The sequence below is a fragment of the Lentzea sp. CC55 genome (genome assembly GCF_021056325.1).
Taxonomy (GTDB): Bacteria; Actinomycetota; Actinomycetes; order Mycobacteriales; family Pseudonocardiaceae; genus Lentzea; species Lentzea jiangxiensis.
Genome location: NZ_JAJCXE010000006.1, coordinates 55486 through 107108, shown reverse-complemented (window position 1 = coordinate 107108; position 51623 = coordinate 55486). Strand labels below are relative to the sequence as shown.

44 protein-coding genes, 1 pseudogene and 1 riboswitch are annotated in these 51623 nt (G+C 70.7%); of the genes and pseudogenes, 22 read left to right on the top strand and 23 right to left on the bottom strand.

Going from position 1 to position 51623, the window contains the following annotated elements:
* The first annotated feature begins 269 nt into the window (after positions 1–269).
* The 3 genes from L6E10_RS04550 (at position 270) to L6E10_RS04540 (ending at position 3430) form a co-directional block, all read left to right on the top strand.
* Positions 270–920, top strand: a complete 651-nt coding sequence (locus tag L6E10_RS04550) for a TVP38/TMEM64 family protein (protein WP_236217082.1) — start codon at positions 270–272, stop codon at positions 918–920.
* 489 nt (positions 921–1409) lie between these two features.
* Entirely contained in the window at positions 1410–2999 is a 1590-nt protein-coding gene (locus L6E10_RS04545) for a TROVE domain-containing protein (protein WP_236217080.1), read from the top strand.
* Between the two features lie 77 nt (positions 3000–3076).
* The gene (locus tag L6E10_RS04540) at positions 3077–3430 is read left to right on the top strand and encodes a helix-turn-helix domain-containing protein (protein WP_236217078.1); all 354 of its coding nucleotides are present in this window, start codon (positions 3077–3079) and stop codon (positions 3428–3430) included.
* A 1-nt stretch (position 3431) separates the two neighbouring features.
* On the opposite strand, the gene L6E10_RS04535 is transcribed toward L6E10_RS04540, so the two are convergent.
* Both L6E10_RS04535 and gcvH read right to left on the bottom strand, forming a co-directional pair.
* Entirely contained in the window at positions 3432–4796 is a 1365-nt protein-coding gene (locus L6E10_RS04535) for an L-serine ammonia-lyase (RefSeq protein WP_236217076.1), read from the bottom strand.
* A 43-nt stretch (positions 4797–4839) separates the two neighbouring features.
* Positions 4840–5223 carry a glycine cleavage system protein GcvH gene (gcvH, locus tag L6E10_RS04530; protein ID WP_090095020.1) on the bottom strand — a complete coding sequence of 128 codons (384 nt, stop codon included), beginning with the start codon at positions 5221–5223 and terminating at the stop codon, positions 4840–4842.
* Between the two features lie 63 nt (positions 5224–5286).
* A riboswitch (glycine riboswitch) is annotated at positions 5287–5381 on the bottom strand.
* Positions 5382–5605: 224 nt separating this feature from the next.
* Between gcvH and ald the strand changes: the two genes are divergently transcribed.
* Entirely contained in the window at positions 5606–6718 is a 1113-nt protein-coding gene (gene ald / locus L6E10_RS04525) for an alanine dehydrogenase (protein WP_236217074.1), read from the top strand.
* Between the two features lie 55 nt (positions 6719–6773).
* On the opposite strand, the gene L6E10_RS04520 is transcribed toward ald, so the two are convergent.
* The gene (locus L6E10_RS04520; protein ID WP_236217072.1) at positions 6774–7454 is read right to left on the bottom strand and encodes a TetR/AcrR family transcriptional regulator; all 681 of its coding nucleotides are present in this window, start codon (positions 7452–7454) and stop codon (positions 6774–6776) included.
* A gap of 10 nt (positions 7455–7464) precedes the next feature.
* Positions 7465–8913, bottom strand: coding sequence for an MFS transporter (locus L6E10_RS04515; RefSeq protein ID WP_236217070.1), 1449 nt, complete (start codon positions 8911–8913; stop codon positions 7465–7467).
* 410 nt (positions 8914–9323) lie between these two features.
* Between L6E10_RS04515 and L6E10_RS04510 the strand changes: the two genes are divergently transcribed.
* From L6E10_RS04510 to L6E10_RS04475, 8 genes are all read left to right on the top strand, one after another.
* Complete coding sequence (locus L6E10_RS04510) at positions 9324–9506, top strand: hypothetical protein (RefSeq protein ID WP_090095016.1); 183 nt, start codon at positions 9324–9326, stop codon at positions 9504–9506.
* Positions 9506–9844: a hypothetical protein gene (locus L6E10_RS04505; protein WP_236217068.1), complete on the top strand. Its 339-nt coding sequence runs from the start codon at positions 9506–9508 to the stop codon at positions 9842–9844. The genes L6E10_RS04510 and L6E10_RS04505 overlap by 1 nt, the downstream gene beginning before the upstream one ends.
* Before the next feature lie 111 nt (positions 9845–9955).
* Positions 9956–10912 (top strand): ABC transporter ATP-binding protein, encoded by a 957-nt coding sequence (locus L6E10_RS04500; protein ID WP_236217066.1) that lies wholly within the window; start codon positions 9956–9958, stop codon positions 10910–10912.
* Complete coding sequence (locus L6E10_RS04495) at positions 10912–11784, top strand: hypothetical protein (RefSeq protein WP_236217064.1); 873 nt, start codon at positions 10912–10914, stop codon at positions 11782–11784. Before L6E10_RS04500 ends, L6E10_RS04495 begins: the two co-directional genes overlap by 1 nt.
* A 47-nt stretch (positions 11785–11831) precedes the next feature.
* A complete protein-coding gene (locus L6E10_RS04490) occupies positions 11832–15560 on the top strand; it encodes an ABC transporter ATP-binding protein (RefSeq protein ID WP_236217062.1) in 3729 nt (1242 codons plus the stop codon).
* A gap of 35 nt (positions 15561–15595) precedes the next feature.
* Positions 15596–16429, top strand: coding sequence for an ATP-grasp domain-containing protein (locus L6E10_RS04485; RefSeq protein ID WP_236217060.1), 834 nt, complete (start codon positions 15596–15598; stop codon positions 16427–16429).
* Between the two features lie 328 nt (positions 16430–16757).
* Positions 16758–20468 (top strand): multifunctional oxoglutarate decarboxylase/oxoglutarate dehydrogenase thiamine pyrophosphate-binding subunit/dihydrolipoyllysine-residue succinyltransferase subunit, encoded by a 3711-nt coding sequence (locus L6E10_RS04480; protein ID WP_236217058.1) that lies wholly within the window; start codon positions 16758–16760, stop codon positions 20466–20468.
* An 81-nt stretch (positions 20469–20549) separates the two neighbouring features.
* A complete protein-coding gene (locus L6E10_RS04475; RefSeq protein WP_236217055.1) occupies positions 20550–20729 on the top strand; it encodes a DUF6104 family protein in 180 nt (59 codons plus the stop codon).
* A 348-nt stretch (positions 20730–21077) separates the two neighbouring features.
* Here L6E10_RS04475 and L6E10_RS04470 read toward each other — a convergent pair whose 3' ends face one another.
* Both L6E10_RS04470 and L6E10_RS04465 read right to left on the bottom strand, forming a co-directional pair.
* A complete protein-coding gene (locus L6E10_RS04470; RefSeq protein ID WP_236217053.1) occupies positions 21078–22070 on the bottom strand; it encodes an aldo/keto reductase in 993 nt (330 codons plus the stop codon).
* Positions 22071–22122: 52 nt separating this feature from the next.
* Entirely contained in the window at positions 22123–23007 is an 885-nt protein-coding gene (locus L6E10_RS04465) for a hypothetical protein (RefSeq protein ID WP_236217051.1), read from the bottom strand.
* A gap of 290 nt (positions 23008–23297) precedes the next feature.
* On the opposite strand from L6E10_RS04465, the pseudogene L6E10_RS04460 reads away from it, so the two are divergent.
* Positions 23298–23453, top strand: a pseudogene (locus tag L6E10_RS04460) (S8 family serine peptidase); the annotation flags it as partial.
* Positions 23454–23595: 142 nt separating this feature from the next.
* On the opposite strand, the gene L6E10_RS04455 reads toward L6E10_RS04460, so the two are convergent.
* The 8 genes from L6E10_RS04455 to L6E10_RS04420 form a co-directional block, all read right to left on the bottom strand.
* On the bottom strand, positions 23596–24477 hold the full coding sequence (locus tag L6E10_RS04455) for a hypothetical protein (RefSeq protein WP_236217049.1): 882 nt from the start codon (positions 24475–24477) through the stop codon (positions 23596–23598).
* 66 nt (positions 24478–24543) lie between these two features.
* On the bottom strand, positions 24544–25677 hold the full coding sequence (hutI, locus tag L6E10_RS04450; RefSeq protein ID WP_236217047.1) for an imidazolonepropionase: 1134 nt from the start codon (positions 25675–25677) through the stop codon (positions 24544–24546).
* Positions 25674–26948: a formimidoylglutamate deiminase gene (locus L6E10_RS04445; protein ID WP_236217045.1), complete on the bottom strand. Its 1275-nt coding sequence runs from the start codon at positions 26946–26948 to the stop codon at positions 25674–25676. Before L6E10_RS04445 ends, hutI begins: the two co-directional genes overlap by 4 nt.
* A complete protein-coding gene (locus L6E10_RS04440) occupies positions 26945–28114 on the bottom strand; it encodes an allantoate amidohydrolase (RefSeq protein ID WP_236217043.1) in 1170 nt (389 codons plus the stop codon). Before L6E10_RS04440 ends, L6E10_RS04445 begins: the two co-directional genes overlap by 4 nt.
* On the bottom strand, positions 28114–29757 hold the full coding sequence (gene hutU, locus L6E10_RS04435) for a urocanate hydratase (protein ID WP_236217041.1): 1644 nt from the start codon (positions 29755–29757) through the stop codon (positions 28114–28116). The genes L6E10_RS04440 and hutU overlap by 1 nt, the downstream gene beginning before the upstream one ends.
* Positions 29754–31262: a histidine ammonia-lyase gene (gene hutH, locus L6E10_RS04430; RefSeq protein WP_236217039.1), complete on the bottom strand. Its 1509-nt coding sequence runs from the start codon at positions 31260–31262 to the stop codon at positions 29754–29756. The genes hutU and hutH overlap by 4 nt, the downstream gene beginning before the upstream one ends.
* Before the next feature lie 77 nt (positions 31263–31339).
* The gene (locus tag L6E10_RS04425; RefSeq protein ID WP_236217038.1) at positions 31340–32236 is read right to left on the bottom strand and encodes a hypothetical protein; all 897 of its coding nucleotides are present in this window, start codon (positions 32234–32236) and stop codon (positions 31340–31342) included.
* Complete coding sequence (locus tag L6E10_RS04420) at positions 32233–32760, bottom strand: SigE family RNA polymerase sigma factor (RefSeq protein ID WP_236217036.1); 528 nt, start codon at positions 32758–32760, stop codon at positions 32233–32235. Before L6E10_RS04420 ends, L6E10_RS04425 begins: the two co-directional genes overlap by 4 nt.
* Before the next feature lie 112 nt (positions 32761–32872).
* On the opposite strand from L6E10_RS04420, the gene L6E10_RS04415 reads away from it, so the two are divergent.
* Complete coding sequence (locus L6E10_RS04415; RefSeq protein ID WP_236217034.1) at positions 32873–33658, top strand: IclR family transcriptional regulator; 786 nt, start codon at positions 32873–32875, stop codon at positions 33656–33658.
* A gap of 176 nt (positions 33659–33834) precedes the next feature.
* Positions 33835–34671 (top strand): GNAT family N-acetyltransferase, encoded by an 837-nt coding sequence (locus L6E10_RS04410; RefSeq protein ID WP_236217032.1) that lies wholly within the window; start codon positions 33835–33837, stop codon positions 34669–34671.
* A 54-nt stretch (positions 34672–34725) separates the two neighbouring features.
* Here the strand turns inward: L6E10_RS04410 and L6E10_RS04405 are convergent, their stop codons facing one another.
* From L6E10_RS04405 to L6E10_RS04390, 4 genes are read right to left on the bottom strand one after another with little or no spacing between them, the layout of a single operon-like run.
* Positions 34726–35625: an ABC transporter substrate-binding protein gene (locus L6E10_RS04405; RefSeq protein ID WP_236217030.1), complete on the bottom strand. Its 900-nt coding sequence runs from the start codon at positions 35623–35625 to the stop codon at positions 34726–34728.
* On the bottom strand, positions 35622–36287 hold the full coding sequence (locus L6E10_RS04400; protein WP_090094999.1) for an ABC transporter permease: 666 nt from the start codon (positions 36285–36287) through the stop codon (positions 35622–35624). Before L6E10_RS04400 ends, L6E10_RS04405 begins: the two co-directional genes overlap by 4 nt.
* Before the next feature lie 5 nt (positions 36288–36292).
* Positions 36293–36931: an ABC transporter permease gene (locus L6E10_RS04395; RefSeq protein ID WP_236217028.1), complete on the bottom strand. Its 639-nt coding sequence runs from the start codon at positions 36929–36931 to the stop codon at positions 36293–36295.
* A complete protein-coding gene (locus L6E10_RS04390) occupies positions 36928–38010 on the bottom strand; it encodes an ABC transporter ATP-binding protein (protein ID WP_236217026.1) in 1083 nt (360 codons plus the stop codon). Before L6E10_RS04390 ends, L6E10_RS04395 begins: the two co-directional genes overlap by 4 nt.
* A gap of 133 nt (positions 38011–38143) precedes the next feature.
* Between L6E10_RS04390 and L6E10_RS04385 the strand changes: the two genes are divergently transcribed.
* Complete coding sequence (locus L6E10_RS04385) at positions 38144–39694, top strand: bis-aminopropyl spermidine synthase family protein (RefSeq protein ID WP_236217024.1); 1551 nt, start codon at positions 38144–38146, stop codon at positions 39692–39694.
* Here L6E10_RS04385 and L6E10_RS04380 read toward each other — a convergent pair.
* Positions 39656–42823, bottom strand: coding sequence for an EAL domain-containing protein (locus L6E10_RS04380; protein ID WP_236217023.1), 3168 nt, complete (start codon positions 42821–42823; stop codon positions 39656–39658). The two genes, L6E10_RS04385 and L6E10_RS04380, sit on opposite strands and share 39 nt — an antisense overlap.
* A gap of 236 nt (positions 42824–43059) precedes the next feature.
* Positions 43060–44256, bottom strand: coding sequence for an NADP-dependent malic enzyme (locus L6E10_RS04375; protein WP_374235798.1), 1197 nt, complete (start codon positions 44254–44256; stop codon positions 43060–43062).
* Between the two features lie 333 nt (positions 44257–44589).
* On the opposite strand from L6E10_RS04375, the gene L6E10_RS04370 reads away from it, so the two are divergent.
* Positions 44590–45189 carry a dTDP-4-dehydrorhamnose 3,5-epimerase family protein gene (locus L6E10_RS04370; protein WP_236217022.1) on the top strand — a complete coding sequence of 200 codons (600 nt, stop codon included), beginning with the start codon at positions 44590–44592 and terminating at the stop codon, positions 45187–45189.
* Here L6E10_RS04370 and L6E10_RS04365 read toward each other — a convergent pair.
* Positions 45179–45460, bottom strand: a complete 282-nt coding sequence (locus L6E10_RS04365; protein WP_308102661.1) for a S24 family peptidase — start codon at positions 45458–45460, stop codon at positions 45179–45181. The genes L6E10_RS04370 and L6E10_RS04365 overlap by 11 nt on opposite strands.
* 95 nt (positions 45461–45555) lie before the next feature.
* Between L6E10_RS04365 and sodN the strand changes: the two genes are divergently transcribed.
* Together sodN and L6E10_RS04355 are read left to right on the top strand one after the other, a co-directional pair.
* Positions 45556–45963 carry a superoxide dismutase, Ni gene (gene sodN, locus L6E10_RS04360; RefSeq protein WP_065916284.1) on the top strand — a complete coding sequence of 136 codons (408 nt, stop codon included), beginning with the start codon at positions 45556–45558 and terminating at the stop codon, positions 45961–45963.
* Positions 45964–46200: 237 nt separating this feature from the next.
* Positions 46201–46899: a cyclopropane-fatty-acyl-phospholipid synthase family protein gene (locus L6E10_RS04355; protein WP_236217021.1), complete on the top strand. Its 699-nt coding sequence runs from the start codon at positions 46201–46203 to the stop codon at positions 46897–46899.
* 40 nt (positions 46900–46939) lie between these two features.
* On the opposite strand, the gene L6E10_RS04350 is transcribed toward L6E10_RS04355, so the two are convergent.
* Together L6E10_RS04350 and L6E10_RS04345 are read right to left on the bottom strand one after the other, a co-directional pair.
* Positions 46940–49597, bottom strand: a complete 2658-nt coding sequence (locus tag L6E10_RS04350; protein WP_236217020.1) for a S9 family peptidase — start codon at positions 49595–49597, stop codon at positions 46940–46942.
* Between the two features lie 183 nt (positions 49598–49780).
* Positions 49781–49942: a hypothetical protein gene (locus tag L6E10_RS04345; RefSeq protein ID WP_236217018.1), complete on the bottom strand. Its 162-nt coding sequence runs from the start codon at positions 49940–49942 to the stop codon at positions 49781–49783.
* A gap of 68 nt (positions 49943–50010) precedes the next feature.
* Between L6E10_RS04345 and L6E10_RS04340 the strand changes: the two genes are divergently transcribed.
* The 3 genes from L6E10_RS04340 (at position 50011) to L6E10_RS40175 (ending at position 51622) form a co-directional block, all read left to right on the top strand.
* On the top strand, positions 50011–50607 hold the full coding sequence (locus L6E10_RS04340; RefSeq protein ID WP_236217016.1) for a histidine phosphatase family protein: 597 nt from the start codon (positions 50011–50013) through the stop codon (positions 50605–50607).
* Positions 50607–51080, top strand: coding sequence for a GNAT family N-acetyltransferase (locus tag L6E10_RS04335; RefSeq protein ID WP_236217014.1), 474 nt, complete (start codon positions 50607–50609; stop codon positions 51078–51080). Before L6E10_RS04340 ends, L6E10_RS04335 begins: the two co-directional genes overlap by 1 nt.
* Before the next feature lie 125 nt (positions 51081–51205).
* Positions 51206–51622 carry a DUF5684 domain-containing protein gene (locus L6E10_RS40175; RefSeq protein ID WP_236217012.1) on the top strand — a complete coding sequence of 139 codons (417 nt, stop codon included), beginning with the start codon at positions 51206–51208 and terminating at the stop codon, positions 51620–51622.
* The last annotated feature ends 1 nt before the right edge of the window (position 51623 follow it).

The following is a 51623-nucleotide window of genomic DNA, read 5'->3' as shown; positions in this document are numbered from 1 at the left end:
ACAACACTGAACGCGGTCACCACGCACTCGACGGGCACCCACCCATCAGCCGCGTTCAGTCACCAACCTCATGACCAAGTACACCTAGACCCACGGTGGACCGGGACGGTGGTGGCCGAGGGCCCACCACGCCCGTGTACGCCGAACGGGCCGGGTCGAGCACCCAGTGCCCCGGAAACGGCACGAGATCGTCACTCAGGTGAGTCCCTTCGCCGAACCTGCGCCACTGGCGGATTGTCCGGCGCATCGACGTGGGCGACCATCACCCGATGAGTTATGAGACGGGCGTCCGGTGGAAGTGGATACCGGCCGTCGTGCTCGGCTTCGTGCTGCTGAGCTGGATCGTGTTCGAGGCTCTCGACCTCATCGACTTCGACGGGGTCGTGACGTGGGTGCGCGGCATCGATCCCGTGTGGGCTGCGGTGGCGATCTTCGCCCTGCTCGTCGTGGACGTGCTGCTGCCCGTGCCGTCCACCCCGCTCATCGTGCTGGCGGGAACGGCGCTCGGCCTGCCCCTCGGGCTGGCGCTCGCGGTCGTCGGCTCCCTGGGTTCCTCCGCCGCGGGGTACGCCCTCGGCCGGTTCGCGGGTCCTGTGCTCGTGCGCCGCGTGGTGACCATCGAGGAGCTGACCGAGATGCGGCGGTGGGGCCGCCAGTTCGGGCCCTGGTTCTTCGGGGTCGCGCGCGGCATCCCGATGATGGCGGAAACGGTGTCGGTCTCCGCGGGCGTGTCCAGGGTGTCGTTCCGGACTTTCATGGCGTTCACGCTCGTCGGCACCGTGCCGATTTGCGCCGCGTACGTGTTCGCGGGGGCGCAGGCCGACACCGTCGAACAGATCGTGATGATCAGCGCCGTCGGGTTCCTGCTGACCGTCGGGCTTTTCTACCTGCTGCGCCGGCTCGTGAAGGTGGCGCCCTAGGAAAACGGTTTGCACGGCGTGGTTGTATGAATGAGCGCCCGGTGCGCAGCGGAGGGTTACTTCTGGTGATACTCGGGTTCGATTCCTGAAGCCGGCTCCGGCCGGTCTCGCCCACCTCGGTGGGCACGTCACCTTCCGCGATTCGATCTCGGGCGTCCACAAACCCCACATCCGCCGGAAAGAATTCGCTGGCGCGGTGTGGTTGCATTGAAATCGCACCCGGTGCGAAGCCGACGGATACTTCGTCTCCACAACGCAATTGTGCCGTCGGCGGCTTGATCTCGGGAGCGCACAACTCCACACGTGTCCGGTGCGAAGCAGAGGGTTACTTCCATTCGGGATGGGCTGGTTGCGGGTTCGAGTCCCGCCGGCCGGGAAACCGGCCGTAGCTCAACTGGTAGAGCGGCGACGTACCTTCCGCGCCTTTGACCTCGGACACGTGTGGCGTTCGTGGGCTCCCCTTCTTTTTGTCCCGAGGGGGAAGAGCCGATGGCGAAGTTCAACATCTTCCGCGCACGTCCGGCGGGCACCAGCCCGGTCGCCACGGCGCCCGGACCGACCGCGCACACCCACGAGGGCGGCACCGGCCACCCGCGTGACACGAAGTCCGAGCTGTTCCTGCTCGCCGTGTCGAACATGGGCGGCGAGGCCACCTTCTACGAGTCCGGCACCCGGCGCGACACCCGCTTCGCCCAGCTCGTGCGCGACGCCGCGCTCACCGATCCCGAGTGGACCGCACGCCTGCTCGGGTGGCTGCGCGGCGAGGCCAACATGCGCACCGCGTCGCTCGTGGGCGCGGCCGAGTTCGTCCAGGCGCGACTGGCCGCCTCCTCGGACGCCGGCGTCACCAACCGCGCCGTCGTCGACTCGGTGCTCCAGCGAGCCGACGAGCCGGGCGAGCTCCTCGCCTACTGGACCGGCACGCACGGCCGCCGCGTCCCGAAGCCGATCAAGCGGGGCATCGCCGACGCCGTCGCGCGCCTCTACGACGAGCGCGCCGTCCTGAAGTGGGACAGCGACGCCCGCGGCTTCCGCATGGCCGACGTCCTGAACCTCGCGCACCCCTCGCCGGGCGCGGACTGGCAGGGCTCGCTCTTCCAGTACGTGCTGGACCGCCGTCGTTCCCCCGACACCGCGATCCCGGCGGAGCTGCGCACGATCACGGCACGCCGTGAGCTGATGGCGTGGCCGGTCGAGCAGCGGCGCGCGCTGTTCTCCCGCCCGGACGCGGCCGACGTGCTGCGCCGGGCCGGGATGACGTGGGAGTCGGTGGCCGGGTGGCTGCAGGGACCGCTCACGCGCGAGGTGTGGGAGGCGCTGGCACCGTCGATGGGCTACATGGCCGCGCTCCGCAACCTCAGGAACTTCGACGAGGCGGGCATGTCCGACGAGGTCGCGGCGCAGGTCGCGGCCCGGCTGGCCGACCCCGGCCAGGTCGCCCGCTCGCGCCAGTTCCCGTTCCGCTTCCTGTCCGCCTACGAGGCGGCGCCGAGCCTGCGCTGGGGTCACGCCCTGGACCAGGCGCTGCAGGCGTCGCTGAGCAACCTGCCCGCGCTGCCGGGCCGGTCGCTGGTCCTCGTCGACACCTCGGCGTCGATGACGCACGGCACGATCTCGGCCCGCTCGAAGGTCACCCCGGCCAAGGCCGCGGCGGTCTTCGGCGTCGCGCTCGGCGCGAAGGGCGAGCAGGTCGACGTCGTCGGGTTCGCGGACGGCACGTTCCGACACGAGGTCCCGCGCGGGGCGTCGGTGATCCGGGAGGTCGACCGGTTCCTGGAGCGCATCGGTGAGGTCGGCCACGGCACGGACGTCGTCGGCTCGCTGAAGCGCGCCTACCGGCGGCACGACCGCGTGTTCATCATCTCGGACATGCAGACGATCGGCGCGCCGCACGGGGAGGGCGTCTCGGACGTCGTGCCGCGGCACGTACCGGTCTACGGGTTCAACCTGAACGGGTACCGGCACGCGGCGTTCGCGACCGGCGGGGCCGGCCGTCACGAGTTCGGGGGCCTGACGGACGCGACCTTCCGCATGGTGCCCCTGCTCGAAGCGGGCCGGAACGCCACCTGGCCGTTCTGAGGTGTGAGAGCTCTCCCTGACGCGGAGAGCTCTCACACTTACTATCAGTTAGCGCCTTGACCAGCTATGATGCCGCCATGGAGTACAACGTGTTCGCGAAGGCGTGCCCGTCACGTCCCTTGCTGGAGCACGTCACCGGCAGGTGGGGCGGCCTGACCCTGGGCGTGCTCGTGGACGGCCCGCTGCGCTTCAACGAGCTGCGCCGCCGCGTCGACGGGGTCAGCGAGAAGATGCTGTCGCAGACGTTGCAGGCGCTGGAGCGCGACGGGCTCGTGCACCGGGAGGCCCAGCACACGAACCCGCCGCGGGTCGACTACAGCCTCACACCGCTCGGGCGCGAGACGGCGGAGCGGCTGTTGTCGCTGATCCACCTGCTGGAAGCGCGGATGCCCGAGGTGCTGCAGGCCCAGCAGACCTACGACGCCCGCTGAGTCAGCACTCGATCACGTTGACGGCGAGTCCGCCGCGCGCGGTCTCCTTGTACTTCACCGACATGTCCTTGCCGGTGTCCCGCATGGTCTTGATGACCTTGTCGAGCGACACGAAGTGCGAACCGTCGCCGCGCAAAGCCATGCGCACGGCCGTGATGGCCTTGATGGACGCGACGGCGTTGCGTTCGATGCACGGGATCTGCACCAGGCCGCCGATCGGGTCGCAGGTGAGGCCGAGGTTGTGCTCCATCGCGATCTCGGCCGCGTTCTCGACCTGTTCGGGGGTGCCCCCGAGCACCTCCGCGAGGCCTCCGGCCGCCATCGAGCACGCGGAGCCGACCTCGCCCTGGCAGCCGACCTCGGCGCCGGAGATCGACGCGTTCTCCTTGAACAGCACGCCGATCGCGCCGGCGGTCAGCAGGAAGCGGACCACGCCGTCGTCCGAGGCTCCCGGCACGAACCTCGTGTAGTAGTGCAGGACCGCGGGGACGATGCCGGCCGCGCCGTTGGTCGGCGCGGTGACGACGCGGCCGCCCGCCGCGTTCTCCTCGTTGACCGCCAGCGCGAAGAGCGTGACCCAGTCCATGACGCGCAGCGGGTCGGTGACGAAGTGCTCGCCCTCCAGGCGTTTGCGCATCTCGGCGGCGCGGCGGCGGACCTTCAGGCCGCCGGGCAGGATGCCGTGCTCGGTGCAGCCGCGTTCGACGCACTCCTGCATGACGTGCCAGATGTGCAGCAGTCCCGACCGCACTTCTTCTTCGGTCCGCCACGACAGCTCGTTGGCCATCATGATCTCGCTGATCGACAGGCCGGTCTCGCGGCAGCGCGCGAGCAGCTGGTCGCCGGTGAGGAACGGGTGGGGCAGCGGCGTCGAGTCGGGCTTGATGCGGTCGGTGCCGGAGGCGTTCTCGTCGACGACGAACCCGCCGCCGATCGAGTAGTAGACGGCGTGCTCGACGGACTCGCCGCCGCTGAACGCCTCGAAGCTCATCCCGTTGGGGTGCAGCGGAAGTGACTTGCGGCGGTGCATGACGAGGTCGCGGTCGTGCACGAACTCGATCTCGTGCGTGCCGCCGAGCCGGAGCCGTCCGCCGCCGACGATCTCCTCGACGCGGTGGGCGGCGGCGGTGGGGTCCACCTCCTCGGGGAGGTTGCCCTCGAGTCCGAGGAACACGGCCTTCGGGCTGCCGTGGCCGTGGCCGGTCGCGCCGAGCGAGCCGAACAGCTCGACGTGCACGCGGTCCACTTCGGACGCACGCGCACCGAGCTTCTCGACGAACATCGCCGCCGCGCGCATCGGGCCGACGGTGTGGGAGCTGGACGGTCCGATGCCGACGGAGAAAAGGTCGAAAACGCTGATCGCCACTGATCAGTCCTTCGTGGTGGTGGAGCGGTCAGTCAGGCCCATGTCAGCCGGTCTGGGTGAGTTCGGCGTACTTGGCCGCCGTGAGCAGGTTCTCGGCCGACTCGACGCGGACCTTGAACAGCCAGCCGGCGCCGTACGGGTCGTTGTTCACGATCGCCGGGTCGTCGACGACGGCGCTGTTGACCTCGATCACCTCACCGGTGACGGGCGAGAACAGGTCGCTGACGGACTTGGTGGACTCGAGCTCGCCGCACACCTCGTTGGTGACGACCTTCGCGCCGACCTCGGGCAGCTGCACGAAGACGATGTCGCCCAGGGCGTCCGCCGCGTACTCGGTGATCCCGCAGGTCAGCGGGTCCTGGGTACCCGGCGTCCAGTCGACCCACTCGTGCTCGGCGGTGTAGAGCAGGTTCTCGGGGAACTGCACGGCGCGACTCCTCTGGCTGTGACGGGACAGGACACTTGCGCCCCCTCCGCCGTGCAGAGTTGCCTACCCCGAGTGGTCTTGCTGCCTGAGAGTGTGCGGGAGCTTGCCCCTTCGGCGCCCCGACCGACGTTCGTCGGGGTCTCTCCCACTCGGGTTCTGGCGCTGTCGCGCCGCGGCCGGTCTTCAGTTCTCGGAGGCGAACGCTATGTGCGGCCCCGCCGGGTGTCAACGCGGACGGGTCGAGTCACACGCGAGCGCAAACCAGGTGGCTCTGTCCCAAGTGAACAACCGCACACGTGCTCGATAGTGCGATTCGCACAGTGACATGACCTTCCCGCTGCCCCACATTGTGAGATGTCGGCCACCGAACGGAGGAGTCATCGTGCGGATCGCAGTTCCCCGCGAGATCAAGAACCACGAGTACCGCGTCGCTCTCACCCCTGCCGGTGCGCACGAGCTGACGAGCCGCGGGCACGACGTGTTCGTCGAGCAGGGCGCCGGTCTGGGCTCCGCGATCACCGACGAGGAGTACCTCGCCGCGGGCGCCAAGGTCCTCGCGACCGCCGACGACGTCTGGGCCGAGGGCGACCTGGTCCTCAAGGTCAAGGAGCCGATCGCCGAGGAGTACCCCCGCCTGCGCGCCGGCCAGACCCTCTTCACGTACCTGCACCTCGCCGCCGACAAGCCGCTGACCGAGGCGCTGCTGGCGTCCGGCACCACGGCCATCGCCTACGAGACCGTGCAGCTGCCGAACCGCGCGCTGCCGCTGCTCGCCCCGATGTCCGAGGTCGCGGGCCGCCTGGCCCCGCAGGTCGGCGCGTTCTCGCTGATGAAGCCGTCCGGTGGCCGCGGCGTGCTGCCCGGTGGCGTCCCCGGTGTCGCCCCGGCCCGCGTGGTCGTGATCGGCGGTGGTGTGGCCGGTCTCAACGCCGCGACCATCGCCGTGGGCATGGGCGCGGACGTGCAGATCCTCGACACCAACGTCGACCGGCTGCGCCAGATCGACGCCCAGTTCGCCGGCCGCCTGCGCACGCTCGCCTCGAACTCGTTCGCGATCGAGCAGGCCGTCCGCGAGGCCGACCTGGTCATCGGCGCCGTGCTCGTCCCCGGTGCCGCCGCTCCGAAGCTCGTCTCGAACGCGCTGGTCGCCGAGATGAAGCCGGGTTCGGTGCTCGTCGACATCGCGATCGACCAGGGCGGCTGCTTCGAGGACTCGCGCGCCACCACGCACGCCGAGCCGACCTACGAGGTCCACAACTCGGTGTTCTACTGCGTCGCGAACATGCCAGGCGCCGTCCCGCGCACCTCGACCTACGCGCTGACCAACGTGACGCTGCCCTACGCCGTCGCGCTGGCCGACAAGGGCTGGGAGAAGGCGCTGAAGGACGACCGTTCGCTCGCGCTGGGCCTCAACGCCCACGCCGGCAAGCTGACCAACGGCCCGGTGGCCGAGGCGACCGGCCTCGAGCACACGCCGCTGGAGTCCGTGATCTGAGAGCCAACCCGATGAATGAGGCCCCCGCACGCGTGAACCGCTGCGGGGGTTTCGCCTACCTGAGGGCTTCGACGCGGGCCTTGACGCCTTCGATCACGCAGTCCAGGCCGAACTCGAACTGCCGCTCCAGCGACCACAGCTCGCCCTCGTCGAGCATCGCGACGTACCGGGGGTGCTTGTCCCGGTACAGGTCGGCGATCTTGGCCATGTCCGGCGGTGGCGAGTCCATCCCGCCGCGAGCGATGAAGTTGACCTCGGCGATCGCGTACCCGTTGACGAAGCTGCCCACCGTGGCGATCGACTGGGCCGCCGCGACGGTCGACAGCCCGGCGCGCAACATCGGCCCGAACATGGCGTCCGCGTAGGCCACGGCGTTCGGGCCGATGGTGTTGAACTCCCCGATCCCGCGGATCCACCACGGGTGCTTGAGCGCGAGCTGACGCAGCTCGCGCATCATCGCGCGCACCGCGGTCTCCCAGTCGGTCTCGGGATCGGGGAGGGTGAACTCGCCGTAGACCTCGTCGAGGCACAGCTCGATCAGCGCGTCCTTCGTCGGCACGTGCCAGTACAGCGACATCGGCGCCGCGCCGAGTTCCGCGGCCAGCTTGCGCATCGACAGCTTCTGCAGACCGTGCCGGTCCAGCAGTTCCAGGGCCTTGCGGACGATCGCCTCGCGGCTCAGGCCGAGGGGCTGCCCGCTGCTGGGCCTGGGCTTGCTGAACCACACGCTGTCCACGTCGACGATCCTAGGCACGCCGCAGCAAGACGCTGGCCACAACACCTCCCAGGAAGACGGCCGCGGCACCGGTCAGAAGGCTCACGGTCATGCCGTTCGAGAACGCCTCGCGCACGACCGCGATGTCCGCGCCGCTGTGCAGCGCCTCGCTCAGGGACCGTCCCGGAACGCCGTCGGGCAGCGAGGCCACGAACCTCGCCGACAGCAGCGCGCCCAGCACGGCGATGCCGAACGAGGACCCCAGCTCCGTGAGCGTTCCCGAGAGCCCGGACGCGATGCCGGCCCGTTCCGGCGGGATCGAGCCCATCAGCGCGTTGACCGCGACCGGTTGCGACACACCGACTCCGACGCCGATGAGGACCAGGCCGGCGAGCGTCGGCGGGTAGGTGGTGCCGACCGACAGCAGTGCCACGCCGCTCGCGACGATCGTCATGCCGAGCAGCATCGCCCTGCCCGCGCCGAGCTTCACCACGAGCTGTCCCAGCGTGTTGCTGGTGATCAGCAGCGCGATCGCCATGGGCGCGACGCGCACGCCCGCTTCCAGCGGGCTGTAGCCGAGCACGCCCTGGAGGTGTTGCGTCAGCAGGAAGAGCGAGCCCGCCATGCCGAACGCCGCCAGCACGCCCGACGCCACCGCGCCGGTGAAGCGGCGGTGGGAGAAGAACGCGAGGTCGAGCATCGGGTCGGTGGTGTGCCGTTCCCACAACGCGAAGCCGGTCATGGTCACCAGACCGATCGCGATCGGGACGCCGAACTCGGCCGACGCGAACCCGTGCTCCGGCACCTCGATCACGGCGTAGACGACCGACACCATGCCGATGATCGACAGGATCGAGCCGACCACGTCCGGCCTGCGCACGGTCGGGTCCTTCGACTCCGGCACGAGCGTCGCGACGGCCGCGACGGCGAGGACCGCCACCGGCACGTTGATCAGGAACACCGAGCCCCACCAGAAGTGCTTGATGAGCGCGCCGCCGATCACCGGGCCCGCCGCGAAGCCGAGGCTCGTGACGGCGGCCCAGATGCCGATGGCCTTCGGGCGTTCCTTGTCGTCGAACAGCTGCATGAGCACGGCGAGCGTGCCGGGCATCAGCACGGCGGCGCCGATCCCCATGAAGCCGCGGGCCGCGATCAACGCCTCGGACGAGCTCGCGTAGGCCGCGACGGCGCTGCCCGCGCCGAACAGCACGAGTCCGGCCAGGAGCGCGCGCTTGCGGCCGAACCTGTCGCTCAGCGATCCGGTCGTGAGCAGCAGGCCCGCCAGTGCGAGCGAGTAGGCGTTGATCATCCACTGGATGTCCGCGGTGCTCGCGCCCAGGCCGGTGGAGATCGACGGGATCGCCACGTTGAGCACGGTGTTGTCCAGCACCACGACCATCACGGACAGGCAGAGCACGCCGAGCACGGCCCAGCGCTGCGGGTGCGGGCGCACCCCGACCTCCTCGGTCGTCGAAGTCATCTCGTCCCCCTTACGGTGTACGAGAAACTTACAGCGTACGAGAGGACGGAGCGCAAGTCCTTTTCGGAAATGAAGGAATTTCAGAAATGGGGCGGGGATACCCCGGACAGCACTGCGGGCTCCGGCGAACCGGCCGAATGCCGAGTGCGCCGAAGCCCGCGAACGTAAAGGGCGGCCGCGCTCAACCAGCCTGGGGGTCACTGGGAGCGGGGCCGCCGTGACCAAATATAGCGGGCTTCCGCACACCGCGCCCAGCGGCCCCGCCGAATCGCGACCCAAAAGTTTCCCGACTGGACCACTGCCCGTCTCCGGCCCGTCCGGCAAACGAGTGAATTCCCGGGTGCCCGGTGCGGAGAGCAGGGCCGACGGCCGATGAAGACGGAGTCGGGTGTCGCTCGATAGGAGATTCCATGGCTGAACCACAGGGATGGATCCACTGCCACGACCCGTTCGGTCGCGACAGGTCGATGACCGTTCTGGTGGAGAAGGACCGGGTCCTGCTGGTCACGCCGCCCGGCGAGACCGCTGTGATGTCCGCCACCCAGACCCGCCGGCTGGGCTCCCTGCTCGACCAGGCCACGGCGAAGATGTGATGGACGAGGCCCTGCGCGACGCGGTGCTGCACCGCCTGGCACTGCTGGACGAGGTCGCCGGGCACGGAGAGGCGGAAGCGCTGGCCCGCGCGGAGATCCACCGCCTCGCGGACGGCTGGCGGCTGCTGCTGACGCTGCACCAGCCCGGCGAGGACGGCCGGTGCCGGTCGTGTCCCGGCTGGCTGCGCCGCCGCCGGTGGCCGTGCCGGGTCTGGACCACGGCGCACCGGCACCTGGTCGGCGAAGGTCCGCCGCACCGCGAGCGACGTCGGCCGCTGCGCACCCCTTTCACCCGATCAGGCGTGATCGGGATCCCGGCGGAGACCCCGCCGAGATGACCACCGAACCGCGGGTCCCCACCACCGGTCCACCGCCGAAGCACCGGGCGCCCGTCGTGTCCCGCCCGAAGCACGCCTTGCCGGAGTGACCTTTCAGGCAGGATGGGCCGCATGCATGACGGCAGCGGCCTCATCGCGGTCCAGAACCTGACCAAGCAGTTCGGTCCGGTGGTCGCGGTGCAGAACCTGAGCTTCACCGTGTCACCCGGCAGCGTTACGGGCTTCCTCGGCCCGAACGGCGCGGGCAAGACGACGACCCTGCGGATGTTGCTGGGTCTCGTGAAGCCCACGGGCGGCACGGCGACGATCAACGGACGACCGTTCCACCAACTCGGCCAGCCCGGCCGCGTGGTGGGCGCGGTGCTGGAGGCGCAGGGGTTCCACCCGGCGCGCTCGGCCCGCGACCACCTGCGCGTGTACGCGGCGGCCATCGGCGTGCCGGACGCGCAGGCCGACCAGGTCATCGGCCTGGTCGGCCTGGGCAGCGCCGCCGACCGCAAGGTGGGCGGGTTCTCGCTCGGCATGAAGCAGAGGCTGGCGCTGGCCACGGCGCTGCTCGGCGACCCGCAGGTCCTCGTGCTGGACGAGCCGGCCAACGGCCTCGACCCCGAGGGCATCGCGTGGCTGCGCACGTTCCTGCAGTCGTACGCGCGCATGGGCCGCACGGTGCTCATCTCCAGCCACCTGCTGGCCGAGGTCGAGCAGACCGTCGACCAAGTCGTGATCATCTCGCGTGGGCAGACGATGTTCTACGGGCCGTTGGAACAGCTGCGGCAGTCGCAGCAGAAGCGCGTTCTCGTGCAGCCGTCGGACATCAACGCTCTCGCGACCGCTCTCCGCGCCGAGGGCGTGCAGGCGATCGAGCAACTGCCGGACGGCCGGCTCGCCGTGTCCGGTGTGGACTCCCGGCGCGTGGCGGACAGCGCGCTGAAGGCCGGCGTGTCGATCTACGGCATCCAGGAGGAGCAGGTCGACCTCGAGCGGCTGTTCTTCCAGCTCACCAGTGGCCAGTACGCCGGGTACGCGCCGGCTCCGGCTCCGTTCAAGCAGCAGGGTGGGTGGGCCTGATGGGAAACCTCGTCCAGGCGGAGCTCCGCAAGACGACGACGACCGGCCTGTGGTGGGGTCTGCTGATCCCGACGGTGGTGCTGGCGCTCGGCTGGGGGCTCGCGACCGGCCTGCTGGGGCAGTTCTTCGTGGACTTCGCGTCGAGCAGCGACGTCGACGAGGTGTCGGACTTCCTCGGCGTCACGCCGGACCAGTGGAAGGTCTCGCTGTTCGGCATCGCGCGGGCGATCAACATCTCGACGATCTTCCCGATGGTCTTCGGCGCGATGGCGATCTCGGGTGAGATCAACCGCCGCACCATCACCACCACGTTCCTGACCGCGCCGTCGCGCATGCACGCGATGCTGGCGAAGATGCTGGTCTACGTGCTGTGGGGCGCGATCTACGGCCTCGCGATCATGCTGTTCGTCGGCATCGGCGTGGTCGTCACCAGCGACGCGGGGCAGCTGCCGGACGCGGGCGGCTGGGCGATGCTCACGCTGGTCTGCGTGCTGTCGTCGATCCTGATGACGATGTTCGGCGTGGGCGTCGGGGCGCTGGTCACGAACGTCGCGGGCAGCGTCGTGCTGCTCCTGCTGTACTTCCTGGTCATCGAGAACGTCCTGCACTTCGTGCTCGCGTACCTGGAGGTCCCGGCGGTGGCCGGCTTCCTGCCGAACGGCTCGATCAACGGCCTCACCGGGTCGGTCGCGGTCGACCTCTTCCTGTCGACGGCGGGCGTGGTGCCGCCGGAGATCGAGGACGTGCTGCGGGCGATCGCGGGTGCGGGCGGCGCGCTCGACTGGTGGTGGTCGGGCCTCGTGTTCCTCGGCTGGGCCGGGATCGCCTTCGCGGGCGGCTGGGCCGTCACGCAGTCCAAGGACATCACCTGACCTGCGGTTCCTGACGTCACAGTTTTGTGTCGGACCCCGAACGTAGGGTGGGTCCCGTGACGAAGGGCTGGATCCGCCGACTGACCGCAGCGTGCTGGCAGCACCCCCGCCTGGTGGTGCTGTCGGTGGTCGCCGCGGTCGTCGGCGTGGGTCTCCAAGCGGCGGGGCCGTTGCTGCTCAAGACCGCGATCGACGACTCGGCGGTGGGCCGCACCGACCGGCTCTGGCCGCTCGTGGTGGCGCTGGTCGGGCTGGAGCTGCTCACGTTCGGGTCGGCGTTCCTGCGCCGCTACCTGGGCGGTCGGCTGGCGCTGGGCGTGCAGCACGACCTGCGGCTCGGCGTGTTCTCGGCCGTGCAGCGGCTCGACGGCGCGAAGCAGGACGAGCTGCGGACCGGGCAGATCGTGTCGCGCTCGATCACCGACCTGCAGCTGGTGCAGTCGCTGCTGATGATGGCGCCGCTGGCCGTGGGCACCGTGGTGTTCGCCCTGGCCGCGCTCGCCGCGATGCTCTACCTCTCGGTGCCGTTGACGATCATCGCGATCATCGTGCTGCCGCTGGTGGCGTGGCTGGCCGGGCGCACCCGGCTGACGCTGTTCCCCGCCACCTGGTCCGCGCAGCAGCGGGCAGCCGACCTGGCGCAGCACGTCGAGGAGACCGTCACCGGCGTGCGCGTGGTGAAGGGCTTCGGCCAGGAGGCGCGGGAGGTCGCGCGGCTGGAGAAGCACGCGAAGGCCCTGTTCGCGGAACGGATGCGGGCGGCAGGGCTGTCGTCGAAGCCCCTCGCGACGGTGACGGCGCTGCCGCTGCTCGGCCAGGTCGGCGTGCTGGGCCTGGGCGGCTGGCTCGCGCTGCACGGCCAGGTCACCCTGGGCACGTTCCTCGCGTTCACGACGTACGTGGCGAACCTCGTGGGGCCGACGCGGCTGCTGTCGAGCCTGATGGTGTCCGCGCAGCTGGCCAGGGCGGGCGTCGAGCGCGTGTACGAGCTGATCGACTCGCAGCCCGACGTCACCGACGGCCCCGACGAGGTGCCCGAGGGGCCGCTCTCCCTGTCGTTCTCCGGCGTCACCTTCGGCTACGCGCGCAGCGAACCGGTCCTGCGGGACTTCTCGATCACGGTCGCGCCCGGTGAGACCCTCGCGCTGGTCGGCACCGCGGGCTCCGGCAAGTCGACGGTGTCGTTGCTGCTCCCCCGCTTCTACGACGTGCACTCCGGATCGGTGCGGATCGGTGGCGCGGACGTGCGGACGTTGCGGCTGGAGTCGCTGCGGCACGCGGTCGGCGTGGTCTTCGAGGAGGCGTTCCTCTTCTCCGACACGGTGTTCTCGAACATCGCGTACGGCAGGCCGGACGCCTCGCGCGAGGAGGTCGAGCGCGCCGCGAAGGCCGCCGAGGCCCACGACTTCATCGAGGCCCTGCCGCTCGGCTACGACACCGTGGTCGGCGAGCGCGGTCTCACGCTGTCCGGCGGTCAGCGCCAGCGCGTCGCCCTGGCCCGCGCCCTGCTCTCCGACCCGCGCGTGCTGCTGCTGGACGACGCGACGTCGGCGGTGGACAACGCGACGGAGGCCGCGATCCACGCGACGCTCGCCTCGGTCACGGCGAACCGCACGACCGTCCTGGTTGCGCACCGCCGTTCCACCCTGTCCCTGGCGGACCGGATCGCGGTCCTGGACGCGGGCCGGGTGGTCGACATCGGCACGCACGAGGAGCTGACGGCCCGCTGTGCCCTCTACCGCGACCTGCTCGCGGGCCCCGGTGAGGCGATCGAGTCCGCCGCGCCGGTCAAGGCCGGCGGCGAGCTGTGGCCGGACCTGTCGCAGGAGGACCTCGACGACCGCCTGATCGCCGAGGCCAGGACCTCCGGTTCCGCGCCGGCCGCGTCCGGCAGGCGCGGTGGTGGCGGAGGCGGTCCCGGTGGTGGCGGCGGCATGGCGGCCCTGGCGGGCGGCCCGCCCACGCCGGAGCTGCTGGCCCAGGTCCGCGAGCTCCCCCCGGCCACCGAGGTCCCCGTCCTGCACGGCGAGGACCCGCGCGCGCCCGACCCCGGCTTCCGCCTGGCCCGCCTGCTGCACCCGGTCCGCTGGGCCCTCGGCGGCGTGGCGGCCCTGGTCGTGCTCGACGCCCTGGTCGGCATGGGCCTGCCGTCCCTCGTCCGCCTGGGCATCGACGGCGGCGTCGTGGGCGGCGCGGAGTCCGCGCTGTGGCAGGCCGTGCTGCTGGGCGTCGGCCTGGTGGTGGTCGGCTGGCTGACGACGGCGGGCAGCACCGTCTTCGCCGCGCGGCTGGGCGAACGCCTGCTCTACCTGCTCCGCGTCCGCAGCTACGCCCACCTGCAACGCCTCGGCCTCGACTACTACGAGCGCGAGATGGCCGGCCGCATCATGACGAGGATGACGACGGACGTCGACGCCCTCTCGACGTTCCTGCAGACGGGTCTCGTCACCGCGGTCATCAGCCTGGTCACGGTCGTGGGCATCACCGCGGCGCTGGTCCTCACCGACGCCTCGCTGGCCCTCATCGCGCTGTCGGTGCTGCCGGTCCTCGTGGTGGCGACGGTGGTCTTCCAGCGCCTCTCCTCCACCGCCTACGCGGAGGCGCGGGAACGCGTCAGCGCGGTGAACGCCGACCTCCAGGAGAACGTCTCCGGCCTGCGCGTCTCCCAGGCCTACACCCGTGAACGCCGCTCGGCGGAGGCCTTCGCCGAACGCAGCGACGCCTACCGCCGCACCCGCCTGCGGGCCCAGCGCTACATCGCCACGTACTTCCCGTTCGTGGCGATGCTCTCCGGAGTGGCCCAGGCGGTCGTCCTGGCGGTGGGCGCCCACCGCGTGGCCACGGGGAGCCTCACGCCCGGCGTCCTGCTGGCGTTCCTGCTGTACCTCGGCCTGTTCTTCAGCCCGATCCAGCAGCTCTCCGGCGTCTTCGACGGCTACCAGCAGGCCAGGGTGGGCCTGCGCAGGATCGGCGACCTCCTGCGCACCCCGAGCACGGTCGAACCGCCGCGCACCCCGGTCGAGGTCCCGGCGCGCCTGCGGGGCGAGGTGGAGCTGCGGGGTGTGTCCTTCACCTACGCGGGGGCGGACCAGCCGGCCATCGACGACGTGACCCTGCACGTGACCCCTGGCGAAACGGTCGCCCTGGTGGGCGAGACGGGCGCGGGCAAGTCCACGCTGGTGAAGCTCGTGGCCCGCTTCTACGACGCCACCGGCGGCTCCGTGCTGGTCGACGGCGTGGACGTCCGCGACTACGACCTGAGCGCCTACCGGCAGCGCCTGGGCGTGGTGCCCCAGGAGGCCCACCTGTTCGGCGGCGACATAGCCGCGAACGTCGCCTACGGCCGCCCCGCGGCGACGCGGCGGGAGATCGAGCAGGCGGTGGAAGCCGTCGGCGCCCTCCCCATGGTCGCCACGCTCCCGAACGGCTTCCACCAGTCCGTGGGCGAGCGCGGCAACCAGCTCTCCGCGGGCCAGCGCCAGCTCGTCGCCCTCGCCAGAGCGGAGCTGGTCGATCCGGACGTGCTCCTGCTCGACGAGGCGACCGCGGCCCTCGACCCGGCCACGGAGTCGGCGGTCCTCGCGGCCAGCGACCGCCTGGCGGGCTCGCGGACGACCTTCGTCGTGGCCCACCGCCTGGCGACGGCCGCGAAGGCCGACCGGATCGTCGTCCTGGCCCACGGCCGGATCGTCGAACAAGGCACCCACGACGACCTCCTGGCGGCGAACGGCACCTATGCCCGCCTGTGGCACCACGGCACCCAGGAAGCCGCCTGACCGACCACCCGATCGCCGAACCCCGAAGGCGAGCCATGTCCCGTTCCCGCCCCACCGTCCTCTACGTCTCCGACCTCGCGTACCCGGCCAAGGGCCGCCGCTACTGCGACGAGGACATCCACCTGACCTCACAACTGCGGCACCACTTCGACCTGGCGATCACCCACCCGGAAAACGCGGTGGACCTGATGGCGGCGTTCGACACCGTGGTGGTCAGGAACAGCGGCCCGGTGCTCGGCTACCAAGCCGCCCACGAAGCCTTCAAAGAGCAGGCGAAAGCCGCGAACCAACGCGTCTACAACCCGTTGACCGGCAAAGGCGACATGGCCGGCAAGCAGTACCTGGTCGACCTGACCGCCGAGGGCTTCCCGGTCATCCCCACGACCGGCGCCGCCGACCTCGACCGGCTCCCCGAAGCACCCGAATACGCGGTGAAGCCCAAAGCCGGAGCCGACTCCCACGGCCTGGAGTTCGTCAAAGCGGAAGACCTGGAAAGCACTCTCGCCGGAAAAGCGGGCGAAGACCTCCTCGTGCAGCCGAAGATCGATTTTCGGTACGAGGTCTCCTTCTACTTCGTGGACCACGACTTCCAGTACGCGCTGCACGCGCCGGACCCGGCGAAGCGCTGGGAGCTGACGCACTACGCGCCGTCGGGGGAAGACCTGGAGTTCGCGAGCCAGTTCGTCCGCTGGAACGACCTCGACCACGGCGTCCAGCGCGTCGACGCCTGTCGCACACGAGACGGCGGCCTGCTGCTCGTCGAACTGGAAGACCTGAACCCGTACCTGTCACTGGACCGCACGACCGAGGAGGTGAGGAAGAACTTCGTCGACGCGATGACGAACTCGATCAGGAGTTCACTGACCTGAACTCCGAACCGCTCTCCTGAACGGCACCGCGGCAGGACAAGATCAATCCGTGGGGACCGCGACTTGTACCTATCGTGAACTCATGGGTGCGCTCGGTGCGTATGCCCGTCCATCAGGCCAACGCATTGCCCGAAAAGGAGGTGACGCGATGAGACGCACCTCAAGAAGTGCTCAACTGCGCGTGACGACAGGCCCGTCCTGATCGATCCTGTGACAGAGCACTCCTTGCCAGGTGCCTCCAGCGTGTGAAGGCCCACGCCGGGGGGACTAACCTGACTACCGCATGAGTCACCACCAAGAGCGAGATGGATAGAGGCGAGCGCCAGCCGTGTCCAGCAGCAGTCCTGCGTCACAATTCGGGCCGAACGAGTGGCTCGTCGAGGAGATGTACGAGCAGTTCCTCGCGGACCCGTCGTCCGTAGACCCGGCATGGCATGACTTCTTTGCCGACTACAAGCGTGCGGGTGGCAACGGCAGTGCCGCCACGGCCGGCGCGGGGGGCTCCACGGCCACCACGACCGCGACCGTGACGCCGCCGGCGGCGGACACCGCCAAGCCCGCGCCCGCCGCCGCGCCGAAGCCCGCCGCGCAGCCGCAGCCCAAGCAGGCGCAGCCGAAGCAGTCGGCCTCGTTGCCGTCCACCGGCAAGCCCGCGCCGCAGCAGGCCGCCAAGGCCAAGCCGGTCACGCAGAGCGCGCAGCCCGAGCAGAAGCAGCTGCGCGGCGCCTCCGCCGCGATCGCGAAGAACATGGAGCTGTCGCTCACCGTTCCGACCGCGACCAGCGTGCGCGCCGTGCCCGCCAAGCTGCTGGCCGACAACCGCATCGTCATCAACAACCACCTCAAGCGCACGCGCGGCGGGAAGGTCTCCTTCACGCACGTCATCGGCTACGCGGTGGTCCGGGCGCTGCAGGCGTACCCGAACATGAACCGGCACTACGCCGAGGTCGACGGCAAGCCGTTCGTCGTCACGCCGGAGCACGTGAACTTCGGCCTCGCGATCGACCTGCCGGGCAAGGACGGGCAGCGCACGCTGGTCGTCGCGTCGGTCAAGGGCTGCGAGAACATGACGTTCACGCAGTTCTGGCAGGCCTACGAGGACCTGATCCGCAAGGCGCGCGCAGGCTCGCTCACCGCGGACGACTTCTCCGGCACCACGATCTCGCTGACCAACCCCGGCACGATCGGCACGAACCACTCGGTTCCGCGCCTGCAGGCCGGCCAGGGCGCGATCATCGGCGTCGGCGCCATGGAGTACCCCGCGCACTTCCAGGGCACCAGCGAGCAGGCGCTCACCGACATGGGCGTCAGCAAGATCATCACGCTGACCAGCACGTACGACCACCGCATCATCCAGGGCGCGGAGTCGGGCGAGTTCCTCAAGCGCGTGCACCAGCTGCTGCTCGGCGAGGACGGCTTCTACGACGACATCTTCGCGTCGCTGCGGCTGCCGTACGAGCCGATCCGCTGGGTCGCCGACATCCCCGAGGGCGCGGTCGACAAGACCGCCCGCGTCATCGAGCTGATCGACGCGTTCCGCACGCGCGGCCACCTGATGGCCGACACGGACCCGCTGAACTACCGCCAGCGCAGCCACGCCGACCTCGACGTGCTGAGCCACGGCCTGACGCTGTGGGACCTCGACCGCGAGTTCCCCGTCGGCGGCTTCGCCGGCAACGAGCGGATGAAGCTGCGCGACATCCTGGGCGTGCTGCGCAACTCGTACTGCCGCACCGTCGGCGTCGAGTACATGCACATCCTCGAGCCCGAAGAGCGCCGCTGGATCCAGGAGCGCGTCGAGGTTCCGCACGAGAAGCCGCCGGCCACCGTGCAGAAGTACATCCTCAGCAAGCTGAACGCGGCTGAGGCGTTCGAGACGTTCCTGCAGACGAAGTACGTCGGCCAGAAGCGCTTCTCGCTGGAGGGCGGCGAGACCGTCATCCCGCTGCTCGACGCGGTGCTCGACAAGGCCGCCGAGCACGAGCTCGACGAGGTCGTCATCGGCATGCCGCACCGCGGCCGCCTGAACGTCCTCGCGAACATCGTCGGCAAGCCGATCTCGCAGATCTTCCGCGAGTTCGAGGGCAACCTCGACCCCGGTCAGGCGCACGGCTCCGGTGACGTGAAGTACCACCTCGGCGCCGAGGGCAAGTACTTCCGCATGTTCGGCGACGGCGAGACCAAGGTGTCGCTGACCGCCAACCCGTCGCACCTCGAGGCCGTCGACCCGGTGCTCGAGGGCATCGTGCGCGCCAAGCAGGACCTGATCGACAAGGGCGGCGACTTCTTCCCCGTCCTGCCGGTCGCCCTGCACGGCGACGCGGCGTTCGCCGGCCAGGGCGTCGTCGCCGAGACGCTGAACCTGGCGCTCGTGCGCGGCTACCGCACCGGTGGCACCGTCCACGTCGTCGTGAACAACCAGGTCGGCTTCACCACCGCGCCGGAGCACTCGCGGTCGTCGAAGTACTCGACCGACGTCGCGAAGATGATCGGCTCGCCGGTCTTCCACGTGAACGGTGACGACCCGGAGGCCTGCTACTGGGTCGCCAAGCTGGCCGTCGAGTACCGCCAGGCGTTCCACAAGGACGTCGTGATCGACATGGTCTGCTACCGCCGCCGCGGCCACAACGAGGGCGACGACCCCTCGATGACGCAGCCGGCGATGTACGACGTGATCGACCAGAAGCGCTCGGTCCGCAAGACCTACACCGAGTCCCTGATCGGCCGCGGCGACATCACGGTCGAAGAGGCCGAGAAGGCGTTGCAGGACTTCTCCAGCCAGCTGGAGCACGTCTTCAACGAGGTCCGCGAGCTCGAGAAGCACCCGGTGACGGTCAGCCCGTCGGTGGAGGCCGAGCAGCAGATCCCCGCGAAGCTGCCCACGGGCATCACCCGCGAGGTGCTGGAGCAGATCGCCGACGCCCACGTGAACCTGCCGGAGGGCTTCACGCCGCACGCGCGCGTCAAGCCGGTGCTCGAGCGCCGCGCCAAGATGGCGCGCGAGGGCGGCATCGACTGGGCGTTCGCCGAGCTGCTGGCGTTCGGCTCGCTCGCGCTGGAGGGCCGCAACGTCCGCCTCGCGGGCCAGGACTCGCGCCGCGGCACGTTCGTGCAGCGCCACGCGACCCTGATCGACCGCAAGACGGGCGACGACTACACGCCGCTGCAGAACCTGTCGCCGGACCAGGGCAAGTTCATGGTCTACGACTCGGTGCTGTCGGAGTTCGCCGCGCTCGGCTTCGAATACGGCTACTCGGTCGCGAACCCGCAGGCGCTGGTCCTGTGGGAGGCGCAGTTCGGCGACTTCGTCAACGGCGCGCAGCCGATCATCGACGAGTTCATCTCGTCCGGTGAGGCGAAGTGGGGTCAGCGTTCCGACGTCGTGATCCTGCTGCCGCACGGCCACGAGGGCCAGGGCCCCGACCACACGTCGGGCCGCATCGAGCGCTGGCTGCAGCTGTGCGCCGAGGGCTCCATGACCGTCGCGGTGCCGTCGACCCCGGCGAACTACTTCCACCTGCTGCGCCGCCACGCCCTCGACGGCGTCGACCGGCCGCTCGTGGTGTTCACGCCGAAGTCGATGCTGCGCCTCAAGGCCGCCGTCAGCGGCACGGAGGAGTTCATCAGCGACCGGTTCCACTCGGTGATGGACGACCCGACGATCAAGGACCCGAACGCGGTCACGAAGGTCCTGCTGTGCAGCGGCAAGATCTCCTACGAGCTGCACGCCGAGCGCGAGAAGCGCGGCAACGGCGACGTGGCGATCGTGCGCGTCGAGCAGCTCTACCCGGTCCCGGCCCGCAAGCTGACCGAGACCCTGGAGCGCTACCCGAACGCGAAGGACGTCCGCTGGGTGCAGGAGGAGCCGGCGAACCAGGGTGCCTGGCCGTTCTACGGCCTGGCCCTGCCGGAGCTGCTGCCCGAGCACCTGGGCACCGTCCGCCGCGTGTCGCGCCGCCCGATGGCCGCCCCGTCGGCCGGGTCGAGCAAGGTGCACGAGGTCGAGCAGCGCGAGATCATCACCCGCGCGTTCGAGTAGATCCCGCGTGAACGAACGAGCCGCCGGATCCACCTGGGTCCGGCGGCTCGCTTCTTCCAGGCCACCACAGGAGTCCCTGCCATGTACCACACCGATCGCGGCATCGAGGAGCTCGAGAAGCGGCGCGGCGAGGAGGAGGTCACCTTCGCGTGGCTCGCCGACAAGCTGCGGGAGTTCGTCGACGCCAACCCGGAGTTCGAGACGCCCGTCGAGCGCCTCGCCACGTTCCTGGCGCGCGACGACGACGGCTTCGAGGACTGACCCGCACAGGAACGCCCGGACGTGACGACCACGTCCGGGCGTTCCTGTGCGAGCCAGCCGGTGGCTCCGGCACGGCTTGTCGAGGCCACGAGGCACAGGCCGTGCCGGCACCCGCCGCCGCCCTCGCCACAGCAGGTACGGACTACCAGGCGTAGGCCGTCAAAGCCGGAACCAGCCCGCCCACGTCACCACCGGCACCCGCCGACGCCCTCACCAGCGTCCTCACACGAGCAGCCAGTGGCCCCGGCACAGCGGGCCCGGCCTACCAGGCACAGCCCGCCGGAGCCGGAACCAGCCCACCCACGTCACCACCGGCACCCGCCGACGCCCTCACCACAGCAGTACGGACTACCAGGCGTAAGCCTCCGGAGCGGGCTTCGACCCGTTCGGACCCGGCGCCGGGAACAGCTCGTCCAGCTTCGCCAGGACGTCCGCGTCGAGCTTGAGCTCCGCGGCGCGCAGCGAGTTGTCGAGCTGCTCGCCGGTGCGCGGCCCGATGATCGGCGCGGTCACGCCGTCCTGGTGCAGCAGCCATGCGAGGCCGACGTTGGCCGGGTCCTCGCCGATCTCCGCGCAGAGCTTCTCGTAGGCCTCGATCGTGTCGCGGTACTTCTCCAGCGCGTCCGCGGACCGGCCGGAGGCGCTGCGGGACGTGCCTCCCTCGCGCTGCTTGCGCAGCACGCCACCCAGCAGACCGCCGTTCAGCGGCGACCACGGGATGACGCCGAGGCCGTAGTGCTTGGCCGCGGGCAGGACCTCCAGCTCGACCCAGCGGGTCATCAGGTTGTAGATCGACTGCTCGGACACCAGGCCGAGGAACCCGCGCGTGCGCGCCGCCTCCTGGGCCTGGGCGATGTGCCAGCCGGCGAAGTTCGACGAGCCGAAGTAGATGACCTTGCCCTGCTGGCGCAGGACGGAGAACGCCTCCCAGATCTCGTCCCACGGCGTGTCCCGGTCGACGTGGTGCATCTGGTACAGGTCGATGTAGTCGGTCTGCAGGCGCTTGAGCGACGCGTCGGCGGCGCGGCGGATGTTCAGCGCCGACAGCTTGGTCTCGTTCGGCCAGTCACCCATGCTGCCGTACAGCTTGGTGGCGATGACGGTCCGCTCGCGGCGCGTGCCGCCCTTGGCGAACCAGTTGCCGATGATGTTCTCGGTGACGCCCTCACCCTTCTTCCAGCCGTAGACGTTGGCCGTGTCGAAGAAGTTCAGGCCGTGTTCGTGGGCGCGGTCCATGATCGCGTGGCTGTCCGCCTCGGACGTCTCGGGACCGAAGTTCATCGTGCCGAGGCACAGGCGGGAGACGGACAGGCCACTGCGACCGAGCTGGGTGTACTCCATGGTCACCACCCTGCCTCGCGGGAGGCCCGAGTGCCACGTGGAGCTGCTCCAGCTACTCCCACTCCCACCTGATGCCGTGGACGTGACCCGCCTGCGCCTCGTGCACCAGCAGGTGGGCGGCGGAGGTGGTGCCGATCCACAGCTCGCCCGTGTCGACGACGGGGGCGTCCGGCGCCGTGCGGCTGAAGCTGTAGCAGCGCACTGGGACCGCGTCGGGGTGGAAGTCGACCTCCAGCACGTAGTTGCGCAGCGTGCGGAGGAACGTGCGGTCCGCCGCGGAGCTGTCCGCGCCGGGGTCGGAGATCAGCCGCAGGTCGACGAGGGCGGTGTCGCCCGCGCGCAGCACCCGGTCGAGGATGATCTCCGCGACCAGCAGCTTGCGGTCGGGGTCCCTGCGCACCCTGCCGACGCGGCACGACCTCTCGGCCACGACGTCGCCCGGTGAGAGGTCGGTGTCGTCGGCGGTCTTCGCGAGCAAGATCCGGTCGACGCCGTCCTCGAACGCCTCGATCACCGCGCTGCTGCGGATCTCCACCTCGCGCCGGTCGGGACCGATCACCGCCTGGTCCCGCACGCTGAGGTAGCGCGCGGGGGCCGGGAGCAGCCTGTGCACGCGGGCGATCTCGCGGCCGAGGTCGATCGCCTCGTCCCGCCAGATTCCCTCCAGCGCGGTGGTGCGCTCGACCCACCGGCCGCGCGGCCGCCGGTCCCCCAGGCGGCTCGTCAGCGAACCGGGTGAGAGCTGGAGGATGTCCTCCAGGGCGGAGACTGCCTGCAGCGACTCGGGGCGCTCGGGACGGCTGCGGCCCCTGCGCCAGTAGCTCAGCGTCGACTGGCTCACCTGCACGCCGCGGGACTCCAGGTGGTGCTGGATCCGCTCCAGGCTGAGCCCGCTCGCCTCGACGGCCAGCGTCAGCGCCTCCGCGAATTCGGACACGGTCGGATGCTACGGCCCGTGATCGAATTCAGCCCAGACCGCACGCGGGGTAGGCACGACCACAGTTTTGACAGTATTGAGGTCTGAAGTTTCGAACCTGTTATCCGGTGCACAGGTCGCGTTAGTTTCTTGGTGTTCCCCAGTTCATTCCCTGCCAGGAGGAACCCATGGTTCTTCGGCGTCATGTCGCCGTCGCGGCGGCAGTGGGCATCGCTCCCACGGCGGTGCTGACGCCCCCCGCGGTCGCCGGGGAGGCGGTGCTTCTCGGAGCGGGCGGGCGACGGCAGGGCGGCACGTCGATGGCCTCCCCGCACGTCGCGGGCGCGGCGGCGCTGCACCCGGGCGCGAACCCGGCGGCCACTCCGGCCCAGGTGCGCACCGCCCTGGTCGGCGCGGCCACGCCGAGCAGGTTGACAGACGTCAGGACGGGTTCGCCGAACCTGTTGCCGAAGGTCTAGGCACTTGCCGTCGCCGCCTCCCTGCAGCGGCGACGGCCATCCTGGGCGCCCCTGATGAGCAGGCCGAATGCGGCTCGGCCGAGCGCATCGTCTCGACCCGGGGCGCTTGCGGTGGGAGTGGGAGTAGCGGCTACTCCCACTCCCACCGCACTCCGTAGATCCCGGGCTTCGAGTTCCGCACGTGGATGTGCGTCGACGCCGTCGTCCCGATCCACAGGTCGCTCAAGGCGGTCTCCGGCTCGTGCAGCGACGGCCTCGCGAACTCGTAGCAGCGAGCCGGCACGGCGTCCGGGTGGAACCTGATCTGCAGCGTGTAGTCGTTGACGGGCCGCAGGAAACGCCGGTCGCAGACCTCGCTGTCCGCCCCCGGCCTCATCCGGACCGTGTAGTCGACCAGCGCCGTCTCGCCCGCCCTGAGCATCCGGTCGAAGAGGATCTCGGCGACGAGGAAGCCCGTCGAGTCCTCGCTGCGCACCCTTCCCAGCCGGCACGGCGGACCCGCCTCGATCGCCGGCACCCCGAGGTCCGTGGCGTCGGCCAGCTGGATCGCGAGGAACCGGTCGACCCCGTCCTCCAACGCCTGGACGACACCGGTGCAGTGGTTGCGGACCTCGCGGCGGTCCGGCCCGATGAACTGCCGGTCCTGCACGCTGAGGTACGTCGACGCCGTCGGCTGCAGCCGGTCGATCCTCGCCATGACCTCGCCGAGGTCGGTGGCCCGCGAGTCCCACATGTCCTCGATGGACATCGACTGGTCGACCCAGCGCCCGCGCGGCCGCTTGTCGCCCAGCCGGTCGGTCAGGAACCCCTCGCCGAGTTCGAGCAGCTCCTCCAGGGCGGCGACGACCTTCAACGACTCGGGGCGCTCGGGCCGGCTGCGGCCGCGGCGCCAGTAGCTGAGCGTCGAGATGCTCACCTGCATGCCGCGGGCGGCCAGGTGGTGCTGGATGCGTTCGAGACTGAGGCCGCTGGTGTCGACGGCTTTCGTCAGGGCCTCGGCGAAATCCACCACCGGGTCACCGTACGGCCCGGCACCTTCCGCCAACAGGCCCACACGACGGGTGCCGGCACCACCGTCTCAATTGGCCCGTACGCCCCGGCGCCACACCGAGTGCGTCAACGGAACCCCGGGGCGGTACGCCAGATGCGTGATCGAGGGCGCGTCCAGCACGTGCAGGTCGGCCCGTGCGCCAGGCCTGATGACCCCGACGTCGTCCCGGCGCAACGCCCGCGCGCCGCCGGCCGTGGCCGCCCACACCGCCTCCTCGACGGTCATCCGCATCTGCAGGACCGCCGTCGTCACGCAGAACGCCATCGACGAGGTGTACGACGAGCCGGGGTTGCAGTTGCTGGCGAGCGCGACCGTCGCACCGGCGTCGAGCAGGGCGCGGGCGGGCGGCAGCGGCTGGCGGGTGGAGAGGTCGCAGGCGGGCAGCAGCGTGGCGACGGTGTCCGACGACGCCAGCGCGTCGACGTCGTCCGCCGACAGGTGGGTGCAGTGGTCGACGGACGCGGCACCGAGCTCCACCGCCAGCCGCACGCCGGGCCCCTCGCCGAGCTGGTTGCCGTGCACGCGCAGGCCGAGCCCCTTCGCCCCGGCCGCCTCCAGCACCGCCTTGGACTGCTCGTAGTCGAAGGCGCCCTTCTCGCAGAACACGTCCGCCCAGCGCACGAGCGGTGCGACGGCGTCGAGCATCTCGCCGCGGACCAGGTCGACGTAGGTGTCGGCGTCCTCGCTGGGCGGGACGAGGTGGGCACCGAGGAACGTGACCTCGTCGGCGTGCTCGGCGGCGATGCGCGCGCTGCGGACTTCATCGGCCACGTTCAGGCCGTAGCCGGTCTTGGTCTCGATGAACGTCGTGCCCTGCTTCAGCGCCTCGGCGACGTGCCTGCGGACGACCTCGGACAGTTCCGCGTCGGTGGCCTGTCTGGTCGCGTTCACGGTCACCGCGATGCCGCCCGCGGTGTAGGGCTTGCCGGCCATGCGCGCGCCGAACTCGGCGGTGCGGTCGCCCGCGAAGACCAGGTGGGTGTGGCTGTCGACCCAGCCGGGCAGCACCGCGCGACCCCCGACGTCGACCCGTTCGTCCGCGGCGGGAGCGCTCGCGGCACTGCCCACCCAGGCGATCTCGGCGCCGTCGACGACCAGCGCGTCACCGGCGGAGTCGCTGTTGGTGGTCAGCTCACCGATGCCGGTGATCAGCACGCTCATGCCCACAGCTCCTCGATCGCGTCCGCCAGCAGCCTGCCGACGTCTCCCAGGGTCTCGTGCACGCCGCCGGAGGCGACCACCCGCCCGCCGACGACCACGGTGTCCACGTCGGACGCCGTCGCGGACAGGAGCACCTGCTGCGGCAACGACCCCGCGGTGCGCGGCGTCGAACAGCTGATCGCCACGAGGTCGCAGGGCGCGCCGGGTTCGATGCGCCCGCCGTCCCACCCGAGCGCGGAGTGGCGGGTGGCGGTGTCGAGCAGTTCGGCCGGCGAGAACCGGCCGCGCCGGCCCGTGCGGAGGCGTTCGCCGTGTTCGAGCGCGCGGCTCTCCAGCAACGGGTCGATCACCGCGTGCTGGTCGCTGCCCAGCGACAACGGGCTGCCCGCGTCCGCGAGCTCCCGCGCCGGGCCGATGCCGTCGGCCAGGTCGGCCTCGGTGGTCGGGCAGAAGCACGCGCCGGTGCCCGTGGCCCCGAGGATCGCGATGTCCTCGGACGTCAGGTGCGTGGCGTGCACCGCCGTCGTGCGGGGCGAGAGCGCGCCTGCCTCGTGCAGCAGACCGGTCGGCGTGAGGCCGTACGCCGCGAGGCAGGCCTCGTTCTCGGCGGGCTGCTCGGAGAGGTGGACGTGCAGCGGTGCGTCCGGGAGGGCCTGCGCCACCACGGAGAGCTCGGCCCGGGGAACGGCCCTGACCGAGTGGATGGCGGCGCCGACCTTCATGACGTCGTCGGACCTCAGCTCGGCGACCCTGCTCGCCCACGCCTCGGCGGTGCCGTCGGAGAAGCGCTGCTGCACCTCGTTGACGGGCTGGTCGATGCCGCCGGTGAGGTAGCACGTGTCGAGCAGCGTGAGCCGCAGACCGGCGTCCTTCGCGGCTGCCGCGAGGGCGTGGCCGAACTCGTTGGACCTGTCGTGCACGTAGTGGAACTCGCCCACGACCGACACCCCGGCGAGCACCATCTCGCCGTAGACCGCGCGGGCCAGTCGGTAGTACGACTGCGGGGTGAGGCGCGACGCCAGGGCGTACATGCCCTCGCGCCACGTCCAGAACGTGCCTCCCCCGTCGTGCGTCCGGCCCCTGAGCGCGCGGTGGAACGCGTGCGAGTGGGCGTTCGCGAAGCCCGGCACGACGATGCCGTGCAGCCTGCGCACCCCCAGCGGAATCGTGTCCACTGTGGACACACTGGAGATCTTGCCGCCCTCGACCCTGATCAGCACGCGTTCCGCGAGTCCGCCGGGCAGCCAGGCCCGCTCGCACCAGTAGTTCACGAGCCGAGGTGTTCGATCGTGGCGGCGAGGGCCTTGACGCCCTCGTCGACGTCGGCCTGCTCGGCGAACTCCTCCGGCGCGTGGCTCACCCCGGTGGGGTTGCGCACGAACAGCATCGCGGTCGGCACGTGCGCGGCGAGGATGCCCGCGTCGTGGCCCGCGCCGGTCGGCAACGCCGGAACGCCGCCGAGCGCTCCCGCGATGTCGTCCCGGAGCGCCGCGTCGAAGTGCACCGTGTCGCCGTACGACTCCTCGGTGATCCGCAGTTCACACCCCTCCTCCTCGGCGGCCTGGTGAGCCGCCTCGGAGATCTCCGCGACCATCGCGCGGGTGCGCGCGTCGTCGCTGTCCCTGGCGTCCAGCCACACGTCCACGGTGGACGCGATGACGTTCGTGCCGCCGGGGTTGGGGACGATCCTGCCGACCGTCGCGCGGCCACCGCCCCTGGCGGCCCTCCGCGCCGCCAGGACGAGGTGCGAGGCCGGGAGCATCGGATCGCGCCGGTCTTCGACCAGAGTCGCTCCGGCGTGGTTGCCCTCGCCGGAGAACGTGAAGCGCCACCGGCCGTGCGCGAGGATGCTGCTCGCCACACCGACCGGCACCGTGAGGCCCCGGCCCTGCTCGACGTGCAGCTCGACGAACTGCCCGATGCGCCTCAGCGCCCGTTCGTCGCGGCCGGCCAGGTCCGGGTCGTAGCCCGCGGCCTTCATCGCCTCGGCGAGCGTGACGCCGTCCGGGTCCTTGAGGCCGAGGGCCTTCCGCGCGTCGATGGCGCCCGTCAGGAGGCGGCTGCCGAGGCACGCGACGCCGAACCGGCCGCCCTCCTCCTCCGCGAAGACCGTGATCGCGAACGGTCGCTGCGGCTGGAACCCCTTGGCCTGCAACAGGTCGACGGCCTGCAGGGAGCTGGTCACGCCGAGCGGGCCGTCGAACGCGCCACCACCGGGCACCGAGTCGAGGTGGCTGCCGGTGACGAGCGCGTTGTCGCCGCGCTCGCCCCACCACGCCCAGAGGTTGCCGTTCCGGTCGGTCTCGACGTTCAGGCCGCGCTTGACGGCCTGCTCGACGAACCAGTGCCGGAGCTCGAGCTCGGGCTTGTCGTAGCCGTGGCGGGAGTAGCCGCCACGCCTGGGGTCACGGCCGACGTCCGCGATCTGGTCGAGCATCAGCCCTCCATCGGGATGCGCACGCCCTTGTCGGCGGCCACCGTCTTCGCCTCGTCGTACCCGGCGTCCACGTGCCGGATGACGCCCATGCCGGGGTCGTTGGTCAGCACGCGCTCGATCTTGCGCGCCGCCAGCTCGGTGCCGTCCGCCACCGTCACCTGGCCCGCGTGGATCGACCGCCCGATGCCCACGCCACCACCGTGGTGGATCGACACCCACGTCGCACCCGACGCCGTGTTGACCAGGGCGTTGAGCAGCGGCCAGTCCGCGATCGCGTCGGAGCCGTCGGCCATCGCCTCGGTCTCGCGGTACGGGGACGCCACCGAGCCGCAGTCGAGGTGGTCGCGGCCGATGACGATCGGCGCGGACAGCTCGCCGGAGGCCACCATCTCGTTGAACCTGAGGCCGGCGAGGTGCCGTTCGCCGTAGCCGAGCCAGCAGATGCGGGCGGGCAGGCCCTGGAACTCGACGCGCTCCCCCGCCATCTTGATCCAGCGGGCGAGCTGCTCGTTCTCCGGGAAGAGCTCGAGGATCGCCTTGTCGGTCTTCGCGATGTCGGCCGGGTCGCCGGACAGCGCGGCCCAGCGGAACGGGCCCTTGCCCTCGCAGAACAGCGGCCGGATGTAGGCGGGCACGAAACCGGGGAACGCGAACGCGCGGTCGTAGCCGCCGAGCTGCGCCTCGCCGCGGATCGAGTTGCCGTAGTCGAACACCTCGGCGCCGCGGTCCAGGAACCCGACCATCGCCTCGACGTGCGCGGCCATCGACTTCCGCGCCCGGTCGGTGAACTCCTCCGGCTTCGCGGCGGCGTAGTCCTGCCAGTCCTCCAGCGCGACGCCCACCGGCAGGTACGCCAGCGGGTCGTGCGCCGAGGTCTGGTCCGTGACGATGTCGACGGCGACCTCGCGGCGCAGCAGCTCGGGCAGGACCTCCGCCGCGTTGCCCACGACACCGACGGACACGGCCTCACCGGCGGCCTTGGCTGCCAGCACGCGCTCGATCGCGGAGTCGAGGTCCGGGGCGATCTCGTCGAGGTAGCGGGTCTCCACACGGCGCTGGGCGCGGTGCGGGTCGACCTCGACGCACAGCGCGACGCCCTCGTTCATCGTCACGGCCAGCGGCTGCGCGCCGCCCATGCCGCCGAGCCCCGCGGTGACCGTCAGCGTGCCCTTGAGGGTGCCGTTGAAGCGCTTGGTGGCGACCGCGGCGAACGTCTCGAACGTGCCCTGGAGGATGCCCTGGGTGCCGATGTAGATCCACGAACCGGCGGTCATCTGCCCGTACATCGTGAGGCCCTCGGCCTCCAGGCGGCGGAACTCGGGCCAGTTCGCCCAGTCCGGCACGAGGTTCGAGTTCGCGATGAGCACGCGCGGCGCCCACTCGTGCGTGCGCATGACGCCGACCGGGCGTCCGGACTGCACGAGCAGCGTCTCGTCGGCTTCGAGGTTCCTCAGCTCGCGGGAGATGGCGTCGAACGACGGCCAGTCGCGCGCGGCCTTGCCCGTGCCGCCGTAGACGACGAGGTCCTCGGGGCGCTCGGCGACGTCCGGGTCGAGGTTGTTGTGGAACATCCGCAGGGCGGCCTCGGTCGACCAGTTCTTCGCGGTCAGTTCGGTACCGCGGTCAGCGCGCACGGTGGTCATGACAGGGCTCCACTTCGGATCAGGGCCTCGGCGGCGGCGATCTCGGGGGCGAGGTGGCGGTCGGGGCCGGGGCCGGGGACCGTCTCGCGCAGCTTCGCCACGGCGGCGGCCGTCGCGGGGGCGGGCTTGAGGGGCGCGCGCAGGTCGAGCGCCCGCGCGGCGGTGAGCAGTTCGACCGCGAGTACGGTCGTGAGCCCGTCCACGGCCTTGCGCAGCTTGCGGGCGGCGGACCAGCCCATCGACACGTGGTCCTCCTGCATCGCGGAGGACGGGATCGAGTCGACGGACGCCGGCACCGCGAGGCGCTTGAGCTCGGACACGATCGCCGCCTGCGTGTACTGGGCGATCATGTGGCCGGAGTCGACGCCGGGGTCGTCCGCGAGGAACGGCGGCAGGCCGTGCGACCGCGAGACGTCGAGCATGCGGTCGGTGCGGCGCTCGGCGATCGAGGCCACGTCCGCGAGCGGGATGGCGAGGAAGTCCAGCACGTACGCGACGGGCGCGCCGTGGAAGTTGCCGTTGGACTCGACGCGGCCGTCGGCCAGCACCACCGGGTTGTCGATCACGGACGACAGCTCGCGGTCGGCGACCGTCGCCGCGTAGGCCACCGTGTCCCGTGCCGCGCCGTGCACCTGCGGGGAGCAGCGCAGCGAGTACGCGTCCTGCACGCGGGTGCAGTCGGGTCCGCGGTGCGAGGCGACGATCTCGGAGTCGCGCAGGAACGCGAGCATCCGGGCGGCGGAGACGTTCTGGCCGGGGTGCGGGCGCAGCGCGTGCAGCTCGGGTTCGAAGACGCGGTCGGTGCCGAGCAGCGCCTCGACGCTCATGGCGGCGGTGAGGTCGGCGATGTCGAGCAGGCGGGTGAGGTCGGCGATCGCCAGCGACAGCATGCCGAGCATGCCGTCGGTGCCGTTGATCAGCGCGAGGCCTTCCTTCTCGGCCAGCCGCACCGGTTCGATCCCGGCTTCGGCGAGCGCCTCGGCGGCGGGGACGAGCTCGTCGCGGGCGTTGCGGACCATGCCCTCGCCCATCAGCGCCAGCGCGCTCGCCGACAACGGCGCCAGGTCGCCCGAGCAGCCCAGCGAGCCGAACTCGTGCACGACGGGCGTGATGCCGGCGTTCAGCACCCCGGCCATCGCTTCCACAGTGGACAGGCGGACGCCGGTGTGACCGGTCGCGAGCGTGCGCAGGCGCAGCAGCATCAGCGCGCGCACGACCTCGCGCTCGACCTCGGGCCCCGAGCCGGCGGCGTGCGAGCGGATCAGCGACCGCTGCAGCTGGGCACGGCGGTCCGGCGGGATGTGCCGGACGGCGAGCGCCCCGAACCCGGTCGAGACGCCGTAGGTGGGGCGTTCGGCCGTGGCGAGCCGGTCGACGTGGCCACGGGCGGTGGTGACCGCCTCGCGGGCGGCCGCGGTGATCTCCACCGGGGCGCCGTCGCGGGCGACGGCATGAACGTCCTCGAGGGTCAGAGGCTTCGGACCCAGCTCCACCGGTTGTCGCATGCAGACATCACAGCGCTCCGGGGCCGGCTCAGCGACCCCGGAGCGCGTGATGGCGTCTGGAATGCCAGACGGGCCGGTTAGAGGCCCTTGCCGATCCAGCCGGTGTCGGGCGCGTCGACGAGTTCGACCTCGCCCACCAGCTCGACCAGCCGGTCCGAATAGGCGCTGGAGGTGGCCCAGATCCACCGGCCGCCGTCGGAGACCGCCACGGTGGCACCCGAGCGCAGGCCCTCCCTGCCGCGCACGGACACCGGTTCGGCCGCAGCCAGCTCAGGTTTCTGCGTCCCCACGTGCACGGTGACCGAGCCGAGGTTCAGCGACGCGTCCCACCGGTCCGCCCCGGCACCCGACATCTGGTCGGCGTACTTGCCCTCGACCTTGAACGGCGCCTGGTGCGTGGCCTTGGCGTCGGCTCGCACCGACTCGGCCACGCGCAGGGCCACGGCCCGCACGTCGTCGACGCCGCGAACCGCCACCTGCAGGGCGTCCTGCGCCTTCCAGACGACGGACGCGGCACCATCCGCGACCCGCGCCCACGCCTTCAGCCCGCGCACGCCGACCTCGTCCCAGCCACCGGTGTCCGGCATCCCGCCGAGCGTGGTGATGACGACGCTCGCCTTGCCGTCCGCGGGACCCCACACCCGTGTGACCGCGTTGTTCGTCGTGCGGGAGTTCTCGGTGAAGCCCTCCGGCAGCCAGCGCGGGGCGTACTTGAGCGCGACGTTCTGCCCGCCGCCCACGACGAGCGCGGCGGCCGCGTCGCCGCCCGTCGGCGGCGCGTACCTGTCGCTCGCGACGAGCCCGCCGAAGACCAGGACCGTGACGGCGGCGACCCCGGCCGTCGCGATCAGGAAGATGTTGTTCCGCTGCCGCTTGTGCTTGCGCCGCAGGGCGTTGAGCGTCGGTCCCGGGTGCGGGGTGCGTTCGGCGAGCTTGCCGAGCGCGTCCTTGATCAGCTGTTCGGTGTCGTTCACGACAGGCCCTCCCCGAGCCGCAGCCCGACACCAGCGGGCTCCGGCGTGTGTTCCATGCGGAGTGTGGCCAGCGCACGTGAGATGTGGCTGCGCACGGTTCCCTCGGCACAACCGAGCATCTGTGCGATCTCCGAGTCCTCGTAGTTCTCGTAGTAGCGGAGGACGACCGCGGCCCGCTGTTTGCGGGGCAGCTTCGCGATCCGCTGCAACATGGCTTCCCGCTCGTCGTAGTGGTGGGTCGTGTCGCCGACGGGCGGGGTGACGGACTCCAGGGTCGTCATGCAGAGGGCGACGTCCTTGGCGGCCCTGCGCCGGCGCCACGAGAGGTACTCGTTGGTCACCATGCGCTTGACGTAGGCGTGAGGGAGGTCGACTGAACCGATGCGGTCCCACTTCTGCTGCGCGCGCAGCAGGACTTCCTGGACCACGTCCTGGGCCAGGTGCGGGTCGCACGTGAGCACGGTGGCGTAGCGCAGCAACGGGGTCACCTGGTCTGCCACGAAGTCATCGAAACTCGGTGTCAATCCCGACCCCCTTCAAAACCGTCACACCTCTATGACGCAGCTCGACGCTGTTCTGTTGAGTGTGCCCTGATGGAGGAACGGCGTGGGCTGGATCACATGGGAAAATCACCCCGTGGGCAGCAGCAGCGACGTTCCCGCGCTCCGGCGAGGGCTGGCGGTCCTCCGGCTGCTCGCGGGCAGGCCGGGGCCCGTCTCCGCGGCATCGGTCGCGCGGGAGCTGAACCTGCCCAGGTCGACGACCTACCACCTGCTCTCGGAGCTCACCGAGGCGGGCTTCGCGACCCACTTCCCCGAGGAGAAGCGCTACGGCCTCGGCGTCGCGGCGTTCGAGCTCGGCTCCGCCTACCTGCGCCACGACCCGCTGGAACGCCTGGCCCGCCCGTTGCTCCGCAAGCTCGCCGACCGCATGGAGAAGGTCGCCCACCTGGGCGTCCTGCACGGCGCCGAAGCCCTGTACCTCGTCCGCGAGCAGCCCCGCCAGCCGCAGTCCATCGTCTCCGACGTCGGCGTCCGCCTGCCCGCGCACCTCACCGCCTCGGGACGCGCGATGCTCGCCCACCTACCTCCGGCGCAGGTCAGGGCATTGCTGCCGTCCGTGGCGGCGTTCGTCGACCGAACCGGCCGGGGCCCGCACAACCTGCCGGCGCTGCGCAGGCTGCTCACCAGGGAACGCCGCCAGGGCTGGGCCGTCGAGGACGGGTTCGTGACGGCGGGGTTCGCGTCGGTGGCGGCGCCGGTGTTCGACCACGGCGAGCGGCCGATCGCGGCCATCACCCTGACGTTCCGGCACCTGTGCGACACGCCGTGCGGGCAGACGTGGCCCGACCTCGCCAAGGAGGTCCGCAAGGCGGCGGAGGAGCTGACGGTGCGGATCGGCGGTCACGCGGCACCGGGGTAACTGCTCCGGCGAGCCGCCACGGACCTGCTTCGATGGTGGGCATGGGGGAAATCGAGATCAAAGAGCTCGACATCGCCGATGCCGCCGAAGCCGACTAGCGCGCCCTGTTCGACCTGCAGGTCGCCTGGTGGACGACCGCTCTGCCGTCGCGAGAGCTGCCGGAGTTCAGCGGATGGGTGCGCAGGCAGCGGACTCCGGAGATCGGCTGGGGCCGTTCGCGGTTTCTCGTCGCGCGGAAGCGCGGACGAGTCGTCGGGTACGCGCGCGGCTACCTGCCGACGGGCGACAACGCGCATCTCGTCACGGGCGAGGTCGTGGTGGACGAGCGGCGGCGGGGCAGAGGCATCGGCACCGCGTTGCTCCGGCACGCCGTGCGCCAGGCGGACCGCGACACCGCCGAAGCCTCGTGGGTTTCCGCGGGCAGTGAGGGCGAGCGCTGGGCAACCGCCCGGGGCTTCGCCGTCGTCAGTTCACTCACCCTGCAGCACTTGGTGCTCACCGGCCCGCTGCCCGAGCCGGGTGAGGTGCCGGCCGGGTACCGCCTCGCGCACTGGACAGGACGGGCTCCGGAAGACCTGCTCGACGCGTACGCCGACGCGCTCAACACCACGAAGGACCAGCCCATGGGCGACAGCGCGATCGAACTGGCCACGTACACGCCGGATCGGGTGAGGCAGGAGGAGGACACACTGTCCGCAGCCGGTGTGGACGTGTGGGTCGTCCTCGCGCTGTACGGCGACGAGGCTGCCGGAGTGACGGTTGTGCACCGCACTCTCTCGCGGCCTTCCGTTGGCCACCAGCGCTACACCGGCGTACTTCCCGCCCATCGCGGCAAAGGCATCGGCCGGTTGGTCAAAGCGCACCTGCTGCGCCGGCTCACCGGCATCGAGATCGTCGAGACCGAGACGAACAGCGCCAACGAGCACATGCGGCGGATCAACCACTCGCTCGGCTTCACCGACCGGATCACCACCGTCGATCTGTGCGCTCGCACGGCTGATCTCGCGCTGTAGGGAACGACGACGGGGCGGACACCCGGAGGTGCCCGCCCCGCCCTTCGCGCAACGTCAGATGCCCGCGCCGGCGAGCCACTCCTTGGCGACCTTCTCCGGCTCCGGCTTGTCCGGTCCGGCCAGCTTCTGGTTCAGGTCCAGCAGCGTCTTCGTGTCGATCTTCCTCGAGATGGCGTTGAGGGTGTCGCGGACCTGCTGCGACGCCTTCTTCTCGTTGATGAGCGGCAGCACGTTCTGCGCGGCGAAGACGTTCTTCGGGTCCTCCAGGACCACGAACTCGTTGGCCTTGATCGCGTAGTCGGTGGTGAACAGGTTGGCGGCCTGCACCGTGTTGTCCTTCAGACCGGCGACGGTCACCGGGCCGCCGACGTCGAGGGACTTGAACTCCTTGAACTCGCAGTTGTACTTCGCCTTGAGACCCGCCAGGCCGTCGGGGCGGTTCTGGAACTCCGGTGGGCCGCCGAAGGCCAGGTCCTTGCAGTACGGCACGAGGTCGTCGAGCGACTTGAGGCTGTACTGGGCCGCGATCTGCTTGGTGACGACGACGGCGTCCTTGTCCTCCGCGGCCGACTTGTCGAGTACGACCAGGTTCTGCGGCAGGGCCTTCTTGAGCGCCGCGTACACCTCGTCGGAACCGACCTCGGTGGCGTCCTTGTTGATGTGCTTGAGCAGCACGCCGGTGTACTCGGGGATCAGGTCGATCGAGCCGTCCTGCACGCCCTTGTAGTACAGCTCGCGGTTGCCGATGTTCAGCTTCTTGGAGACCTTGACGCCCTTGGCGGACAGGGCTTCCGCGTAGATCTCCGCGAGCAGGCGGGACTCCGGGAAGTTGGCGGAGCCCACGACGATCGTGTCCGTCGGGGCCGGCTCGTTGTTGCCGCTCCCGGCCAGCGGATCTCCACCGCACGCCGACAGAAGCATGACCGCGGCGACCGCTGTCGCGATGCGCTTCATCTCTTTCCTCCGGTTCCTGCTGGACGCAGCCCTGGGGAGACCGTCAGCCGCTGCAGGCCGGCGAACCCCAGGTCGACGAGAACGGCGAGCAGTGCCACGAGCACCGCGCCGGCGAGCATCTGTCCGAACTCCTGCAGGGCGAGGCCGTCGAAGACGAACCTGCCGAGGCCACCGGCGCCCGTGTAGGCGGCGATGGTGGCGGTGGCGACGACCTGCAGCGCGGCGCCGCGGAAGCCGCCGTAGATCAGGGGAAGCGCGTTCGGGATCTCCACGTTGAGCAGCACGCCCGACTCGCGCATGCCCACACCGCGCGCGGCGTCGACGGCCATCGGGTCCACCGCGCGCACACCGGCGTACGTACCCGCCATGATCGGCGGCACGGCCAGCAGCACCAGGGCGACGTAGACCGGGAAGTCGCCGAGGCCCGCCCACAGCACGACGAGGATCAGCACGGCCGTGGTCGGCAACGCGCGCAGGGCGTTGGAGAGCCCGACGATCGCGAACCCGCCCCTGCCGGTGTGGCCGACGAACGCGCCGAGCGGGATCGCGATCACCGCGGCGATGAGCAAGGTCAGCAGCGTGTACCCGAGGTGTTCCAGCAGCCGCACCGGGATCCCGGTCGGGCCGGACCAGTGCGCGGGGTCGAAGAGCCAGGCGCCCATTCAGCTCACCTCCCCGCCCGTGCCCACGGCGTGAGCAGTCGTCCGACGAGCAGCAGAAGGCCGTCGGCGAGCACCGCCAGCACGACCGTCCCGATGAGGCCCGCGAGGACCTTCTCGGTGTGGTCGGTCTGGTAGCCCTCGGTGAAGAGCTGGCCGTAGCCGCCGAGCCCGACGAGCGCGCCGACGCTCACCATGCTGATGTTCGACACGGTCGCGACCCGCAGGCCCGCGATCGTGACCGGCAGCGCCAGCGGGAAGTCGACGGTGAGGAAGCGCCGCAGCGGGCGGTACCCCATCGCGTTCGCGGCGGCGATCACGTTGCCCGGCACCGCCGCCAGCGCGTCGCAGACCGAGCGGACCATCAGCGCGACCGTGTAGACCACCAGCGGCACGATGACGTTGATCTCGTCGAGGATTTTGACGCCGAGCAGGATCGGCGTGATCACGATCAGCGCGATCGACGGGATCGTGAACAGCACGTTGGCGAGCGGGAAGAGGACCGCGCGCGCCTTGGCGGACCGGCTCGCGAACCACCCGAGCGGGATGGAGAGCGCGAACCCGGCCAGCACCGGCACGATCGAGAGCCGCAGGTGCACCGCGGTGACCTCCCAGAACCTCTCCCAGTTCTCGAGGATCCAGGTCACTTCGGGACCTCACCCGCCGCGCGGGCCTTCGCGAGCGCCTGGATCACGTCGCCGGCCTTCACCACGCCGGTCACGGCGCCGGCGCCGTCGACCACCACGCCGAGCGCGGACGGCGAGCTGAGCGCCGCGTCGAGCGCGCCCCGCAGCGACGAGCCGTCGTAGAGGGAGCCACCGGAGACGAGGTCGTCCTCGCGCACCTCGACCTCACCGTCCACACCGGACAGCCAGCCCTTCGGCCGGTTCTGCTCGTCGACGACCAGCGTCCAGTCCGCGACGGTGATGCGCTCACCGAGCTTGGCCGTGGCGACGGGGTGCACGGGCACGTCGGCGTGCAGGAACGTCAGGGTGCGGTAGCCGCGGTCCCTGCCGACGAACGAGGCGACGAAGTCGTTGGCGGGCGCGCTGAGCAGCTCCTGCGGTTTCGCGTACTGCGCGAGGTGCCCGCCCTTTTGGAACACCGCGACGCGCTCACCGAGCTTGAGCGCCTCGTCGATGTCGTGCGTGACGAACACGATCGTCTTGTCGAGTTCCGCTTGCAGGCGCAGGAGTTCGTTCTGCAGGTCCTCGCGCACCACGGGGTCGACGGCGCTGAACGGCTCGTCCATCAGCAGCACCGGCGGGTCCGCCGCCAGTGCGCGGGCGACGCCGACGCGCTGCTGCTGGCCGCCTGAGAGCTGGGCCGGGTAGCGCTTGCCGAACGCCGGGTCGAGCCCGACGATCTCCAGCAGCTCGGCCGCCCGCGTGCGCGCCCTGCGCTTGTCCCAACCGGACAGCAGCGGCACGGTCGCGACGTTGTCGAGCACCGTGCGGTGCGGGAAGAGGCCCGCCTGCTGGATGACGTACCCGATGCCGCGCCGCAGCGTGGGCGGGTCGACGGTCAGGACGTCCCGGCCGTCCACGAGGATCGTGCCCGACGTGGGGTCGATCATGCGGTTGACCATGCGCAGCGACGTCGTCTTGCCGCACCCGGAGGGGCCGACGAACACCGTGATGGTGCCCGCCTCGACCGTGAGGTCGAGCTCGTCCACAGCGATGGTCCCGTCCTCGAACCGCTTGGTTACGGCCCGGAACTCGATCACCCTTCGGATCCCTCCGGTCGCGACGGCCTCCCCGATTCGGACCGCCCTGGATGCAGATCCCACTGACCTTAACTCGTTCGGCGTACCCCGGCACAACGTTCCACGATGTGGCAGGCCGTATGGTTTACCGCTTGTGACGATTGACCAGGTTCGGCAGTTGGTGGCGGAGCGCGGTGTGCACGCCCGCAAGCTGCGCGAGGTGTTGTCCCTGCTCAGCGAGGACTGGCACCCGCTGGCGGAGCTCGTGCGCCTGCCCGCGGTCCCGCGCCGCACGGTGCAGGACCTGCTCAAGGCCCTGGGCGACGACGCCGAAACTTCAGGTGATCGTCACCGCATCGCCCCCGGCCTGGTCGCGGCCTACCGCGCGGAGTTCGGCGTCTCCGGTGTGAGGGACCACACCGACGTGCTGCGGCAGATCCTCGTGGACGTGGCGGACGTCCCACCGCCGCTGTCCTCGTTGGACCACGTGCAGGCGACGGCGGAGACCGCTCTCAACCGCGCGGTGTGGCTGGACTCCACCTACGACCTCGCCGGCCGGCGCCTGCTGTGCCTGGGCGACCACGACCTGACGTCGCTGGCCGTCGCCGCCGTCAACCCGCAGGTGTCCATCACGGTGGTCGACCTCGACGAGCGGCTGCTGGAGTTCATCGACTCACGGGCCCGGGCACGGGGGCTCGACGTCCGGACCTTGCACTGCGACATGCGTTTCGGGCTGCCGACGTCGGTGCTCGAGTCGTTCGACCTGGTCTTCAGCGACCCGCCCTACACGCCGGAGGGCATGGGCCTGTTCGCCGGGCGCGGCGTCGAAGCGCTGGAGGACATCGCCTCCGGCCGGCTGCTGCTCGCGTACGGCTTCTCCGACCGCACCCCCGCGCTGGGCCTGAAGGTCCAGCAGGAACTGCAGAAGCTCGGACTGGTCTTCGAGGCGATCCTGCCCGCGTTCCACCGCTTCGACGGCGCGCAGGCCATCGGATCCGCGGCGGACCTCTACGTCTGCCGCCCCACGGGTCGCCGCGCGGTGACCGGCGGCACGCGCATCTACACCCACGGCGCGCAGTCCGTGGAGTCCTCCGGCCCGTCGAAGGAAGCCCTGGCGGCCCTGTCGGAACTGGCTCCCCGCCCCGAGTCCTCACCGCCGCCCAAGCCCCGCGCGGCCGGGTGGGCCGAGCCCGTCGGCAAGGGCGCGGCGTCGCTCGCCGTCGACCTGTCCGCGGACCCGGGACCGTGGCTGCTGCGGACGCTGCTGGCCTCCTCGCCCGCACGCCTGGCGTGCCTGGTCGCGAACAACCACCCCGCGGTGTCGTCGGAGGCGGGGCAGAAGGAACTGCAGGAGCTGGTGGCGACCCGGTTCAAGCTGAAGTTCCTGCGCAACAACCCGGACGGCAAGACCACGATCGTCGTCGCCGACCAGGTGCTCACCGGCACGCTGTCGCTCGGCGAGCGCACGGTCCGCGAGGTCCTCATGAAGGCGCACGGCAAGCTGCGCAACGTGTGGCGCGAGGCGTTGATCACCGCATCGCAGGGCGTGCTGACCAAGCGGCAGGCGGCCGAGATCGTCGACAACGCCCCGGTGGCGTCCGACGACCTCGACGTGAGGCTGATCGACCTGCCCAAGCACCGCATCGCGGCGCTGCTGCCGGAGATCTCAGCCAGCGCGGGGTATGTGGAGCGGCCCGAGGGCTAGCACGGCGCGGAACTCCTTGGGCGGCACCGGACGCGAGAACAACCAGCCCTGGTACGCGTCCACGCCGACACCGCGCAGCACGTGGAACTGGGTCGCGGTCTCCACGCCCTCCGCCACGCACTTGCGGCCCATCGCCCTGGCCATGTCCACGACGGCGCGGGCGACGGCGAAGTCCGAGGAGTCGTTGCCCACGCCCGAGACGAACCGGCGGTCCACCTTGATGATCTGCGCCGGCAGGTCCTTCAGGCGGGCGAGCGACGAGTAGCCCGTTCCGAAGTCGTCCACGGCGAACTGCACGCCGCGCTTCACGAGCTCGTCCATCGACTGGCGCACGCGGGAAGGCAGGTCGACGAACGCGGTCTCGACGAGCTCCAGCACCACGCGTTCCCACGGGACGCCGGACTCCATGATCGCGGTCGACACGATGTCGACGAACTCGGGATCGCCGGGTACGAGGCCCGCGAGGTTCACCGCCACCGAGACCGGGCGGCCGTCCGGCGCGGGCCACGTCGAGGCCTCGCGCAGGGCCGTCCGCAGCACCCAGCGGTCCAGCTCGCGCATCAGGTCGCCCTGTTCGGCCACGGGCAGGAACACGTCCGGCGGCAGCAGGCCGCGGTCCGGGTGCGGCCAGCGCACCAGCGCCTCCGCGGTCAGCACGGCGCCGTCCACGCCGACGACCGGCTGGTAGTGCAACGCCAATCCGTCGTGCTGCAACGCCTCGCGCAGCTGGCCCTCGAGGTGCACCTGGCGGTCGGCGGACGCGATCAGCGCCGCCGAGGCCAGCGATACCCGTCCGGCGCCGGCGCGCTTGGCCTCGAACATGGCGGCGTCGGCGAACCGCAGCAGGTCGGCACCGTTGGCGCGCGAGCCGTTCGGGACGGCGGCGCCGATCGAGGCGGAGACCCGGACCAGCTGGCCGTGCACGGGAACGGCGGTGCGCAGCAACGACGCCACACGGGTGGCCAGCGCGTCCACGCCGCCCACGGCCTCGATGTCCTCGGAGATGATCACGTACTCGTCGCCGGACAGGCGTGCCGCGGTGCAGCCGTCGGGCAGGCCGCCCTCCAGCCGGCGCGCCAGGGCGACGAGGAGCTCGTCGCCGGCGTCGTGGCCGAGGGAGTCGTTGACGCGCTTGAAGTTGTCGATGTCGCAGAACAGCACGGCGACCTTGGAGCGGTCCGGTCCCTCCAGCGCCTTGCCGAGGATCTCCTTCACCAGGGCGCGGTTCGGCAGACCGGTCAGCTCGTCGTGGGTGGCCTGGTGGCGCAACGCCTCGGCGGCGCGGCGGCGTTCGGTGATGTCCAGGAACACGATGAGCCAGAAGCGGCGGCCGTCGTCCTGCACGGACAGCGCGATGTGCAGCTCGCAGTAGACCTTCTCGCCGTCGGGGCGGACGAGGATGCGCTGCGGGATCTTCTGCGTGCGCTCCGCGGCCCACTGCAGGCCGGGCGACGTGTCCTCGGGGTGGGTGAGCTGCTCGGCGGTCATCCCGCGCAGCTGCTCCAGCTCCATGCCGAGCAGGTCGCACAGCGCGTCGTTGGCGTCGACGAGCCGCTCGCCCTCGTCGAACAGGCCGATGCCGACCGGGGTGACGGAGACGAGGTCGGTGAAGCGCTGCGAGGAGCGCTTCATGCGGGCCTCGGCGGCGCGCTGCTCGGTGACGTCCTGGGCGGTGCCGACGGCGAGCTGCTTGCCGTGCGCGTCGTGGACGATCATGCCGTGGCAGCGGAAGATCCGCGTCGAGCCGTCGTGCGGGCGCACCACGCGGTGTTCGCACTGGACGGCGACCTCGTCGACGGCGAGCTGGCGCCACAGGTCGTCGACCCAGGCGCGGTCCTCGGGGTGCACGAGGTCGAGGTAGTAGTGGTAGCTGCCGTCCACGTCGGCGGGGATGCCGTAGAGGTCGCGCAGCATGTCCGACCAGACGACCTCGCCCGTCGACGGGTTCCACTCCCACATGCCGAGGCGGGCGGCCTGCTGCGCGTCCGCCAGTCTTCGGCGGTCCTCGCGCATCTGGCGTTCCAGCGCCCGTGCCTCGGTGACGTCCTGGATGGTGCCGTGGTAGCGCTCGATGCGGCCGGACGGCGCGATCTCGGCGCGGGCGCGGCACATGTAGACGCGCTCGCCGATCTCGCTGCGGACCTCGGCCTCGACCGGGGCGTCGTCCTTGGCGTGCAGCAGCCGGTGGCGCAGTGCCTTGACGGCCGCGCGGTCGTCCGGGTGCACGCCGCTGAGCAGGTCGTCGTCGGGCGTCATGCCGAGCTCGGCGAACATCTCCATCAGCACTTCGCTGCGGTGCACGGCGCGCGTTCCGGTCTCGTACGCCCAGCTGCCGATGCGGGCGATGCGCTGCGCCTCCAGCAGCCGCGCCCGTTCCTGGGCGAGCTCGGTGGCCGCGCGCTTGGACTCGGTGATGTCGCGGATGTAGCCGGTGATCTTGTCCAGGGCGCCCGCGTCGTCCAGCCGCGCCTCGGCGACACCGCGGATCCACCGCAGCTGGCCGTCCGGGCGCACGATCCGGTACTCGATGTCGATCGGGTCGCCGGTGATCTCGCGGCCGTGCCAGTACGTCTCGACCATGTGGTAGTCGTCGGGGTGCACGACGTCGAGGACGGCCTGCGCACCCGGCACGACGGTGGCGCGGTCCACGCCGAGCAGTTCGTAGTGGGTGTCCGACCAGACGGTCATGCCGGTGCCGGGGTCGAACTCCCAGGAGCCGAGCTGCGCGACCCGCTGCACCTTGCGCAGGCGGCGCTGCTCGTCGCGCAACGCGTCCGCGGCGGCCGACAGGTCCGAGACGTCGATCAGCAGGACGGCCTGCAGGCCCGTTCCCGCAACGGCGTGCCGCGCCACGCGCACCGGCGTCTCGCTGCCGTCCGCGCGCGACAGCCGCAGGTCGGAGGTGTCGCCGAGGAGCAGCTCACCGAGCAGGCGCCCGACGAGGTCGTCGGCCCCCTGCGCTCCGGCCAGCTCCACGGCCGCGGGGTTCGCCTGCATGACGACGCCCTTGGCGTCGACGAGCAACGACGGCGCATCGGGCAGTGTCAGCCCGTCGAGCGTCATCGGAGGTTTGTCGGCCGTCCGTGCACGGCCGTTCACCACCGTCGCGCGTCCCACCCACTTGGGCACCGACCCACCCTCTCCCGCATTAGCCGCCCGCGGCAATTCGGGTGGACACGACAACGGCACCCGAACGGCGGCAAACACGAACCCTCTCCCCGGATGAACATCCGAGGAGAGGGACGGTAGCGCTTCGGAGCGTCATCGCCCACCCCTGCACGGGTTAACGAAAAGCCACGTTCGTGGTTCCGCTTCCCGCGAACTTGCACATGGGTGGCAAATGCGAGTGCCTGATCAGGGCTTGATCAGGCGACTCCGTCGGCCTTCGCGGCCACGGCGACAGCCGCCGCGACCTCGGGTCCGACGCGCGGGTCCAATGCCGAGGGAACAATTCGGTCTGGGCCCAAATCATCTTTCGCGACGGCGAGAATGGCATCCGCGGCGGCGAGCTTCATGCCTTCCGTGATCCGTCGCGCACCCGCGTCGAGAGCCCCGCGGAAAATGCCGGGGAACGCGAGCACGTTGTTGATCTGGTTCGGGAAGTCGCTGCGTCCGGTGGCCACGATCGCGGCGTGCCGGGCGGCGACCTCCGGGTGCACCTCGGGGTCCGGGTTCGACAGCGCGAAGACGATCGAGCCGGCCGCCATGCTCGCGATCAGGTCCTCGGAGACCTTGGAGGACGACACGCCGATGAAGACGTCCGCGCCGCGCAGCGCCACGTCGATGCCGCCGTCGAGGTTCGCCTTGTTCGTGACCGCCGCGATCTCCTCCTTGACCGGGTTGAGACCGGCGCGGCCCGCGCGGACGATGCCGCGCGAGTCGAGCAGCGTGATGTCACCGGCACCGGCGGCGAGGAGGATCTTGGCGATCGCGATGCCCGCCGCGCCCGCACCGGAGATGACCACCCGCTGGTCGCCGATGTTCTTGCCGAGGACGGTGTTCGCGCCGTTGAGCGCGGCCAGCGACACGACGGCCGTGCCGTGCTGGTCGTCGTGCATGACGGGGCAGTCGAGCGCCTCGATCAGCTTCTGCTCCAGCTCGAAGCAGCGCGGCGCGGAGACGTCCTCGAGGTTGACCGCGCCGAACGACGGGCGCAGCCGGACGAGCGTCTCGACGATCTCGTCCACGTCCGTCGTGTTCAGCACGAGCGGGATGGAGTCGAGGCCGCCGAACGTCTTGAACAGCGCGGACTTGCCCTCCATGACGGGCAGCGACGCGCTCGGGCCGATGTCGCCGAGGCCGAGCACGGCGGTGCCGTCGCTCACGACGGCGACCAGGCGGTGCGCCCACGTGTACTTCGCGGCCAGGGAGGCGTCCCGGGCGATGGCCTGGCTCACCCGTGCGACACCGGGCGTGTACGCGATGGACAGCGCCTTCGGGTCAGCGAGCGAGGCGGTCGCGCCGACCTCGAGCTTCCCGCCCAGGTGCGCGTTGAAGATCTCCTCGTCCGTCAGCGTCGTCGGATCGGAGTTCTCGGTACGGGCTTCGTTCACTGCTGTCACGGCGTCCCTCCTGCGGTGCGGGCGGCGTAGTGGCCCAACGTGGGCTCATCACCAAACGGCGCACCGTCCCAGCGTTGTCACACCGGGTACACGGGGCCTGGAAACTCGGTCGACGACCTCCGACGAGTTGCGTCGGAGAACTGTCCGAGTGCTGCGGGTGACGGGAAGTGTGGCAGGGTCGCGCGTCTCTGTCTGCGGCGGGGATCACACTTTTTCCGCAGGTCAGAGGGCATGTAGCAAGACGTCCGTCCGGTTTTCTGAACCGACCGGTCAGTTTCTGCTGGCAGGAAGCACCCGATCGGTCAAGAAAGATTGACGCCTTAGAGTGACGACATGCTGGCGAGTTCGCTGAAAATTGACGGCGCGTGGGAGTTCACCCCCCGCACGTTCCCCGACGACCGCGGCGTGTTCGTCTCGCCGTACCAGGAAGCCGCCTTCGTCGAGGCGGTCGGGCACCCCATGCGGGTCGCCCAGACCAACCACAGCGTCTCCCGCGCCGGGACGATCAGGGGCATCCACTACGCGGACGTGCCGCCCTCCCAGGCCAAGTACGTCTTCTGCCCGCGCGGCTCGTTCATCGACGTGGTCGTCGACATCCGGGTCGGCTCCCCCACCTTCGGCCAGTGGGACGCGGTGCTCGTCGACTCGAAGAAGTGCAACGCGGTCTACCTCGCCGAGGGCCTCGGCCACGCGATGATCGCGCTAGAGGACGACACGACCATGAACTACCTCTGCTCCACGGTCTACAACCCGTCCGGCGAGCACGGCCTGACCCCGCTCGACCCGGCGCTGGACCTGCCGTGGCCGCGCGAGCTCGAGTTCCTGCTCTCGGAGAAGGACACCGCCGCCCCCACCCTGTCCGAGGCCTACGAGGCCGGCGTGCTGCCGCGCTACGAGGACTGCCTCGCCCTGTACGCGTCTATCAAGGCCTGAGAGTCGGCCTCGGCCATAGTCGAGCTTTGACGACTCCGAGCACTTCCGCAGGTCCGAGGTGTTCGGAGTCGGTGCTCGCGAACGGGTTGTCCCCCACCACGTGCCACCCCCCGTCCACTTCGTGGGAGGCGCGCTTGATCGACAGCTGCCCCGGCCGGCTGCCCCACCGGACCAGCACGATGTCGTTCGGACGGGGCCTCGCACCCCACCTGACCAGCACGATGTCGTCGTTCCTCAGGGCAGGCACCATGGACGGCCCCTTGACGAGCACCGTCGACAGACGCGGTCTCAACGATCACCTTCCGCTCAGCCGGAGTAGGGTTCCTCCCTGTCGGAGCATCCACTGTTTTCACTCTGGGAGGAACGATGCGACTCGTGTCGCGCATTCTCCGCCCGCGCGTCGAGGCGACCGCGCATTGCGACCTGCCCTGCGGCGTCTACGACCCCGCTCAGGCCCGCATCGAGGCCGAGTCGGTCAAGGCGGTCCAGGAGAAGTACCAGGCCAACGAGGACCCGGAGTTCCGGGAGCGCGCCGTCCTGATCAAGGAGCAGCGCAGCGAGCTCGTCAAGCACCACCTGTGGGTGCTGTGGACGGACTACTTCAAGCCGCCGCACTTCGAGAAGTACCCCGAGCTGCACGACCTGTTCAACCGCGCCACCAAGGCCGCGGGTGCGTCGGGCACCAAGGGCTCGATGGACCCGGCGACGGGCCAGCAGCTGCTGGACCTGATCGCGCAGATCGACAAGATCTTCTGGGAGACCAAGCAGGGCTGAGTTCGGAGCCTTGTCGACGACGCTGACCAGCGGACAAATTCTCGCAGGTCAGCGTCGTTTCTCGTCTTCCGGGGTCCAGCACGGCTCGACTCGGTCCGGACAGCGCCGAGACCACCACCGCCGAACACCGGCGACACAAGATCCGCGTTCTGCTAGACAGCGCTGATGGGCCGACGCGAACTCAGCGCTCTCGCGCACGCAGACCATCCGATATCGGCTCCGCTGAGCGACAGCACAGTGGAACACCTCCTCCGCCGGGCCATCCGCGGGCAGGACGACCACCTGCTCGACCTGGGCTGCGGCGACGGCACCTGGTTGCTGCGCGCGCTACAGGCGCACGGCGGCGCCACGGCTGTCGGTGTCGACATCTCGGGTGAAGGCTTCGACCACGTCCTCAGCGAGGCCGCCCGGCTCGGCCTGGAGGATCGGCTCGAACTGCGCCGCCAGGACGTCGCCGAGTACCGGTCGACCAGGAAAGCGGACCTGGTGCTCAGCGTGGGAGCCGCCTACGCGTTCGGCGGGCTGCTCGAGACGTTGAACGCCGCTCGGGAGCATCTCGCCGAGGACGGGATGCTCCTGCTGGGCGACTGCTTCTGGGAGCGCGAGCCCGACGCTGCCGTCCGCGCGGAACTGGAGGACGGTCCGCAGAAGTACGCGGATCTCCCGACCACCGTGGCCCAGGTCGTCGCCGACGGGTGGACACCGATCTACGGGTACATCAGCACCACAGCGGAGTGGGACGAGTACGGGTGGTGCTGGACCGGCACCCTCGCCCGGTGGGCTCTCGACAACCCCGACCACCCGGACAGCGACCTCGCCCTCCGGATGTCGACGACCCACCGCACCAGCTGGCTGGGCGGCTACCGCGGATTCCTCGGGTTCGTCGTTCTCCTGCTGCGGCGCACACCTCCGCCGGCATCGACCGAGGTGTCCTGAGGGAACCCTTGACTCGTCCGGGGCAACCACCCGCGCAGCGTCACGCCGCCTCGGTGACCTCCCCCGTCACCTCGAACTCGACGCCGGTCGGCGACACCCCGGTGAACCTCAGCCGCACCGACTCCCCGCCCTCCGCCGAGGTGTCGGTCACGGTGGGCACCGACACCTCGGCGGACGTCTGCCCGGCCGGGATCGACACGTACAGCTCGAGCCGGGTGGCCGACAGCGGTCGTGAGGGCAGCGCCGCCTCCCCGGAGTTGCGGAGCAGCCAGTCGGCGTTGACGTCCGTTGTGGACAGTTCGGTGCCGGAGGCGGGCGCCAGCGGCACACCGCTGACCGAGAACGCCGAGTCGGCGGCCTCGGACAGCGTCAGCTTCCACTTCAACGCGCCACCCTCGGCCACGCTGCCGGCGACGGGGGTGGCCGTGATCCGGGGCGCCGGGTCGTCGTTGCGCACCAGCAGGCCGCCGACCGCCGAACCGACCACGACGTTGGAGATCGCCTGCACCGCGACGGTGTTGAGGACGTCGCTGCTCCACCTGGTGTTGCCGGCGAACGTGAGCGGCACCTCGGCGCGGGTCTGGCCGGGCGCCAGCGTCACCAGCCGGGTCTTCGGCGTCTGCGCTTCGGTGTGGAACAACCGGATCACGCGCGTGCCGTCACCATCGGCGGTGACGACCATGTTGTGCGTCTGCGTGCCGGAGTTGCCCTCGTCCACCGCGACGAGGGTGGCGTCGACCCTGGGCACGCGCACGGGAGTCACGGGAACGAGCCCCTGGCTCCAGCCGTAGGCGTCGATCAGCCACGCCTCGCCGGACGCCGACTCCGGCACCAGTTCCAGCGACGCCACCTGCCCGAGCCCGGACGGCAGCGGCACCCGCACTTCCTGCGCCCACAACGAGCTCGTGCGTTCCGAGGACGGAAGTCCCGCCACCGAAACGGAACCCAGCGAGTGCTTCCGTCCGCTCTGGTCGTTCAAGACGACACCGAACCTCGCGGCCGCGGCGTTTCCCGGGACCGCGAGGCGCAGCGCCAGGTCGGTGGAGCCGGCCAGGGACACCGGGGCGGCAGGCGTGACGACACCGGCCTGCCCCGCGGCCGACCACTTCAGCGCCACCGCCAGGCGTTCCGGTTGCACCGAGGCGAAGCGGAAGCCGACGAAGTGCGGGGAACGGGCGGTGCCGCACGTCACCGCCGCGTCGCGCGAGACCTGCTCGCACACCCGCGCCGAGCCGGTGGCCGCGGTGGACCCGTCCGGCACCACGAACGCCCGGCGGCCGGCGCCGAGGGCGTGGGAGAGCACGCGGGCGGGGTCGGCGGACGGGGCGCGGACACCCGTGCCGTCGAGCAGCGGCAGGACCGACTGGTCACCGGCCAGGAACAGGGCCGCGGACGCCGCGACGTAGGTGGCGCCGGCGGCTTGCTGCTGCTGCGCGGTCAGCCTGGTCGGCGCGCCCGGTGTGCAGATCGGGTCGGGCTGCTGGCCCGGCCAGAAGTCGTCGAACGCGGGCGCCTCTGCCTGGCCGGGGGTCCATTCGCTGTTGAAGTAGTTGTGGTTCGCGCCGACCATGTAGAGCGCGCTGTGCAACGCCTCGCCGCGGCTCAGGCCGCGCGTCTGGTCCAGGAACATCTGCCCCTGCAGGTCGGACACGTCACCGTCGCAGCCCGGCAGGAACGTCACCGAGGGCACGTCCGGCGCCGGGTTGTGGCCGAAGATCGTCGGCCCGATCAGCACGTCGCCGCGGATGTTCCAGCGCACCGGCCCCTCGAACCCCGTGTCGCCGGGTGGCGGGGTGAGGCTGTCGGTGGCGGCGCGGTTGACGCCCTCGCCGCCGCGCGAGTGGCCCACGAGCAGCACCTTCGACATGTCCGCCGCGGGCAGCGCCTTCACCGCGCCGGGCGCCGAGGTGCGTCCGGCCCCCGACCAGTCGGCCCACTTCGCGAGGTGGTGGCGCACCAGCGACGACCTCGCCTGCGCCCCCGCGTCGGCGGTCGACGCGTCCTGGGCGTTGATGCCGTTGGCGGAGATCGACACCGTCAGGTACCCCTGCGATGCCAGCAGTTCCTGCGCTTTCAGGTAACCGCGGTGGCTCGGCACGGACGTCAGTCCGCCGGGGCACGGCCAGTCCAGGCTGATCTGGTCCGGGTTCGTCCTGCTGTAGCAGGTGAAGTGCCTGCCGTGCAGGAAGAGCACGAGTGGCCGGTCGCCCCCGGCACCCTTCGGCGCGACGACGACGGCCTCCACCTCGATCGGCGTCGCGTAGCCGGGCAGCCTGACCGGGTCGAGCGCGTACTCGCCGGTTTCCGTGGCGTACGGCCCGGGCTCGCCCGGGTCCACCGCCGCTTCCGGCAGCGACGCGGGCAGCGCGGGTGCGGACAGCGCGGGTGGCGACGGCTCCACCACGTCCAGGCGCCTGCCCGCCGACCGCACCTGCAGCGCCGCCGGATCCCGCGGTGCCGCTCCCACCGTGAACGACCGCAGGTCCGCCGACTCGCGGGCCCGGCCGAGGAACCGGTCGCCCTCCCAGAACTCCACGCCGGCGTCGAGCACCGGCATCGGCGTGGCCGTGGTCCAGCGGATCTCGTCACCGGAGACGGTCCAGCGGGACGAAGGCGGTTCCGGCGCGGCCGAGGCGGGCAGCGCGGGGAGGACCGCGGCCAGCAGGACAGGTACCAGGAGCGCGACTGTGCGACGCATGAGCGGGTCCCCCTCGTAAAGGACGATCCACTCCGTTCTAGCGAGGCCTCACCGCGCCCGGGAGGCGTTACCGGCGGGAATCTGCCATGCGAAACGACAAACAGCCGGGCGTCGTGCGCCATTCGGCCCAACGCCGAGAGATTTTCCCTATAAGCGCACTACCGGACCAGCCGACAGCGAACCTCAACTGCCTCTGATGTCGCCGTCCCACTCGTTCTGGCTCAGCTTGTTCCAGGTGGAGGTCAGTTCCGTCCGGATGCGGGCGACGCGGACTCCGAAGGCCTCGCGGATCTCCTGGGCGTCGACTTCGTCGGGTGCGCCGTGGTCGGGGTGCTCGGCGGTCATGGGGAGTGATGTACCTCGGAGGTGGACTCGTCCAAACGTGGGCCCCGTCACTGCTTAGGATCGAACAGGTGAGCACCCACCTCTACCTGCTGCGCCACGGCCAGACCGAGTGGTCCGAGAGCGGCAGGCACACGGGACGCACTGACATCGAACTGACGCCCGAGGGCGAGCAGCAGGCACGCCGGGCGGGCGCGACGCTCGCCCGGCTGAGAGGCACGGACCAGGCGCCGGCGCTCGTGCTGACGAGCCCGCGGCAGCGCGCAACCAGGACGGCGGCGCTCGCCGGGCTGGAGATCAGCGGGACGACCGAGGACCTGGCCGAGTGGGACTACGGCGACTACGAGGGCATCACCACGCCGCAGATCCGCGAGCGGGTTCCCGGCTGGACGGTGTGGACGCACCCGATGCCCAACGGGGAGACGCACGCGGAGGTGCAGGAGCGGGCGCGCAAGGTTCTCGGCGACGTGCGCAGGATCCTGCCCGGCGGTGACGTCGTGCTCGTGGGGCACGGGCACTTCAGCCGCGTGCTGATCGCCGCGTGGCTCGGACTGGCGCCCGACCAGGGCGTCCACTTCGGACTGGACCCGGCCGGCACCTGCCAGCTGGGCGACGAGCGGGGCGACCCGCAGGTGCGCAGGCTCAACGTGCCCGCCTGGGAGGTGTGATGATCAGGAGGGTGGAACCGCGCGACGTCGACGCGGTCGTGCGGCTGGTGCACGAGCTGGCGCTCTACGAGAAGGCGCCGGAGCAGTGCCACCTCACGTCGGAACAGTTGCACACCGCGCTGTTCGACGACAGCCCCGCGCTGTTCGGCCACGTGGCCGAAGTGGACGGTGAGGTCGTCGGGATCGCGTTGTGGTTCCTGAACTTCTCGACGTGGGACGGCGTGCACGGCATCTACCTCGAGGACCTCTACGTCACGCCGGAGCACCGCGGCAGCGGCATCGGCAGGCAGCTGCTGGAGACACTCGCACAGGAGTGCGTCGCCAGGGGCTACACGCGGTTCCAGTGGTGGGTCCTCAACTGGAACGAGCCGAGCATCGGCTTCTACAAGAAGCTCGGCGCCGTCCCGATGGACGAGTGGACGGTCATGCGGGTGGCCGACGAGGCTCTGAAGGAGCTCGGCTCTCCACGCTGAAGGTTGACGAATGGTCTCGAAAGGCTCACGAAACGGGAATTCCACACAGGACGGGTCCGCGGTGCTGGCAGCGTCCCCGCTCGCCGATCCCCCGGCACAAGCAAGCGTGGAAAGAAGGAACGACCGTGGGCACTGACCCGAGCACCATCGACCCGAACGCGGCCGCCGGCATCGGCATCGTCGGGACGATCATCTACCTCGCCTTCCTCGTCTTCACCGTCGTGGTGTTCTGGAAGGTCTTCACCAAGGCCGGTCAGCCCGGCTGGGCGGCGATCATCCCGATCTACAACATCTACGTGTGGCTGAAGGTCGCGGGCCGTCCGGGCTGGTGGCTGGTCCTGTTCCTGATCCCGTTCGTGAACATCGTCATGGCGCTGATCGTCTCGATCGACGTCGCGAAGTCCTTCGCCAAGGACACCGTCTTCGGCGTCGTCGGCCTGTGGCTGTTCAGCGTCATCGGCTACGCGATCCTCGCGTTCGGTGGCGCGCAGTACCGCGGCCCGGCCGCCCTCGCCGGCCAGCAGGCCGCGTACCGGGGCTGAG

Coding starts and splice junctions, on each gene's coding strand:
- L6E10_RS04500 (WP_236217066.1), top strand. CDS start 9,956: ATGCATGACGGCAGCGGCCTCATCGCGGTCCAGAACCTGACCAAGCAG.
- hutH (WP_236217039.1), bottom strand. CDS start 31,262: ATGCGACAACCGGTGGAGCTGGGTCCGAAGCCTCTGACCCTCGAGGAC.
- L6E10_RS04540 (WP_236217078.1), top strand. CDS start 3,077: ATGGAGTACAACGTGTTCGCGAAGGCGTGCCCGTCACGTCCCTTGCTG.
- L6E10_RS04550 (WP_236217082.1), top strand. CDS start 270: ATGAGTTATGAGACGGGCGTCCGGTGGAAGTGGATACCGGCCGTCGTG.
- L6E10_RS04545 (WP_236217080.1), top strand. CDS start 1,410: ATGGCGAAGTTCAACATCTTCCGCGCACGTCCGGCGGGCACCAGCCCG.
- L6E10_RS04515 (WP_236217070.1), bottom strand. CDS start 8,913: ATGACTTCGACGACCGAGGAGGTCGGGGTGCGCCCGCACCCGCAGCGC.
- L6E10_RS04370 (WP_236217022.1), top strand. CDS start 44,590: ATGCTGGCGAGTTCGCTGAAAATTGACGGCGCGTGGGAGTTCACCCCC.
- L6E10_RS04505 (WP_236217068.1), top strand. CDS start 9,506: ATGGACGAGGCCCTGCGCGACGCGGTGCTGCACCGCCTGGCACTGCTG.
- hutI (WP_236217047.1), bottom strand. CDS start 25,677: ATGAGCGTGCTGATCACCGGCATCGGTGAGCTGACCACCAACAGCGAC.
- L6E10_RS04475 (WP_236217055.1), top strand. CDS start 20,550: ATGTACCACACCGATCGCGGCATCGAGGAGCTCGAGAAGCGGCGCGGC.
- L6E10_RS04405 (WP_236217030.1), bottom strand. CDS start 35,625: ATGAAGCGCATCGCGACAGCGGTCGCCGCGGTCATGCTTCTGTCGGCG.
- hutU (WP_236217041.1), bottom strand. CDS start 29,757: ATGACCACCGTGCGCGCTGACCGCGGTACCGAACTGACCGCGAAGAAC.
- L6E10_RS04400 (WP_090094999.1), bottom strand. CDS start 36,287: ATGGGCGCCTGGCTCTTCGACCCCGCGCACTGGTCCGGCCCGACCGGG.
- L6E10_RS04485 (WP_236217060.1), top strand. CDS start 15,596: ATGTCCCGTTCCCGCCCCACCGTCCTCTACGTCTCCGACCTCGCGTAC.
- L6E10_RS04440 (WP_236217043.1), bottom strand. CDS start 28,114: ATGCTCGACCAGATCGCGGACGTCGGCCGTGACCCCAGGCGTGGCGGC.
- L6E10_RS04345 (WP_236217018.1), bottom strand. CDS start 49,942: ATGACCGCCGAGCACCCCGACCACGGCGCACCCGACGAAGTCGACGCC.
- L6E10_RS04510 (WP_090095016.1), top strand. CDS start 9,324: ATGGCTGAACCACAGGGATGGATCCACTGCCACGACCCGTTCGGTCGC.
- L6E10_RS04350 (WP_236217020.1), bottom strand. CDS start 49,597: ATGCGTCGCACAGTCGCGCTCCTGGTACCTGTCCTGCTGGCCGCGGTC.
- L6E10_RS04335 (WP_236217014.1), top strand. CDS start 50,607: ATGATCAGGAGGGTGGAACCGCGCGACGTCGACGCGGTCGTGCGGCTG.
- L6E10_RS04495 (WP_236217064.1), top strand. CDS start 10,912: ATGGGAAACCTCGTCCAGGCGGAGCTCCGCAAGACGACGACGACCGGC.
- L6E10_RS04470 (WP_236217053.1), bottom strand. CDS start 22,070: ATGGAGTACACCCAGCTCGGTCGCAGTGGCCTGTCCGTCTCCCGCCTG.
- sodN (WP_065916284.1), top strand. CDS start 45,556: ATGCGACTCGTGTCGCGCATTCTCCGCCCGCGCGTCGAGGCGACCGCG.